At 71.9% G+C, this 54,843-nt stretch carries 57 protein-coding genes and 2 tRNA genes (1 of these 59 only partly in view); 34 read left to right on the forward strand and 25 right to left on the reverse strand.

Translation table 11 applies throughout. The features are described 5' to 3' along the window. The first annotated feature begins 65 nt into the window (after positions 1–65). Together AB0B85_RS03735 and AB0B85_RS03740 are read left to right on the forward strand one after the other, a co-directional pair. A complete protein-coding gene (locus AB0B85_RS03735; RefSeq protein WP_357403202.1) occupies positions 66–314 on the forward strand; it encodes a hypothetical protein in 249 nt (82 codons plus the stop codon). Positions 315–445: 131 nt separating this feature from the next. After that, on the forward strand, positions 446–811 hold the full coding sequence (locus tag AB0B85_RS03740; RefSeq protein ID WP_357403204.1) for a WhiB family transcriptional regulator: 366 nt from the start codon (positions 446–448) through the stop codon (positions 809–811). Positions 812–1,105: 294 nt separating this feature from the next. Here AB0B85_RS03740 and AB0B85_RS03745 read toward each other — a convergent pair whose 3' ends face one another. From AB0B85_RS03745 to AB0B85_RS03755, 3 genes are all read right to left on the reverse strand, one after another. Continuing rightward, positions 1,106–2,452, reverse strand: a complete 1,347-nt coding sequence (locus AB0B85_RS03745; RefSeq protein WP_357403206.1) for an AarF/ABC1/UbiB kinase family protein — start codon at positions 2,450–2,452, stop codon at positions 1,106–1,108. Continuing rightward, positions 2,449–3,561: a hypothetical protein gene (locus tag AB0B85_RS03750; RefSeq protein WP_357403208.1), complete on the reverse strand. Its 1,113-nt coding sequence runs from the start codon at positions 3,559–3,561 to the stop codon at positions 2,449–2,451. Before AB0B85_RS03750 ends, AB0B85_RS03745 begins: the two co-directional genes overlap by 4 nt. Positions 3,562–3,816: 255 nt before the next feature. After that, complete coding sequence (locus AB0B85_RS03755; protein WP_167457767.1) at positions 3,817–3,987, reverse strand: DUF5679 domain-containing protein; 171 nt, start codon at positions 3,985–3,987, stop codon at positions 3,817–3,819. Positions 3,988–4,501: 514 nt separating this feature from the next. On the opposite strand from AB0B85_RS03755, the gene AB0B85_RS03760 reads away from it, so the two are divergent. Continuing rightward, a complete protein-coding gene (locus AB0B85_RS03760; protein ID WP_357403210.1) occupies positions 4,502–5,032 on the forward strand; it encodes a M48 family metallopeptidase in 531 nt (176 codons plus the stop codon). 436 nt (positions 5,033–5,468) lie between these two features. Continuing rightward, complete coding sequence (locus tag AB0B85_RS03765) at positions 5,469–6,074, forward strand: hypothetical protein (protein WP_357403212.1); 606 nt, start codon at positions 5,469–5,471, stop codon at positions 6,072–6,074. A gap of 240 nt (positions 6,075–6,314) precedes the next feature. On the opposite strand, the gene AB0B85_RS03770 is transcribed toward AB0B85_RS03765, so the two are convergent. Next, a complete protein-coding gene (locus AB0B85_RS03770) occupies positions 6,315–7,604 on the reverse strand; it encodes a zinc-dependent metalloprotease (RefSeq protein ID WP_357403214.1) in 1,290 nt (429 codons plus the stop codon). A 115-nt stretch (positions 7,605–7,719) separates the two neighbouring features. Here AB0B85_RS03770 and AB0B85_RS03775 point away from each other — a divergent pair, with 115 nt between their 5' ends. The 5 genes from AB0B85_RS03775 (at position 7,720) to AB0B85_RS03795 (ending at position 12,708) form a co-directional block, all read left to right on the forward strand. After that, positions 7,720–8,733 carry a PDZ domain-containing protein gene (locus tag AB0B85_RS03775; RefSeq protein ID WP_357403216.1) on the forward strand — a complete coding sequence of 338 codons (1,014 nt, stop codon included), beginning with the start codon at positions 7,720–7,722 and terminating at the stop codon, positions 8,731–8,733. 96 nt (positions 8,734–8,829) lie between these two features. Continuing rightward, a complete protein-coding gene (locus AB0B85_RS03780; RefSeq protein WP_357403218.1) occupies positions 8,830–11,832 on the forward strand; it encodes a UPF0182 family protein in 3,003 nt (1,000 codons plus the stop codon). Positions 11,833–11,993: 161 nt separating this feature from the next. Continuing rightward, positions 11,994–12,067: transfer RNA gene (locus AB0B85_RS03785), tRNA-Met, on the forward strand. Positions 12,068–12,256: 189 nt separating this feature from the next. Beyond that, a tRNA-Met gene (locus AB0B85_RS03790) sits at positions 12,257–12,330 on the forward strand. A 126-nt stretch (positions 12,331–12,456) separates the two neighbouring features. Further along, the gene (locus AB0B85_RS03795; RefSeq protein WP_357403220.1) at positions 12,457–12,708 is read left to right on the forward strand and encodes a hypothetical protein; all 252 of its coding nucleotides are present in this window, start codon (positions 12,457–12,459) and stop codon (positions 12,706–12,708) included. A gap of 61 nt (positions 12,709–12,769) precedes the next feature. Here AB0B85_RS03795 and AB0B85_RS03800 read toward each other — a convergent pair whose 3' ends face one another. Continuing rightward, entirely contained in the window at positions 12,770–14,101 is a 1,332-nt protein-coding gene (locus AB0B85_RS03800) for an extracellular solute-binding protein (protein WP_357403222.1), read from the reverse strand. A gap of 139 nt (positions 14,102–14,240) precedes the next feature. Between AB0B85_RS03800 and AB0B85_RS03805 the strand changes: the two genes are divergently transcribed. Together AB0B85_RS03805 and AB0B85_RS03810 are read left to right on the forward strand one after the other, a co-directional pair. Then, positions 14,241–15,074: a phosphoribosylaminoimidazolesuccinocarboxamide synthase gene (locus AB0B85_RS03805; RefSeq protein WP_357403224.1), complete on the forward strand. Its 834-nt coding sequence runs from the start codon at positions 14,241–14,243 to the stop codon at positions 15,072–15,074. Positions 15,075–15,134: 60 nt separating this feature from the next. Continuing rightward, complete coding sequence (locus tag AB0B85_RS03810) at positions 15,135–15,584, forward strand: hypothetical protein (RefSeq protein ID WP_357403226.1); 450 nt, start codon at positions 15,135–15,137, stop codon at positions 15,582–15,584. 59 nt (positions 15,585–15,643) lie between these two features. Here the strand turns inward: AB0B85_RS03810 and AB0B85_RS03815 are convergent, their stop codons facing one another. Together AB0B85_RS03815 and glpK are read right to left on the reverse strand one after the other, a co-directional pair. Beyond that, positions 15,644–16,066, reverse strand: coding sequence for a DUF3592 domain-containing protein (locus AB0B85_RS03815; protein WP_357403228.1), 423 nt, complete (start codon positions 16,064–16,066; stop codon positions 15,644–15,646). A 3-nt stretch (positions 16,067–16,069) separates the two neighbouring features. Then, a complete protein-coding gene (glpK, locus tag AB0B85_RS03820; RefSeq protein ID WP_357403230.1) occupies positions 16,070–17,554 on the reverse strand; it encodes a glycerol kinase GlpK in 1,485 nt (494 codons plus the stop codon). 77 nt (positions 17,555–17,631) lie between these two features. Here glpK and AB0B85_RS03825 point away from each other — a divergent pair, with 77 nt between their 5' ends. After that, complete coding sequence (locus AB0B85_RS03825) at positions 17,632–18,570, forward strand: ribose-phosphate pyrophosphokinase (RefSeq protein WP_357403232.1); 939 nt, start codon at positions 17,632–17,634, stop codon at positions 18,568–18,570. Positions 18,571–18,697: 127 nt separating this feature from the next. Here AB0B85_RS03825 and AB0B85_RS03830 read toward each other — a convergent pair whose 3' ends face one another. After that, a complete protein-coding gene (locus AB0B85_RS03830) occupies positions 18,698–19,150 on the reverse strand; it encodes an ATP-binding protein (RefSeq protein WP_357403234.1) in 453 nt (150 codons plus the stop codon). A gap of 119 nt (positions 19,151–19,269) precedes the next feature. Here AB0B85_RS03830 and AB0B85_RS03835 point away from each other — a divergent pair, with 119 nt between their 5' ends. Beyond that, a complete protein-coding gene (locus AB0B85_RS03835) occupies positions 19,270–20,409 on the forward strand; it encodes a DUF5931 domain-containing protein (protein ID WP_357403236.1) in 1,140 nt (379 codons plus the stop codon). Beyond that, entirely contained in the window at positions 20,406–21,077 is a 672-nt protein-coding gene (locus tag AB0B85_RS03840; RefSeq protein ID WP_357403238.1) for a response regulator transcription factor, read from the forward strand. The genes AB0B85_RS03835 and AB0B85_RS03840 overlap by 4 nt, the downstream gene beginning before the upstream one ends. Positions 21,078–21,083: 6 nt before the next feature. On the opposite strand, the gene AB0B85_RS03845 is transcribed toward AB0B85_RS03840, so the two are convergent. From AB0B85_RS03845 to AB0B85_RS03855, 3 genes are all read right to left on the reverse strand, one after another. Continuing rightward, positions 21,084–21,656: a DUF5709 domain-containing protein gene (locus AB0B85_RS03845; RefSeq protein ID WP_099848385.1), complete on the reverse strand. Its 573-nt coding sequence runs from the start codon at positions 21,654–21,656 to the stop codon at positions 21,084–21,086. A gap of 90 nt (positions 21,657–21,746) precedes the next feature. Beyond that, positions 21,747–22,508 carry an ATP-binding protein gene (locus AB0B85_RS03850; RefSeq protein WP_357403240.1) on the reverse strand — a complete coding sequence of 254 codons (762 nt, stop codon included), beginning with the start codon at positions 22,506–22,508 and terminating at the stop codon, positions 21,747–21,749. Between the two features lie 59 nt (positions 22,509–22,567). Continuing rightward, positions 22,568–23,566 carry an SDR family oxidoreductase gene (locus tag AB0B85_RS03855; RefSeq protein ID WP_357403242.1) on the reverse strand — a complete coding sequence of 333 codons (999 nt, stop codon included), beginning with the start codon at positions 23,564–23,566 and terminating at the stop codon, positions 22,568–22,570. 229 nt (positions 23,567–23,795) lie between these two features. Between AB0B85_RS03855 and AB0B85_RS03860 the strand changes: the two genes are divergently transcribed. Next, a complete protein-coding gene (locus tag AB0B85_RS03860; protein ID WP_357403244.1) occupies positions 23,796–24,995 on the forward strand; it encodes a glycosyltransferase in 1,200 nt (399 codons plus the stop codon). Between the two features lie 88 nt (positions 24,996–25,083). Here AB0B85_RS03860 and AB0B85_RS03865 read toward each other — a convergent pair whose 3' ends face one another. Genes AB0B85_RS03865 through aroA form a run of 4 tightly spaced genes read right to left on the reverse strand, consistent with a single transcriptional unit; the run spans position 25,084 to position 29,273 of the window. After that, positions 25,084–25,938, reverse strand: a complete 855-nt coding sequence (locus AB0B85_RS03865) for a hypothetical protein (RefSeq protein WP_357403333.1) — start codon at positions 25,936–25,938, stop codon at positions 25,084–25,086. Positions 25,939–25,997: 59 nt separating this feature from the next. Continuing rightward, the gene (hisN, locus tag AB0B85_RS03870; RefSeq protein ID WP_357403246.1) at positions 25,998–26,816 is read right to left on the reverse strand and encodes a histidinol-phosphatase; all 819 of its coding nucleotides are present in this window, start codon (positions 26,814–26,816) and stop codon (positions 25,998–26,000) included. A gap of 28 nt (positions 26,817–26,844) precedes the next feature. After that, positions 26,845–28,002: a ribosome small subunit-dependent GTPase A gene (gene rsgA, locus AB0B85_RS03875; RefSeq protein WP_357403248.1), complete on the reverse strand. Its 1,158-nt coding sequence runs from the start codon at positions 28,000–28,002 to the stop codon at positions 26,845–26,847. Then, positions 27,972–29,273 carry a 3-phosphoshikimate 1-carboxyvinyltransferase gene (aroA, locus tag AB0B85_RS03880; protein WP_357403250.1) on the reverse strand — a complete coding sequence of 434 codons (1,302 nt, stop codon included), beginning with the start codon at positions 29,271–29,273 and terminating at the stop codon, positions 27,972–27,974. The genes rsgA and aroA overlap by 31 nt, the downstream gene beginning before the upstream one ends. A gap of 102 nt (positions 29,274–29,375) precedes the next feature. Here aroA and AB0B85_RS03885 point away from each other — a divergent pair, with 102 nt between their 5' ends. The 7 genes from AB0B85_RS03885 to AB0B85_RS03915 all read left to right on the forward strand — a co-directional run bounded on the left by AB0B85_RS03885 (position 29,376) and on the right by AB0B85_RS03915 (position 33,849). Beyond that, positions 29,376–30,086 carry an SOS response-associated peptidase gene (locus AB0B85_RS03885; RefSeq protein WP_357403252.1) on the forward strand — a complete coding sequence of 237 codons (711 nt, stop codon included), beginning with the start codon at positions 29,376–29,378 and terminating at the stop codon, positions 30,084–30,086. A gap of 200 nt (positions 30,087–30,286) precedes the next feature. Continuing rightward, the gene (locus tag AB0B85_RS03890; RefSeq protein WP_357403254.1) at positions 30,287–30,679 is read left to right on the forward strand and encodes a WhiB family transcriptional regulator; all 393 of its coding nucleotides are present in this window, start codon (positions 30,287–30,289) and stop codon (positions 30,677–30,679) included. A gap of 52 nt (positions 30,680–30,731) precedes the next feature. Further along, entirely contained in the window at positions 30,732–31,349 is a 618-nt protein-coding gene (locus AB0B85_RS03895) for an alpha/beta family hydrolase (protein ID WP_357403256.1), read from the forward strand. A gap of 239 nt (positions 31,350–31,588) precedes the next feature. Further along, a complete protein-coding gene (locus AB0B85_RS03900; protein ID WP_357403258.1) occupies positions 31,589–32,413 on the forward strand; it encodes a sigma-70 family RNA polymerase sigma factor in 825 nt (274 codons plus the stop codon). A 1-nt stretch (position 32,414) separates the two neighbouring features. Then, positions 32,415–32,702: a mycothiol system anti-sigma-R factor gene (gene rsrA / locus AB0B85_RS03905; protein ID WP_357403260.1), complete on the forward strand. Its 288-nt coding sequence runs from the start codon at positions 32,415–32,417 to the stop codon at positions 32,700–32,702. 425 nt (positions 32,703–33,127) lie between these two features. Continuing rightward, positions 33,128–33,343 carry a biotin/lipoyl-binding carrier protein gene (locus AB0B85_RS03910; protein ID WP_357403262.1) on the forward strand — a complete coding sequence of 72 codons (216 nt, stop codon included), beginning with the start codon at positions 33,128–33,130 and terminating at the stop codon, positions 33,341–33,343. Further along, the gene (locus AB0B85_RS03915; protein WP_357403264.1) at positions 33,340–33,849 is read left to right on the forward strand and encodes a GNAT family N-acetyltransferase; all 510 of its coding nucleotides are present in this window, start codon (positions 33,340–33,342) and stop codon (positions 33,847–33,849) included. The genes AB0B85_RS03910 and AB0B85_RS03915 overlap by 4 nt, the downstream gene beginning before the upstream one ends. A gap of 11 nt (positions 33,850–33,860) precedes the next feature. Here the strand turns inward: AB0B85_RS03915 and AB0B85_RS03920 are convergent, their stop codons facing one another. Next, a complete protein-coding gene (locus AB0B85_RS03920) occupies positions 33,861–34,481 on the reverse strand; it encodes a helix-turn-helix domain-containing protein (protein ID WP_357403267.1) in 621 nt (206 codons plus the stop codon). A gap of 112 nt (positions 34,482–34,593) precedes the next feature. Here AB0B85_RS03920 and AB0B85_RS03925 point away from each other — a divergent pair, with 112 nt between their 5' ends. Next, positions 34,594–36,186: an MDR family MFS transporter gene (locus tag AB0B85_RS03925; protein WP_357403269.1), complete on the forward strand. Its 1,593-nt coding sequence runs from the start codon at positions 34,594–34,596 to the stop codon at positions 36,184–36,186. Positions 36,187–36,258: 72 nt separating this feature from the next. On the opposite strand, the gene AB0B85_RS03930 is transcribed toward AB0B85_RS03925, so the two are convergent. After that, positions 36,259–38,088 (reverse strand): tetratricopeptide repeat protein, encoded by a 1,830-nt coding sequence (locus tag AB0B85_RS03930; RefSeq protein WP_357403271.1) that lies wholly within the window; start codon positions 38,086–38,088, stop codon positions 36,259–36,261. 190 nt (positions 38,089–38,278) lie between these two features. On the opposite strand from AB0B85_RS03930, the gene AB0B85_RS03935 reads away from it, so the two are divergent. Both AB0B85_RS03935 and AB0B85_RS03940 read left to right on the forward strand, forming a co-directional pair. Continuing rightward, positions 38,279–39,310, forward strand: a complete 1,032-nt coding sequence (locus AB0B85_RS03935; protein ID WP_357403335.1) for an SIS domain-containing protein — start codon at positions 38,279–38,281, stop codon at positions 39,308–39,310. A 25-nt stretch (positions 39,311–39,335) separates the two neighbouring features. Then, positions 39,336–40,931 (forward strand): histidine kinase N-terminal domain-containing protein, encoded by a 1,596-nt coding sequence (locus tag AB0B85_RS03940; protein WP_357403273.1) that lies wholly within the window; start codon positions 39,336–39,338, stop codon positions 40,929–40,931. A 9-nt stretch (positions 40,932–40,940) separates the two neighbouring features. On the opposite strand, the gene AB0B85_RS03945 is transcribed toward AB0B85_RS03940, so the two are convergent. Both AB0B85_RS03945 and AB0B85_RS03950 read right to left on the reverse strand, forming a co-directional pair. Continuing rightward, positions 40,941–42,518: a glycosyltransferase family 39 protein gene (locus AB0B85_RS03945; RefSeq protein WP_357403276.1), complete on the reverse strand. Its 1,578-nt coding sequence runs from the start codon at positions 42,516–42,518 to the stop codon at positions 40,941–40,943. A 36-nt stretch (positions 42,519–42,554) separates the two neighbouring features. After that, positions 42,555–43,580, reverse strand: coding sequence for an aldo/keto reductase family protein (locus AB0B85_RS03950; protein WP_357403278.1), 1,026 nt, complete (start codon positions 43,578–43,580; stop codon positions 42,555–42,557). 62 nt (positions 43,581–43,642) lie between these two features. Between AB0B85_RS03950 and AB0B85_RS03955 the strand changes: the two genes are divergently transcribed. From AB0B85_RS03955 to AB0B85_RS03975, 5 genes are all read left to right on the forward strand, one after another. Next, complete coding sequence (locus AB0B85_RS03955; RefSeq protein WP_357403280.1) at positions 43,643–44,554, forward strand: ArsR family transcriptional regulator; 912 nt, start codon at positions 43,643–43,645, stop codon at positions 44,552–44,554. 293 nt (positions 44,555–44,847) lie between these two features. Further along, the gene (locus AB0B85_RS03960; RefSeq protein ID WP_357403282.1) at positions 44,848–46,560 is read left to right on the forward strand and encodes a nitrite/sulfite reductase; all 1,713 of its coding nucleotides are present in this window, start codon (positions 44,848–44,850) and stop codon (positions 46,558–46,560) included. Continuing rightward, complete coding sequence (locus tag AB0B85_RS03965; protein ID WP_167517323.1) at positions 46,557–46,718, forward strand: hypothetical protein; 162 nt, start codon at positions 46,557–46,559, stop codon at positions 46,716–46,718. Before AB0B85_RS03960 ends, AB0B85_RS03965 begins: the two co-directional genes overlap by 4 nt. After that, positions 46,715–47,476, forward strand: a complete 762-nt coding sequence (locus AB0B85_RS03970; RefSeq protein WP_357403285.1) for a phosphoadenylyl-sulfate reductase — start codon at positions 46,715–46,717, stop codon at positions 47,474–47,476. Before AB0B85_RS03965 ends, AB0B85_RS03970 begins: the two co-directional genes overlap by 4 nt. Then, positions 47,473–48,270: a CbiX/SirB N-terminal domain-containing protein gene (locus AB0B85_RS03975; RefSeq protein ID WP_357403337.1), complete on the forward strand. Its 798-nt coding sequence runs from the start codon at positions 47,473–47,475 to the stop codon at positions 48,268–48,270. The genes AB0B85_RS03970 and AB0B85_RS03975 overlap by 4 nt, the downstream gene beginning before the upstream one ends. Positions 48,271–48,337: 67 nt before the next feature. Here the strand turns inward: AB0B85_RS03975 and AB0B85_RS03980 are convergent, their stop codons facing one another. After that, complete coding sequence (locus tag AB0B85_RS03980; RefSeq protein WP_007072794.1) at positions 48,338–48,595, reverse strand: WhiB family transcriptional regulator; 258 nt, start codon at positions 48,593–48,595, stop codon at positions 48,338–48,340. A 450-nt stretch (positions 48,596–49,045) separates the two neighbouring features. Next, positions 49,046–49,996, reverse strand: coding sequence for a diacylglycerol kinase family protein (locus AB0B85_RS03985; RefSeq protein WP_357403287.1), 951 nt, complete (start codon positions 49,994–49,996; stop codon positions 49,046–49,048). On the opposite strand from AB0B85_RS03985, the gene AB0B85_RS03990 reads away from it, so the two are divergent. Next, positions 49,995–50,429 (forward strand): hypothetical protein, encoded by a 435-nt coding sequence (locus tag AB0B85_RS03990; protein ID WP_357403289.1) that lies wholly within the window; start codon positions 49,995–49,997, stop codon positions 50,427–50,429. The two genes, AB0B85_RS03985 and AB0B85_RS03990, sit on opposite strands and share 2 nt — an antisense overlap. Before the next feature lie 22 nt (positions 50,430–50,451). Here the strand turns inward: AB0B85_RS03990 and AB0B85_RS03995 are convergent, their stop codons facing one another. The 3 genes from AB0B85_RS03995 to sodN form a co-directional block, all read right to left on the reverse strand. Beyond that, positions 50,452–50,859, reverse strand: a complete 408-nt coding sequence (locus AB0B85_RS03995; RefSeq protein ID WP_355031264.1) for an ATP-binding protein — start codon at positions 50,857–50,859, stop codon at positions 50,452–50,454. Next, positions 50,856–51,347, reverse strand: coding sequence for a GNAT family N-acetyltransferase (locus AB0B85_RS04000; protein ID WP_357403339.1), 492 nt, complete (start codon positions 51,345–51,347; stop codon positions 50,856–50,858). The genes AB0B85_RS03995 and AB0B85_RS04000 overlap by 4 nt, the downstream gene beginning before the upstream one ends. A gap of 62 nt (positions 51,348–51,409) precedes the next feature. Beyond that, positions 51,410–51,814, reverse strand: coding sequence for a superoxide dismutase, Ni (gene sodN, locus AB0B85_RS04005; RefSeq protein ID WP_357403291.1), 405 nt, complete (start codon positions 51,812–51,814; stop codon positions 51,410–51,412). Between the two features lie 53 nt (positions 51,815–51,867). On the opposite strand from sodN, the gene AB0B85_RS04010 reads away from it, so the two are divergent. From AB0B85_RS04010 to AB0B85_RS04020, 3 genes are all read left to right on the forward strand, one after another. Further along, the gene (locus AB0B85_RS04010) at positions 51,868–52,248 is read left to right on the forward strand and encodes a S24 family peptidase (protein WP_357403293.1); all 381 of its coding nucleotides are present in this window, start codon (positions 51,868–51,870) and stop codon (positions 52,246–52,248) included. 145 nt (positions 52,249–52,393) lie between these two features. Continuing rightward, positions 52,394–53,572: an NADP-dependent malic enzyme gene (locus tag AB0B85_RS04015; protein ID WP_357403295.1), complete on the forward strand. Its 1,179-nt coding sequence runs from the start codon at positions 52,394–52,396 to the stop codon at positions 53,570–53,572. 38 nt (positions 53,573–53,610) lie between these two features. Beyond that, complete coding sequence (locus tag AB0B85_RS04020; RefSeq protein ID WP_357403297.1) at positions 53,611–54,573, forward strand: zinc-binding dehydrogenase; 963 nt, start codon at positions 53,611–53,613, stop codon at positions 54,571–54,573. Between the two features lie 196 nt (positions 54,574–54,769). On the opposite strand, the gene AB0B85_RS04025 is transcribed toward AB0B85_RS04020, so the two are convergent. Beyond that, positions 54,770–54,843, reverse strand: partial view of a chlorophyllase gene (locus AB0B85_RS04025; RefSeq protein ID WP_357403299.1) — the final stretch only. 892 nt of this gene lie beyond the right edge of the window; the window shows 74 of its 966 coding nt (coding positions 893–966); its start codon lies beyond the right edge, outside the window; it ends in the stop codon at positions 54,770–54,772.

Raw genomic sequence — 54,843 nt, forward strand, 5'->3', positions numbered from 1 at the left:
GCCATTCCGGCTGCTCACGAGGGTTGGTCCAGTCGATTCTGAGGAACGTGAGGGAGGTGGCACCCGTGAAGATCTTCACCTATGAGCGTCTGGCGGCGATGCCGTCTGTCGACGCTCCGATGTCGGCTGTCCGGGTGGCCCTTACGGCCGCACGACCGTCGGTTCCGCAGGTGCACCAGGTTCAGGCCGAGCTGACCCTGACCGTCGCACCAGTCGGAGTCGAGGGGACCAGTGGATCCATGGGCAATGGCATCCAGGTCGCCAAGAAGCGCACGGATGTCCGCGGCGTTCCACCTCGAGGTAAACCGGTCTGATCCATCAGACACCGGCTCACCTCGAGGCCGCGGAACCCGCTTACCGGGATCCGCGGCCTCAGTTTTTTGCCCGTCGTCAGTACGTCGGAATGCGATCCATGAGATCGAAGTGAGAGAGAGGTGACCGGGAGATGAGTCTGGCGTTGGCCCCCATCGACGTGAGCGTCGAGCTGGAGGCGAACCTGCCCTGCCGGAAGTTCGACCCCGACCTGTGGTTCTCCGACTCGCCCGCCGAGCTCGAGCTGGCCAAGTCGCTCTGCGGGGACTGCCCGCTGCGCGTCGAGTGCCTGGCCGGGGCGGTGGAGCGGGCGGAGCCGTGGGGCGTCTGGGGCGGCGAGATCTTCGAGCGTGGCGCGGTCGTTCCGCGTAAGCGGCCCCGTGGCCGTCCGCGCAAGGAGGACGTCGCCCGCGACGCCGAGCTTCGGGTCGAGGCCGAGGCGCGCCTGGCGGCCAGTGGGCTGTCCGAGGCGCGTGGCGCGGTCCGGCTGGCAGCCTGACATGTTCCCGACCCGTACCAACTACGCCGGTGGCACACCGGCAGTGAGCGAGAAGACGATGTTCAACCTTCCGACTGGAGCCTTCGAGATGCAACTACTCCACGAAGCGTTGTCCCGGGCTCGAATGCGTCGGCCTCAGGCCGGTCGTACCACCACGAGCACTGAGGCAACCCGTTCCGCCCGTACCGTCGCTATGAACAGCCGCCACCAGGCGGCTCGTGACCTGGGCGTCCTCTAATACCACCCCGATCTGGAAGGGCGGGTGCCGACCGGCACCCGCCCTTTCGTACGTATTCAGGCGACCGGCGCGAAACCGGGCAGCCAGCGTTCCAGGATGCTGCGGTACGGGGCCTTCGCCTCCAGTTGGCAGAGCACCCCGATCGACCCGAGCGTCACCCGGTGGATCAGCAGGTACGACGGCGGCAGATTGAGCTGCCGACTCAGCTGGTAGGTGGGGGAGCGAGGGCTGGCCAGCCGCCCCGCCTCGCCCCGCAGCCAGGCCCGGGTGAACCGGAACCCGTCTGCCGCGATGGGCTCCAGCATCGGACGGATGAAGTCGAGCACCCCCTCGGCGTCGATCTCATCGGTGGACCCGATGAAGCCCTCGGACCGCAGCCCGGCCACCACCTCGTCGGCATCGCCGCGCAGGGCCATCGCGGCGATGCGACCGATCGGCTCCGGAGTGCCCTCCGGCATCCGGGCCACCGCACCGAAGTCGATCACACCGAGTCGGCCGTCGGGCAGCAGCCGGAAGTTTCCCGGATGCGGGTCGGCGTGCAGCAGCCCGGCGCGCTGCGGGGCGGAGAGGTGCAGCGTGGCCATCAACCGGCCCGCCTCGTCCCGCTCCTCCTCGGTGCCCTCGCGGATGATGTCGGCAAGCGGAGTGCCGTTCACCCACTCGGTGACGAGCACCCGGGGCGCCGCATTTATCACCTTCGGAATGTAGATCTCCGGGTCGTCGGCGTACGCCTCCGCGAAGGCGCGCTGCGACTCGGCCTCCAACTCGTAGTCCAGCTCCTCGGTGATCCGCTCCCGCAACTCGACGAGGAGGGGCTTGACGTCCAGGCCGGGCTGGATGGCCCGGAACATCCCGCCCAGGCGGGAGAGCTGCTTCAGGTCGGTGAGCAGCGCCTCTCCGGCGCCGGGGTACTGGATTTTGACAGCCACGTCCCGGCCGTTCGGCGCACCCGACTCGTCCAACCCCGGCTCACGCCACCGGGCCCGGTGCACCTGGCCGATGCTTGCCGCAGCCGCCGGGACGTCGTCGAACTCGACGAACCGGTCCCGCCAGTCCGGGCCGAGCTGCTCGGCCAGCACCTTGTGCACGCTGGCGACCGGCAGCGGGGGCGCCGCCTCCTGGAGCTTGGTGAGCGCCTGGCGGTAGGGCGCGGCGATCTCCTCCGGCAACGCGGCCTCGAAGACCGACAACGCCTGGCCGAACTTCATCGCCCCGCCCTTGAGCTGGCCCAACACGCTGAACAACTGCTCGGCGGTGCGCTGTTGGATCTCCGCGGAGATCACGTCGGAGGCGAGCCCGGTGACGCGCTTTCCCATGCCGAGGACGGTCCGACCGGCGAAGCCGAGCGGCAGGGCGGCGAGCTTGGCGGTGCGGGACACGGCGCGGCGCGGGATGTCGGTCACCCGGTCATTGTTACCGACCGGAGGGCCCCGCTGCTGCTCTGCGGCCGGGCTGGTGCGGTGACTCGCCCCCGCGAGCACTCACAGGCCGGGTGCGGCGGCCAGCCTCGACGGCGGAAACGGCCCGCGCCGGTGATCTCCACAGCCGCGCCGAGCGTCTCCGGCTGTCCGCCGTCGAGCTGGGTCAGCGCCTCGGCCAGCGCGTACCCGATGGCTGCGAGCAGCGTCCCGGTCGCCCCGGCGGCCACCGGGTCGGCGGCGACGAGTTGGGCGGCGAGCCGCGGCCAGTCCGGGTCGCGGTCGGCCCGGTGCAGCTCGACGCAGTGCAGGCAGGGGCCGGCGGGTGGGCAGACCAACGGCCCGATGACCGGTACGCCCTCGCGCAGGATGACCAGCAGGTGTGGCTGCCGGCGCTGAGCGAAAGCGGCGGCGAGCAACGCGGGCGGCCGGTCCGCCCCGAGTTGGATCACCAGGTCCACCCGGCCGGCCCGCACCGGCTGGGTGTTGGTACCCGGTGCGCCACTGTCGACCGCGGCCCGCACCGCCGGCGCCAGCGGATGGCCCAGCTCGCTGGCGGGGATGCCGGTGCCGACCAGGTCGACGGGGCGTACCGGGCCGGTGAGCAGGGGGACCACCTGCCCGACGCCGGCCTGCGCCAACCCGACAGTCAGCGGCCCGCCGAGCGCGCCGCTCCCGGTGAGCACGACCCGGCCGGCCCGCCGGCGACGCAGGACCTGGGCAGGGGTGCCGGGCAGCCGGGCGGCGGCCAGGGCCAGCGCGCCGGCTTCCGCGGTGAGCCGGACGCGGGCGGGGCCGGCCAGGTCTCGGGGGAGCAGACTGTGCGCGGGCACCAGCAGGCCGGCCGCACGCAGGGCGTCGAGCAGGCTACGCGCATCGTCACCGGTGACCTGGTCGGCGGCGGCCCGAGCCAGCACCGCGCGCTCGCTGTGCCTGCCGTCGAGCAGGTCGAGCAGGTGGGCGGCCCGCGGGTTGGCCAGCTCCAGCAGCACCGCCGGCCCGGGGCTGACGCCGAGCTGGAGGGTGTGCCGGTCTCGCCAGAGCCGGTTGAGGCCGGGCAGCAACGTGGGGCGGGGTACGACGGTGCGGCTCATGGTCACCAATCGTGACCGTGTCCTCGCGTTCGGTCGATCGTTATCCACAGGCGCTCGGGCCGCTGTCCAGCGTTGTCCACAGGGTTTGCTGACTTATCCACAGCCCGCCGACGAGGCTGTCGGTCACCCGACAGGGCGTCGCCGACCGGTCGTCCTTCGCCTTCCGCCCTCGGCCTTCGACCCCTCGGTCCCTCGCTGGAGATGGCGCGGGGGCGGGGTGGCCGCTGGCCGCCCCGCCCCCGTCACTCGTACAGGTCAGACCTTGGCCTTACCCAGGATGCGGTTCACTGTTGTTCCGCATACCGGACACTTGCCCTTGGCCATGTTCATCCCGGTCTTCGAGACCTCAACGTGCCCCTCGAAGTCCCGCTTCTCCTTGCACTTCACGCAGTAACCGTTGTAGGTCGTCTGGGCCTGGTCGGCCACGGTGCCCTCCTCGTCTCGTCCGCCGGTCGATGCCGTCCCGGCGGGGGTGCCCGGCGGCGGGCCACGCGGGGCGCCGGCGCTGGGTCTCACTCCACGGTCACCTTCGTAACCGCTGGTCCGCGGACCCTACCCAGGTCTGGGCGGTTCCATGTCAGCTGTGCATCGACACTGTGAGCTAGTCGACGTCGAGAGTGTGCATGGCGAAATAGGTCGGATAAGTCAGTTTGGCGGGGACACGCCGACCAAACCCCCACAGACACCCGTGCGAGTGCCCCTGCGGCGGCGTCCGGCGCCGTGATCACCTACGGTGGGGAGGTGCCGCGTGCCGGTGCCATCGGTGTTCACGAAGGGTGACGAGATGGTGCGGCGGTGTGGCGGTCAAGAAATTTTCAGGACGCCAGGCGACCAATCACCACTTTCCGGGCGCGTGTCGAGTGGTTGACTCTTGCGGACCCCTGGTCAGTACGCATTAGCTTTCCTTCGTGACACGTAGCCGAGGCTGCGCGGGCCAGTGATGGCGGGGACGCGTAAGCCGGTCGTCGAGGTGCGGCGCAGTCAGCGCCGGCGACGTACGGTGTCCGCGTACCGTGACGGTGAGCGAGTCGTCGTTCTCATCCCGGACCAGTTCTCCCGGGCCGAGGAGAGCGAGTGGGTCGACCGGATGCTCGCCCGGCTCGCCGCCCGGGAGGGGCGCCTGGCCCGCTCCGACGCGGAGCTGCTGGCCCGCGCCACCCGGCTCATCGACCTCTACCTCTCCGGGTACGCCACGAAGGCGGTGCCGGCCAGCGTCCGATGGGTCACCAACCAGAACGGCCGATGGGGCTCGTGCACACCTGCGGACCGCAGCATCCGGATCTCGCACCGCGTTCAGGAAATGCCCGAGTGGGTGATCGACTACGTGCTGCTGCACGAGCTGGCGCACCTGATCGTGCCCAGCCACAACACCCGGTTCTGGGCGTTGGTCGGCCGCTACCCCAAAGCCGAACGCGCCCGGGGCTACCTCGAAGGTGTCGCCGCCGCCTCCGGCGCACCTCTCCCGACCTGATCCAGCTCCCCCAGCCCAACGCCCCGCGCCCCCCGCGCCACGCAGTGCCCCGCGCCCCCGGGCGCCACGCAGTGCCCCGCGCCCCCGGGCGCCACGCAGTGCCCCGCGCTCCCGCGCGCACGCAGCGCCCGCGCGCCACGCAGCGCCCCGCACCCCATCCAGCGCGCGTCCGGCCAAGATCGACTCGTCTTTCTGGAAGCCGTGCTGTCGACGGCCCTTCGACACCGCAGTTTCGCGGAAGCCGAGTCGATCGTGGTGGCTGGGTCGGGCGGGGCGGCCGTGCGAGGTGTCCGGGCCCACACGGCGGCGCGGGGGGCGGCGGGACGGAGACGAGTAGGCCGGACGGAGACGAGTAGGTCGGGCGGGGACGAGTAGGTCGGGCGGGGCGGGTAGGTCGGGCGGGGCGACCAGGCCGGGCGGGCGCTAGGCTCGGGGGATGGCGCGACGGGTGGTGGTGGCGTTGCTCGGGCCGGTGCAGTGGTCGCCGCCCGGTGTCGACCGGGCCGAGTGGCGAGCGGCTCTCGCGGAAGACGTCATCGACCTGCTCGCCACGCTCAACGAGGTGGAGGTCGCGGTCGCGGTGACCCCCGCCGATCGGCCCCTGGCGGACGCGTTGGTGTGGCCCGGCACGACCGTGTACGAGGTGGCCGAGCCGACCCCGAACGCCGTGTTCGCCGCTCTGGAAGGTTACGACCAGGCGGCGGTGCTGGTCAGTGACGTACCCGATCTGCCTGCGCTCACCGTCGGCAAGCTGCTGCGCCCACTCACCACCCGGCCGGTCGCGGTGGCCCCGGTCGAGGGCGGCGGCCCGGGTCTGCTCGGGGTGGCGGTGCGATTGCCCGCGCCGGACTGGCTACCGATGATCGACCTGGACACGGCGACGCCTGCGGACGCGCGCTCCGGCGCTCCGCGACCAGGTGACGTGGCGGTCACGGCCGGCTGGCGCCGGCTGCGCGGCCCGGCTGACCTGGCCACCCTGGACCCGGCCTTCGAGGGCTGGGAAACGACCCGCGCCCTTCTCTCGGGCGCGCGCCGCGTCTGACCAGCCGGCCTCCCGGGCGCGCGGCGCCCCGTCTGACCAGCCAGCCAGTCCTTCCCGCTTGCCGTACCCGTCGGTCAGCAGACCAAGCCCGCCCGCCTGCCGGACGCCCACCAGCAGGCCCAGTCGGCGCGCGGCCAGCCGCAGCCAGCCCGGCTGACCTGCTATCCGGTGCGCACAGACCGTGGGTGCCCGCCGTCGATCAGGCGGGCACCCGTGGCTCAAGCCGTCGAGGTGCGGACGTCAGGGCTTGCCGTCGCCCTCACCCTCGGTCTCGTCGGGCTGGCCCGGGGCCTTCTCCTCGGCCCCACCAGGAGCGGTGAAGTCGAAGGTGTCCAGCTCGCTCAGGTCCATGTCGTTCATCGCGAAGGCGACCGGGTCGGCGAAGTCGTCGTCCGAGGGCAGCAGGTCCGGGTGGCCCCAGACGGCGTCGCGACCTTCGATGCCGCGGTGCTCGGTGAGCGCGGCCCAGAGCGCCGCGGCCTCGCGGAGGCGGCGCGGGCGCAGCTCCAGGCCGACGAGTGCGGCGAAGGTCTGCTCGGCGGGCCCGCCGGCGGCCCGGCGGCGGCGGAACGCCTCACCCAACCGGACGACGTTGGGCAGCCGGTCGCTGGCGGCGCTGTCCACGACGTGGCAGACCCAGCCCTCGACCAGGGCGAGTGCGGTCTCCAGCCGGGCCAGGGAGGCCTTCTGCGCCGGGGTGTCCTCCGGCGTGAAGATGCCCTCCAGGGCGATCGCCTGCATCGACTCCGGGTCGGTCGGGTCGACCCGGCCCATCGCCTCCTCGATCGCGTCCCGGTTGACCCGGATGCCCGAGGCGTACATCTCGACCGCGCTGAGCACGTGCCCGCGCAGCCACGGCACGTGCTGGAACAGCCGCTGGTGGGCGGCCTCGCGCAGCGCCACGTAGAGGCGGACCTCGTCCTCGGGAAGTTCCAGGCCCTCGCCGTACGCCCGGATGTTGGCCGGGATCAGGGCGGCCGTGCCGGCCGGGCCGAGTGGCAGCCCGATGTCGCCGGCGGAGAGCACCTCCGCGGCGAGCGAGCCGAGCGCCTGCCCGAGCTGGCCGCCGAAGAGCGCGCCGCCGAGGGTGGCCACCATCGACTGCATCGGCCCGAGCTGGGCGCGTGCCTCCGGTGGCACCAGGTCGCCCATCGCGCCGACCATCCGGCTGGCGACCGGGTCGCAGAGCTTGCGCCACACGTCGAGCGTCTTGAAGATCCACTCGTTGCGGTTCCAGGCAACCGGTGACTGGATGCCCGACGGCCACGCCGAGGCCGGCTCCAACCACAGGTCGGCCAGGCGCAGCGCCTCCTCGACGGCGTTGCGCTCGAACGGTGACACCGCCGGGTCGCCGGCGGCTGCGAGTTGGCTGGCCGCTACCTGCCGGGCCAGGTCCCAGTTGACCGGCCCGCTGCCCGGCGCGGAGAGCAGGTGCTGCAACTGTGACATGAACTGCTGCATCTGCGCGGGATCGTTGGGGTCTGGTGGTTGCCCACCCGGGAGCGCGAAACCGAACGGAATATCAGGCACGACGTCTACGGTACGCGGACCGCGCCCCAGGTAGCCGCCGCTGGCGTTGCGCTGAGGGCGAAGTCGCGTGGCGCATCCGGCAGGTGGCGTCCGGTCGGTCGGTACGCTCTGCGGCATGAGACGTCGTGGCCTGACGGTCCTGCTCGGTGCCCTGTTCACCGCCCTGCTGAGCATCGGGGTGCTACGGGTGCCGATCCCGTACGTGGTGCTCGGCCCCGGCCCGACGGTCAACACCCTCGGCACGGCCGACGGTAAGGAGGTCATCCAGGTCTCCGGGCGGGAAACCTCGACCTCGGCCGGCCAGCTGCGGCTGACCACTGTGGGAGTGCAGCCCACGGTGCGGTTGCGGGGCGCGATCGCGGGTTGGTTCTCCGACGACGAGGCGGTGGTGCCGCGCGAGCTTGTCTACCCGCCGGGGGAGTCGACCGAGCAGGTCGAGCAGCGCAACGCGGAGGACTTCAAGGCGTCGCAGACCAGCGCGGAGACCGCCGCGCTGCGGGAGCTGGGTTTTCCGGTGCAGGTGGTGATCAAGACGGTGGCCGGGGACGGCCCGGCGGCCGGGGCGCTGAAGGCCGGCGACGTGATCACTTCCGTCGACGGTCAGCCGGTGCCGGTGGCCGCGAAGGTCACCGAACTGATCCGGGCCAAGCCGGCGGGCACGGCGTTGACGATCGCCTACACCCGCGATGGCGCGCCGGCCACCGCGACGGTCACCAGTCGTGAGCAGGATGGCCGGCCGCGGATCGGTGTGGAGATCGATCAGCAGCAGCCGCACCCGTTCACCCTCGGCATCGACCTGGGGGACATCGGCGGGCCGAGCGCCGGTCTGATGTTCGCCCTGGGGATCGTCGACAAGCTGACTCCGGCCGATCTCACCGGCGGCCAGATCATCGCCGGCACCGGCACCATCGACGACGAGGGCACCGTCGGCCCGATCGGCGGGATCGCCCAGAAGCTGGTCGGCGCGAAGCGCGCCGGTGCCAAGGTGTTTCTGGTGCCGGCGGACAACTGCGCCGAGGCGGTCCGCAATCCGCAGCCCGATCTGCCGCTGTTGCGGGTGGGCTCTCTGGACGACGCGATGACCGCTCTGGAGACGTTGCGCGCAGGGGGTCAGCCGACCCGTTGTTGACCGGTGTGACCGTGCCCCGACACGCTCAGGAACACCCCGTACTCTGGGTGCCTGGTCGGAGCCGATCACATCGAGCGTGCGGAGCCAACAGTGGTCATGCGTAGTAGCAGCCCCCTGCCGAGGATGAGCCGGCGCGGGCGCGTCACCATCGCTGTCCTGGTCGGGGTGTTCGTGCTCTTCACCCTGCTCGGCTGGGGTGTCCAGGCGTGGACGGACTGGCTCTGGTTCGACGAGGTCCGTTACACCGAGGTCTTCACCGGTGTCCTGCTCACCCGGCTGGTGCTCTTCCTGGCTGTCGGTCTCGGCATGGCGCTGATCGTCGGTGGCAACCTGTGGCTGGCCTACCGGCTGCGTCCGCGGCTGCGTCCGCACTCGGTGGAGCAGGCGACCCTGGAGCGCTACCGGATGGTGCTCAGCCCGCGGCTGGGCACCTGGATCGCGCTGACCGCCGCGGTGGTCGGCCTCTTCGCCGGCCTCTCCGCGCAGAACCGGTGGAGCCAGTGGCTGCTCTTCCGCAACGGCGGTGACTTCGGGGTCAAGGACCCGGAGTTCGGCGTGGACATCGGCTTCTACGTCTTTCAACTGCCCTTCTGGCGTTACCTGCTCGGGGTCGCCTTCACCGCTGTGGTGCTGGCTGTGATCGGCGCGCTGGCGGTGCACTACCTCTTCGGCGGGGTCCGTCTGCAGGGCGTCGGGGACCGGATGAGCAACGCGGCCCGCGCGCACCTGAGCAGCCTGGTCGCGGTCTTCGTGCTGTTGAAGGCCGTCGCGTACGTGCTGGACCGGCGGGCGATGTTGCTTGAGTACAACGAGGGCGCCAAGTTGTACGGCGCCGGCTACGCCGACGTCAACGCGCTGCTGCCGGCGAAGGAGATCCTGGCGTACATCTCGATCGTGGTGGCGATCGCGATCATCGTGTTCTCCAACGCCTGGATGCGGAACCTGGTCTGGCCGGGGATCTCGCTGGCACTGCTCGGTGTGTCCGCGGTGGCCATCGGCGGCATCTACCCCTGGGCGGTGCAGACCTTCGAGGTCAAGCCGAGCGCCAAGGACAAGGAAGCGCCGTACATCCAGCGCAGCATCGACGCGACACGGGCGGCGTTCGGGCTGGCAGCCACCGAGACGACCCCGTACGCGGCGAACAACCTCACCCCACCGGCGAACCTGGCCACCGACACCTCTGTGGTGTCGAACGTGCGGCTGCTCGACCCACAGTTGGTAAGTGAGACGTACACCCAGCTCCAGCAGGTGCGTGGCTTCTACGACTTCGGCCCCAAACTGGACATCGACAGGTACGGGGTGAACGGCAAGACCTCCGACTACGTCGTCGGCGTCCGGGAGATCAACTACGGTGAGCTGACCGACCAGCAGAACACCTGGATCAACCGGCACACCGTCTACACGCACGGGTACGGCCTGGTGGCCGCCCCGGCGAACCAGGTGGTGTGCGGCGGGCAGCCGTTCTTCGTCTCCGGCTTCCTCGGGGAGAAGACCCAGGAGGCGTGCTCCTCGCAGACCGAGCAGATCCCGGCCACGCAGCCGCGCATCTACTACGGCGAGCGGATGGCGGCCGACGACTACGCGATCGTCGGCCAGTCCGACCCGAACAAGAAGGCCGAGTTCGACAGGCCGGTCGGTGAGGGTGGCGGCGAGTCCTACACCTACACCGGCGAGGGTGGCGTCAAGATCGGCTCGTTCACCCGGCGGCTGCTGTACGCGATCAAGGAGCAGGAGTCGAACTTCCTGCTCTCCGAGGCGGTGAACAAGGACTCCCGGCTGCTGTACGTGCGTAACCCGCGGGACCGGGTGGAGAAGGTCGCGCCGTTCCTCACCCTCGACGGTGACCCGTACCCGGCGGTTGTCGGCGGTCGGGTGCAGTGGATCGTCGACGGCTACACCACGGCGGCGACCTACCCGTACGCCGAGCGGGTCAACCTGCAGACCGAGACCACCGACGAGTTGACCAACCGGGGCACCTTCCAGCTGGCCCGGGAGAACGTCAACTACATGCGGAACTCGGTGAAGGCCACCGTCGACGCGTACGACGGGACCGTGACGCTCTACGAGTACGACGACAGCGACCCGGTGCTCAAGGCCTGGAACAAGGCGTTCGGCGGCGACCTGATCAAGCCGAAGACGGACATCCCGGTCGAGCTGACCGAGCACCTGCGCTACCCGGCGGACATGTTCAAGGTGCAGCGCAACCTGCTCACCAAGTTCCACGTGACGAACCCGGGTGACTTCTACTCCGCACAGGACTTCTGGCAGGTGCCCAACGTGCCGGACGCGCCGGACAGCGGCCAGAAGCAGCCCCCGTACTACCTGTTCACGCAGTTCCCGGGCCAGGAGGGCCCGCGGTTCCAGCTCACCTCCGCGGTCACCCCGAACGGCCGGCAGAACCTCGCCGCGCTGATCTCCGGGTCGTACGTCGACGGGAAGCCCCGGCTGGAGGTGCTGGAGTTGCCGGACCAGACCCGGATCTCGGGCCCGGTGCAGGTGCACCAACAGATGACGAACAACGCGAACATCCGTCAGCAGCTCAACCTGCTCTCCAGCAACCAGGCGCAGGTGCAGTACGGCAACCTGCTGTCGTTGCCCTTCGCCGACGGCATGCTCTACGTCGAGCCGGTCTACGTGAAGAGCAACCAGCAGGACGCGTACCCGCTGTTGCAGAAGGTGCTGCTCTCCTACGGTGACGGTGGCTCCTTCGTGGCGCTGGCCGACAACATCAACGACGGCATCAAGCAGTTGGTCGAGCAGGGGAAGAAGGCCGGGCAGGGCACGTCGCCGCCGCCGAGCACCGGGGGCAACCCGACGACGCCGACGCCCAGCGGGAGCCCCACGCCGACGCCGAGCGGGAGCGCCACGCCGACGCCACCGGCGCCGAGCGGAGACCTGGCCGATGCCGCCGACCGGGTGCAGACCGCGATCACCGAGGTCCGGGCCGCGCAGACCTCTGGTGACTTCGAGCGGTACGGCCGTGCGCTCAAGGCGCTCGACGAGGCACTCACCGCGTTCCAGCAGGCACAGCAGGCCGCCGGAACGCCGAGCGGGAGCGCCGCACCGTCGGCGAGTGGCAGCCCGAGCGCGGGCGGCTGACTGCACTCGCCTGGCGTACCTCACGCAGCCCCCGTCGTCGGACCGTCCCGGTTCCGGCGGCGGGGGCTCTGGCGTGACTGGCCCGTGCGGCACCGCGAGCCGGCGGATTCGGATGTCGTTTTGCGGGGCCCGGGGGTCGTGCGCTACGGTTATCGAGCCGACGCGGGGTGGAGCAGCTCGGTAGCTCGCTGGGCTCATAACCCAGAGGTCGCAGGTTCAAATCCTGTCCCCGCTACGAGAAACATCGAAAGCCCGTTTCCGGTTCGCCGGAGGCGGGCTTTCGACTTTCCCACGGTGGCCGTTGCTCGGAAGCTTTCCCGATGTCGGTCGCTGCTCGCAGGGTCGACGGTTGGTCTGCTCGCTGGCGTCGGCACCGACCCCACTGATCATCGCCAAACGGGATGGGTTAAGGTTAACCAGTCGACGCGGGGTGGAGCAGTTCGGTAGCTCGCTGGGCTCATAACCCAGAGGTCGCAGGTTCAAATCCTGTCCCCGCTACTACACAGGCAAAGGCCCGTCCCAGAGTTTTCTGGAGACGGGCCTTTCCCGTTGGCCGGTGGGCCCCGGCCCGTGGTTCGGCGCGACAGACGTGCCGAGGTTGCGTCCTTCGGCGAGGATGGGCACATGTCTTCCTTCGGTAAGTGGTGGGGCCGGCTCAGCGCGGTCCTCGGTGCGGCCGTACTGGCGGTCTTCGTGCCCGTCGCGGCCTGGGCGTCCACGGGCACCGGCGAGGTGGTGGTGGAGGCCGCGCGGCGGCGACGTGGTGGCGGCGGCTTCGGCGTCCTCAGCCTGCTCTGCTGCCTGGTGGTGGTGGCCGTCATCGTGTTCCTGGTGCTGCGCCTGACCCGCAACCGGCGCGGCGGCCCGCCGCGCTGACCCGGTGGCCCGCGCCGGTCGGTTGGTCGACGGCGGGGGCGTCGGCCCGGCCGCCGGTCGGTCAGGCCGCCAGTGCGGCGTTGGCCTGGGAGAGGAAACGCGTGGTGGCCGCCCGGGTGCCGGCCCGCTTGACGCGGACGCTCTCCGCGGCGGCGACAAGCAGCGTACGCACCTTGACGTTCCCCTTGGGCGGCGGTGCCGGTGCCGGCCCGAGTTGGTCGGCGAGGGTGGCACCGAGCGCGGCGGCGCGCTTCTCGGTCGGGTCGGTGATGCTGCCCTCGGTGTAGCGGCGGACGGCGAGGCTGGCGTTCAGGCCACGTTCGTGGCCGAGGACGGTGCCGGCCTCGCCGTTCGTGGTCAAGAAGTTGATCAGGTCGGTGACGATGTCCGGGTGGCGGGTGCCCCGGAACGCGGCCCAGGACATCGAGGCGCGTGCCCACTGCGCGGCGGGCGGCCCCGGAAAGCCGACCACGCCCAACTCGGCCCGGGTCAGCCGTTGCAACTCCGGTAGCTGGTGCGACCAGGCGAAGGACGCGGCGGTCAACCCGGTCACCACAGGTTGCCGGGTCAGCTCCCGGCCGTCGGTCTGCTCGACAAGCGCGGCACCCGGGGTGGCCCGCGCCTTGCGGGCGCGCTGCCACAGCTCGAACCAGGCGACCAACTCGTCCGCGCCGAAACCGAGCTGGTTGCCCCGGTAGAACTCGCCACCCTGCGACCGCAGCCACAGCCACAGCGCCCGCTGGTCACCTGACGCGTCCATGATGCCGGCCACCCGACCGTCGCCGGCCGCTGTTACCTGTTCCGCCCAGGAAATGTAGTCGGCCCAGGTCATGCCGCCCCGCGGCTCGGGCACTCGCAGCTCGCGCAGTAGCTCCCGGTTGAAGACCACTGCGGCGTGGGTCTGCCCGCTGGCCACCGCCATCGTCCGCCCCTCCACCGTGCCGGAGCGGATCAGGCCCTCCGGCAGGCCCCGCAGATCGAGGCGGTTGTCGCTGACCCGGTCGGTGAGGTCGAGGATGATCTGGCGTTGCGTGTACTCGGTGAGCATCGTGTCGTCGATCTGGATCAGGTCCGGTACGTTCCCACCGGCCGCCTGGGTGGCCAGTCGGTCGTAGTAGCCGTCGGTGCCCTGCCAGGTGACCCGGAAGGTCACCCGGGGGTTGCGCTCCGAGTAGAGCCGCAGCACCTTCTCGGTGCGATCGGCCCGCCTGGTGTTCCCCCACCAGAAGACCGACAGCTCGACCGGGCCGTCCTGGGTGGACGTGGCGGCGCCGTCGCTGCATCCGGCCAGTCCGCCGGACGCGAGCAGGGGTGCGCCGAGCAGCGCGGTGAGCAGTCGGCGCCGGCCCGGGTCGGCGCTGAGGCGGTCGATCGGGGGTGGAGCAACGGGCACGGGGGTCTCCTGGACCTGCGGGGGCGCGGTGCGATCATTCACGCAGCAAGCACACGAAGGTGTCAACGTCCGTCCGGTCACCCCCCGGGCGCGGGTGGTCGAATCAGGCCGTCCGACGTCGCGTGGTGTACTAGGGCGCGTGGAACTTCTGCACTCGGGCAAGGTTCGGGACGTGTACGCCGACGGCGACGACCTCATCCTGGTCGCCTCGGACCGGATCTCGATCTACGACGTGGCGCTGCCGACGCCGATCCCGGACAAGGGTCGCCTGCTCACCGCACTCTCGTTGTGGTGGTTCGAGCAGCTCGCCGACCTGGTGCCGAACCATGTCATCTCGGCCACCGACGTGCCCGCCGAGTTCGCCGGGCGGGCGATCCGCTGCCAGCGGCTGGAGATGCTCCCGGTCGAGTGCGTCGCCCGCGGCTACCTCACCGGCGGCGGCCTGCGGGAGTACGAGCGGACCGGGGCCGTCTCCGGCGTGCCGCTGCCCCGAGGGCTCGGCGAGGCGTCGATCCTGCCCGAGCCGATCTTCACGCCGTCGAGCAAGGCGCCGGCGGGTGAGCACGACGAGCCGATCACGTACGCCGACGTGGTGGACAAGGTGGGCGCGGAGACCGCGGAGCGGCTGCGGCAGATCACCATCGACGTCTACCGGCGCGGCGCGGAGTTGGCCGCCGACCGGGGCATCCTGATCGCCGACACCAAGATCGAGTTGGGCTGGGCGCCGGACGGCACCCTGATCCTCGCCGACGAGCTGCTCACCTCCGACTCGTCGCGGTTCTGGCCGGCCGAGTCGTACCAGCCGGGTCGGGTGCAGTTCTCCTACGACAAGCAGTACGTGCGGGACTGGGCCACCGGTGCCGGCTGGAACAAGCTGCCTCCCGCGCCGGACGTGCCGGCCGAGGTCGTCGAGGCGACCCGCGCCCGCTACGTCGAGGTCTACGAGAAGCTCACCGGCAACCGCTGGACGTGACCCGTCGCCCAGCGGATCACGGGGCAATCGGTTTGCTCACCAACTGTTAGCCTGCGACCCATGGCAACCAGGCGGACCATCTCGCCGCCACCCGAGGACTACGTCACCCGGATGGCCCGCCGGCCGCGCTGGCAACGGATTCTGATCCCGATCCTCATGCTCCTGGCGGTCCTGGTGATGCCGGTCGACATCGGCAGGAATCTGATCGGTGCCGAGCGGGTGAGCATCCAGGTCGAGTCCTGCGACCGCGGCGGGCCCAAGGGGACCCAACGCTGCCGGGGCACCTGGACCACGCCCGACGGGCGTGTGGTCACCGGCGGGGTGGGCGGCGGCTCGCTGCGGGTCGGCGAGCGGGTCGACGGCTGGGCCAACGGGAAGCAGGCCACGGTCAGCCTGATGGCCTGGCTCATCGCCCCGCTGATGGTGGGCTCGGCCCTGTTGGCGGCGATGGTGGCGCTCGCCGTCGTCTTCGCGCGGATCGGCGTGCAGCGGCTGCGCGGCGTCCGCTGACCCGTGGCAGGCCAGCTCCCGTCAGCACGATGGGTGACAGGCCACTGTGGAAGAACGGTTCAGGTCAGCCGCTCAACGGCCACGATGCCAGTGACCAGCACGACGACGCTGACGATCAGCAACGAGACGAACGGGACGAGCACCGAGGACCTACCCTTGATAATCGGTGACTCGACGAGGATCCGGCGCGGGCGGTCGGGTTCGTACACGACGGTGACCGGCCCGGGGGCAGCCGACAGGGGAGTCTGCCGCCAGCGCCCCGGTGTGGTGGTCACCGTGGCACCGTCGGCCGTTCGGTACCGCACGATGGGGTAGTAGGTGCGGGCACCGTTGCCCCTGTTGATCGGACGTAGTTCCACCACCTCGCCCGGCGTGCGTACGCCCCGGCGCAGCAGGCCGAGGTCGCGCCAGAACCGGACGACCGCGTACGCCATCCCGGCCAGGCCGAGGCCCGCCGTGATCGTCAGGACCAACTCCGGCACGGCTCACTCCATCCAGTCGAGGGTGCGTTGCACGGCCTTGCGCCACTGACGCAGCTCCCGCTCGCGCACCTGCGGGGCCATCGCCGGCTCCCACTGCGCGTCGGAGCGCCACTGCGCCCGCAGGGTGGCCAGGTCCGGCCAGAAGCCGACCGCCAGACCGGCCGCGTACGCGGCACCCAGGCAGGTGGTCTCGGTGATCCGGGAACGCACCACCGGCACGTCGAGGACGTCCGCGAGGAACTGCATGAGCAGCCCGTTGGCGGTCATCCCACCGTCCACCCGGAGTCGGCGCAGCGCCACGTCGGAGTCGGCGTCCATCGCGTCGACCACCTCGCGGGTCTGCCACGCCGACGCCTCCAGCACCGCCCGGGCCAGGTGCCCCTTGGTGATGTAGCCGGTCAGGCCGGCGATGACGCCCCGCGCATCGCTGCGCCAGTGCGGGGCGAACAGCCCGGAGAACGCCGGCACCACGTAACAGCCGCCGTTGTCGTCAACGGTGCGCGCCAGGTCCTCCACCTCGGCGGCCGTGGAGATCAACCCGAGGTTGTCCCGCAGCCACTGCACCAGCGAGCCGGTGACCGCTATCGCGCCCTCCAGGGCGTACGCCGGAGGTTGGCCCTTGATCCGGTACGCGACGGTGGTGAGCAGGCCGTGCGTCGACGGGACAGCTGTGGCGCCGGTGTTGAGCAGCAGGAAACTGCCGGTGCCGTAGGTGCACTTCGCCTCGCCCGGCTGGAAGCAGGTCTGCCCGAACAGGGCGGCCTGCTGGTCGCCGAGCGCACTGGCCACCGGCACCCCGGCGAGCACCCCACCGGCCGTGCCGTACACCTCGGCGGAGCAGCGGATCTCCGGCAGCATCGCCGCCGGGACGCCCAGCGCGTCCAGTAGCTCCGGGGCCCAGTCCAGGGTGGTGAGGTCCATCAGCATGGTCCGGCTGGCGTTTGTCACGTCGGTGACGTGCTCGCCGGTCAGCTTCCAGATCAGCCAGCTGTCCATGGTCCCGAAGAGCACCTCGCCGCGCTCCGCGCGCTCGCGCAGGCCGTCGACCTCGTCGAGCAGCCAGCGCAGCTTCGGGCCGGCGAAGTAGGTGGCCAGCGGCAGGCCGGTGCGGGCCCGGAACCGCTCCTCGCCGTACGCCGAGGCCAGCTCGCGCAGCAGCGGCCCGGTGCGGGTGTCCTGCCAGACGATGGCGTTGGCCACCGGGCGGCCGGTCGCCCGGTCCCAGACGACAGTGGTCTCCCGCTGGTTGGTGATCCCGACGGCGGCCAGCCCGGTCGCGTCGGTGCCGGCGGCCCGCAGTGCCTCGACGACGACCTGCTGGACGTTGTCCCAGATCTCCTCGGCGTCGTGTTCCACCCAGCCGGGTCGGGGGAAGTTCTGCCGGTGCTCGCGCTGGGCCACGGCGACGATGTCCCCGGCGGAGTCGAAGACGATGCACCGCGAGGAGGTGGTGCCCTGGTCGATGGCGGCGACGTACTGGGGGGTCACCGCAGCACCGTACCCAAAGCGGCAGCGTGGTGCGACAGGCGTCACGTCGGCCGGGGCTTCGCCTACGATGTGCGAACGTGCGCGACATCGCCGTTTTCAGTGGAACCGCCCATCCCGACCTGGCCGCCGAGATCTGTGCCCACCTGGGGGTGCCGCTGCATCCGGTGCGGGTCTCCCGGTTCGCCAACGACTGCCTGGAAGTGCAGTTGCAGGCGAACTGCCGGGAGCGGGACGTCTTCCTGATCCAGCCGCTGGTCCCCCCGGTGCAGGAGAACCTCGTCGAGCTGCTGCTGATGATCGACGCGGCGCGGGGCGCGTCGGCCGGCCGGATCACAGTGGTGCTGCCGCACTACGCGTACGCCCGCTCGGACAAGAAGGACGCGCCACGGATCTCGATCGGCGCCCGGCTCGTCGCCGACCTGCTCACCTCGGCCGGGGCGGACCGGGTGCTCGCGATGACCCTGCACTCGCCGCAGGTGCACGGCTTCTTCAGCGTTCCCGTGGATCACCTGCACGCGTTGCGGGAGCTGGCCACCCACTTCCGGCGCTACGACCTGAGTGACGCAGTGGTGGTCTCACCCGACCTGGGTAACGCCAAGGAGGCGGCGGCCTTCGCCCGGCTGCTCGGTACGCCGGTCGCGGCCGGGGCGAAGCAGCGGTTCAGCGACGACCTGGTCAAGATCAGCGCGGTGATCGGCGAGGTGACCGACCGGGACGTCATTGTGCTGGACGACGAGATCGCCAAGGGCAGCACGGTGATCGAGTTGATGGAGCACCTACGCGGCCTGAAGGTCCGCTCGATCCGGCTCGCCTGCACGCACGGGCTCTTCTCCGGCGACGCGTTGCAGCGGCTCAGCGGCCAGGACGGCGTCCTGGAGATCGTCTGCACGAACACGGTGCCCATCCCGGCCGCGAAGCGCGTTCCCGCCCTACAGGTGCTGTCGGTGGCCCCGGCCCTGGCCGAGGCCATGCGCCGAATCCACAACGGCGAATCCGTCTCCGCCCTCTTCGCCTGACCCCGCCGAAGCCCCGGCTCGACCCCCGTCGATCATGGAGTTGTGGTGCCGTACACAAGGGGCAGATGTGGAGCTGTCGCCCACCACGACTCCATGATCCCCCGCAGGGGCGGGGCGGGGAGGGGGGTCAGCGCTTGGTGCGGTCGTGGTTGAGGCTTGCGGTGATGCGGACCAGGGTGCCGCCGGAGCTGGTGACGACCTCCATGGCGTCGGTCAGCTCGCGGGCCAGCCAGAGGCCCCAGCCGCCGGCGGTGTCCGGGGCTGGCCGACTGCGGTCGCCCAACCGCTGCGGACTGATTCCGGTGCCGTGATCGGCGACCTCGCAGACAAGCAGGTCCGACTCGCACCAGAGCCGCAGCCAGCCGCGTCCGCCGCCGTGCCGCACCGCGTTGGTGATCAACTCGTTGATCGCGAGCACGAAATCGTCAAGGCGTTGGCCGCCGAGCCCGCAGGCGTGCGCGCAGGAGGTGACCGAGTGGCGGATGTCGGTCACCTGGGCCTGGTCAAAGGCCTCGGCGATCAGGACGGCGGGTTCGATGGGCACCACCGTACGCGGTGCGTGCGGCTCGGCGTTCGTCATGGGCCCGTCCAAGCGGCGGATCTCGGAGTGGTTCGCGGCTTTTCCACCGTACGTCAGGGTTTCCTGAACCGCACTCGCTGCTCGCCGTGCTACCTGCGGCATATGGCATCGTGACGGCCATGCCGTCGCCGCCAGGTGGATTCGAGGTGCCGCTGTGGCGTGCGCTGGCGGTGTTCAGGCTGGCATCCCTGGCGTACGTCTGCCTGCTCGCGGTGCGCGACGCCGACCGGTACGCCCACCCGTACGCCGTCGGCGCCCTGGTCCTGGTGATGGCGGCCTGGACCGGGGCGACCGCCATCGGTTACGCCCGGCCGGCCTGGCGGCGCTGGCCGCTGCTGCTTGCCGATCTCGGAGTGGTGCTGGCCGTGGTGCTGGCCACCCCGTGGGTGGTCGGTCGGGCGGCGCTCGCCAGCGGCGTACCCACAATGGGGGTCGCCTGGATGGCCGGCCCGGTGCTGGCCTGGGCCGTCTCCGGCGGCCGGCGGCGGGGCATGATCGCCGCGCTGCTGGTCTCCGGCGCGGACCTGACCACCCGGGAGCGGATCGGCCAGTCCTCGTTCACCGGGGTGATCCTCATGCTGCTCGCCGGGGTGGTGGTCGGGCACGTGGCCCGTCTCGCGGCGGGCGCCGAGGAGCGGCTGCAACGTGCTGTGGAGTTGGAGGCGGCCACCCGGGAGCGGGAACGACTGGCCCGGGGCATCCACGACTCGGTGCTCCAGGTACTGGCGTTGGTGCAGCGGCGTGGCGCACACCTGCCCGGTGAGGCCGGCGAGCTGGCCCGGCTGGCGGGCGAGCAGGAGGCCGCGTTGCGGGCGCTGATCGCCGGCGCCGGCCCGGCCGCCGACGTGGCGTTGGACGGGCCCGACGCCAGCGCGGTTGACCTGCGGACCCTCCTCGGCCGGTACGCCTCACCGGCGGTGGAGCTCGCCGCGCCGGCCACCCCGGTGCCGCTGCCCCGCCGGGTGGCCGCAGAGTTGGCAGCGGCGACCGGCGCGGCCCTGGACAACGTGGGGCGGCACGCCGGTGGACGGGCCTGGGTGTTGATCGAGGACGAGGGGGAGACGGTGACGGTGTCGATCCGCGACGAGGGGCCGGGCATCCCGGACGGCCGGCTGGCCGAGGCCGCGGCCCAGGGCCGGCTCGGGGTGACCCAGTCGATCAGGGGTCGGGTGGTCGAGCTGGGCGGGACCGTGCGGATCGCGTCCGCCCCCGACGCGGGCACCGAGATCGAGCTGACAGTGCCGAGGGCGCGGCGATGAACCCGACCCGGGTGATGGTGGTCGACGACCATCCGATGTGGCGCGAGGGCGTGGCCCGCGACCTGACCGAGGCCGGATTCCTGGTGGTGGCGACAAGCGGCGAGGGGCGACAGGCCATCCGGGTGGCCGCCGCCGCCCGGCCCGACGTCGTCGTACTCGACCTGCAACTGCCGGACATCTCCGGCGTCGAGGTGATCCTGGGGCTGCGCGCGGCACTGCCCGACGTGCGGGTGCTGATGCTCAGCGCCAGCGGCGAACAGCAGAGCGTGCTGGACGCGGTAAAGGCGGGAGCGACCGGCTACCTGGTGAAGTCGACAGCGCCCGCGGAGTTCCTCGACGCGGTCCGCCGGACCGCGGCCGGCAACGCGGTCTTCACCCCCGGCCTCGCCGGGCTCGTCCTCGGCGAGTTCCGCCGGCTGGCCGCCGGGTCGGGGCCGGGCCCCGACCCGGCCGGCGGCGCGGAACCGGCGACGCCCCGGCTCACCGACCGGGAGACCGAGGTGTTGCGGCTGGTGGCGAAGGGGATGTCGTACAAGCAGATCGCGCAGCGACTCGGACTGTCGCACCGCACGGTGCAGAACCACGTCCAGAACACCCTGGGCAAACTGCAACTGCACAACCGCGTCGAGCTGACCCGGTACGCCATCGAACGCGGCCTGGACGACTGAGGCGGGTCAGACCGAGCGCGGCGGCTCCGTCTCGTGGATGGCCAACTCCTCGGCGGTCGCCCCGCCGCCGGCCGAACCCGCGTCGTACGCCACCGAGTCGGTCTCCTGGTCGGTGTGCGCCCCCTCGTCCGGCTCGACCAGCCGACCCACTGTGGCGTCGGCGACAGTGCCGAGCTGACCGTGGTCGTAGAGGGAGACCGGCGAGTTCGGATCCGAGGTGGGCCCGGGATCCATCACGTCGGCGTCCAGCTGTGCCTCCGCCGCGGCTTCCAGGTTGTCCGCCTCGAAGGCGATCTTCGGGTCGATCGTGCCGGCCAACGGGTCGTCCGCCGGGCGCTCGTAGACCTCGCGGTCGAGCTTGTAGTCGAGCGACTCGCCGTCCAGCTGCTCCTCGGCGGTCGTGCCGAACCGGTCCACCGCCACCGGCGTCCGGTCGCCGGGGAGTTGGGCCGGGTCCGGGCCGTCCGCCTCGCGCCCGGTGAGCACGTCGTCGTTGGCGGTCGAGTCGTCATCTGCGGTGTCGGGCAGACCTTGCGCCTCGGTGTCGGACACGGGGGTCGGGTACTCGTTGTCGCGCATGTCTGATCACTACCCGCTGCCCTCCCGCCGTAACCGGAGCGGCGCAGGCTGTGCGGTGGTCGAAAGCGGCAGCGGAGGCGAAACGCCGCATCAGCTGAGGTGCGCGACCTCGTCGTCCGGGGACAGCACGCACCACACGACCTTGCCGTCCGGTAGGGCACTGCTGCCCCACCGACGGGCCACCGTGTCGATCAACAGCAGGCCCCGGCCGCCGACCCGGTTCGGCGGGGACAGCCCGGCGAACGTGGGGTGGCGCGCGGAGTAGTCGCGAACCGCCAGGTGCAGGGTGTCGTCCCGGGCGGCCAGCCGGACCGTCATCGGGGTCCGCGCGTGCGCCACCACGTTGTTCACCATTTCGGTGATCGCGATGGTGGCCGGGTCGACAAGCATCGGCATGCCCCAGCGTCGACAGCCGATGGTGACCAGCTCACGGGCCTGCCGGGCGGCTCCCACCGCCGGGGCCAGTTCGGCGCTGAGCACCGCCCCCGGCGGCGTCACCGCGACCGAGGCCAACGCGTCGTCCACCGCCGGCCAGGCCGGTACGCCTGCCACCAGGACCGGACGGGTCGGTGCCCCGACGTCCACCTGCTCGGGCCGGCCGACGGTCGGGTCACAGAGCAGCAGATCCACAGCGGGCCAGTCGGCGACCTCGCGGCGGACCTCGGCGAAGACGGCCCGCCCGGCCGGGTCCACCATCCGCAGTCCGGTCACGTCCGCCACCACCGGACCCGGTCGGTCCCAGAGACAGGCCAGCAGCGCGTCGCGGACCGCCTCGACTCCGGCGGCGTCGAGCGTCCCGGTCAGCCGGACCACCGCCGACGAATCGTCGACCTCCACCTGACAGCTCGGCATGATCGCCCCATTGTGCGCGCCGGCGACGGTCCGCGCATTCGGGCGCTCGACGCCGGTCATCACGGCGCCAACCGGGATCGGCGGTTGATCGCCGCCAGGGTGCCGACGGCGGTGCCGGCGGCGGCGAGACCGAACGCGGCGGTCATCCGCACCAACTGGCGCCGCCGACCGTGCCAGCCGCCGTCCCGGTGGGCCTGGCCGTCGGCGTCGAAGACGTTGCCGCTGCTGTCCGCCCGCGCGCCCGGACCGAACTGTGCGCGGTGGGCGTACCAGCCGAGGGTGCGCTCCACGAGTGCGGGCGCCAGCCGCCACTGCAGGCCGATCAGGCGGGCCGCACCGCCGGCGTACGCCTCGCGGCGGGGCCGGCGCAGCACCCGCACGATGGTCTCGGCGACCACCTCCGGCGGGTATATCGGGGGCGGTGGCATCAGTTCCCGCCCGCTGTGGTTGGCCGCGTGCCGGAAGAACGGGGTGTCGATGGTGGCCGGCAGCACTGTGCAGACGGAGATCTGGCCGCGACCGGTGACCCGAAGCTCCTGCCGGACCGTGTCGGCCAACCCACGGATGCCGTGCTTCGTGGCGTTGTACGCCGACTGGTACGGCATGGCCACCTCGGCCAGCACCGAGGCGTTGTTGACGAGCACGCCGCCACCGGCCGCGCTGAGGTGCGGCAGAGCGGCCTTGATGCCGTACACCGCGCCGAGCAGGTTGACCTCGAGCACCCGACGGAACTCGGCGACCGGAATCTCGTCGAACAGACCCACCGCGCTCACTCCGGCGTTGTTCACCCAGGCGTCGATCCGCCCGAACTCGGCGGCGGCCCGATCGGCGAGCCGTCGCACCGACTCCGGATCGGTCACGTCGGTCGGCACGACGAGCGCCCGGCCGCCCAACTCCAGGCAGCGCAGCGCGACCTGGCGGAGGGCCTCCTCGCTGCGGGCGGCCAGCACGACGGCCGTGCCACGGCGGGCCAGCGCGTACGCGGTCGCCGTACCGATCCCGCTGGACGCACCTGTGATCACCACGGTCGAATCGTCGAGGCTGCGGGTCAGTGGCATTCCTGAGCGGTACCCCCGCCCAGGCCAGGTCATGCCAGGCACCGATTGTCGATCTTTGGGAAGAGGCTGGGGCGGTCCGGGTGGTCGATGTGGTTGCCGTGGCGCAAGCATCGGTGGCACTCGCGGGCACTGTTCCCGATCTGCCAGGTTTCGACTCCCGCTCCCGAGGTTAATGGGACGCTCTGAACGGGAGGACCACCGCCGAGGAAAGATCGCAGGGAGGTGACCCATGCGCGTTGGCCTCGTCTGCGCGCACGCCAGCTCGTACCGCCACGCCGACGGTCCACCCGTTGGCACCCGGCAGCACATCGCCCGGGTCGCCGCCGAGTTGGCGGAGCGAGGCCACGACGTACGGCTCTACGAGCGCCGGGACGACCCCGGCCTGCTGGCGACGGTCGACGTCGACGGCTACCAGGTGTACCAGGTGCCAGCCGGCCCACCCACCCCGCTGTCCACCGCAGAGCTCATCCCGTACGTGACGGAGTTCGGCCGCTGGCTGGCCGACGCGTGGTCCGGCGCCTGGCGGCCCGAGGTGGTGCACGGGCACTACTGGGTCGGTGGCCTGGCCGCCGCGCACGCCGTGCGGGAGACCGACATCCCGGTGGTGCAGACGTTCCACTCGCTCGGCGTCGAGCAGGCACGCCACCTGGGCGGCCACTACGCCGGGCCGGGGGAGCGGATCACCCTGGAACGCGCCCTGACCCGGGCGGTCGACATCGCCGTCGCCCAGTCGAACGACGAGGTGGACGAGCTGACCCGGATGGGCCTGCAACGCAGCTCGGTGGCGCTGGTGCCGGCCGGGGTGGACATCGAGCAGTTCCAACCCGACGGCGAGGCGGCGCCGCGCGAACAGCGGGCCCGCATCCTCTCGGTCGGCTCGCTGGCCCCCGGGCACGGCCAGGAGGACCTGATCCGGGCGATGCGACTTGTCGGCGACGCCGAGCTGGTCATCGCCGGTGGGCCGCCGGCCGACCAGTTGACCAACCACACCGAGGCGCGGCGACTGCGCGAGCTGGCTGAGCAGGTCGGCGTCGTCGACCAGGTACGGCTCGTCGGAGCGGTGCCGCACGACCAGATGGCCACCTGGTACCGCTCGGCGGACGTGGTCGCCTGCACGCCGCACTACTCCTCCGCCGGCCGGGTCTCGCTGGAGGCGATGGCCTGCGGGGTGCCGGTGATCGGTTACGCGATGGGCGGCCTGGCGGACGCGGTTGTCGACGAGGTCACCGGACGCCTGGTGCCGCCCGGCGACGTGCGGGCGCTCGGCGTCTCGCTGCGTCGGCTGCTCGCCGACAACGCCGGCCGGTTCGCCTACGGGCACGCCGCGGTGGACCGGGTGCGCAGCAGCTACACCTGGGAGCGCACCGCCGGCGCGCTGGAGCGTCTCTACGAGCGGGTGGTGAGCCGCCGCAAGCCGGTCGAGGCCTGACCCGGCCACCGGTGCGGGACGGCGGAAGGCCGTCGCCTGGCACGGCGACCGCCCCACCACCATGCCCCGTGGGTAACCGTGCGGTTCGTCAGCCAGGCCGGCCGACGACGACCATGGCCTGGTCGCGCCGGCGGGCCAGCGCGCGTTGCTGCTGCGGCTCGGCGTACCGGGTCAGCCCGATCACCGCGGCCAGGGTGACCAGGAAACCGGCCGCGGCCAGCCACTCCCGGCCCGGCCAGATCTTGTCGTTCAGCAGCAGCAGGCCGACGATCGCGGCCGGCACCGCGCCGGCGGCGTCCATCGCGGCGACCGCGGCGGTCGTCGAACCGCGCTGCATGGCCAACCCCAGCAGCAGTTGACCGACGATCGAGTGGGCGATCAGCAGGTAGAACAGCGGGTGGGAGAGGAACGCCTCGGCGGACGCGGCGGACGCCAGGGGTCGGGCGGCGACCGCCGCCGAGCTGAACGCCAACCCGGCCAGCGAGCCGAGAGCCACCGAGCCGGGTGCCCCGCGCAGTCGGACGGCGAAGACACCGAGCACCGCGATGACGCCGAGCGCCACCAGCAGGGCGATCGAGCCGGCGGTGCCGAGCTGCTTCGACGGGGCCGGCCGGGCGGACAGCACCAGCCCGGTGATCCCGGCGAAGAGCAGGGTCAGCAGCACCATCTCCGCCACCGGCAGCCGCCACTTCAGCACCAGCACGCCGAGGATGGCGGTCACCCCGAGCCCGGCCGCGACGCTCGCCTGCACCAGGAACAGCGGCAGGTCCCGGCGGGCCAGGAAGGCGAGCACGAATCCGCCGATCTGGCAGCCCAGGCCGACCAGGTACGTCCGGTGCCCGGCGAGCCGCAACAGCAGCCCCGGATCGAAGGTGTGGTGGACCGTGGTGCGGGCCGCGGCCACCGACTGCAGGAGGTTGGCGAAGCCGTACGCGACGATCATCGCCGCGAGAAAACACCAACCGGAGGAGACCACCTGGCGAGGATAGAGGTTGGCGGGGGTCAGCGCTCGGCTGGTCGATCGAGCCGGCTGAGGATGTCGGCGTGCAGCGCACCGTTGGTGGCCACCACGCTGCTGTCGGTGCCCGGCGCGCCGGCCGGAGCCGGTCGACCCGACAGATCCGTGACAGTGCCACCCGCCTCGGTGATGATCGGCACCAGCGCCGCCACGTCCCACAGGGACAGCTCCGGTTCGACCATCACCTCGAGTGCGCCCTCGGCCAGCAGCATGTAGCCGTAGAAGTCGCCGTACGCCCGACTGCGCCAAGTGGCCCGCATCAGGTCAAGCATCGCGTCCAGCCGCCCGGCACGCTCCCACCCGTCGAGCGACGAGTAGCAGAAGCTGGCAGCCGCGACCTCGTGCACGGCGGACACCCCGATCCGCTCGCCGTCGGCGGCTCCGGGGCCGGCGTACGCCCCCGCGCCCGCGCTGGCCCACCAGCGTCGGCCCAGCGCCGGTGCGGACACCACGCCGACCGCCGGCCGGTCCCCGTCGTAGAGCGCGATCAGGCTGGCCCAGACCGGAACCCCCCGGACGAAGTTCTTGGTGCCGTCGATCGGGTCGACGATCCAACGACGGCCGTGCGGGGCGTTGGCCGCCTGCGCGCCGTACTCCTCGCCGAGCAGCCCGTCGGTCGGCCGGTGCTCGGCCAGCAGGGCGCGGATCTCCCGCTCCACCGCGGTGTCCGCATCCGAGACCGGGGTCAGGTCGGGCTTCGCCTCCACCCGCAGGTCGAGCGCGCGGAACCGGGCCATGGCGATGGTGTCGGCCCGGTCGGCGAGCAGGTGGGCGAGGGCGAGGTCGTCGGCGTACCCGGTCATGCCGGCAACCTAGCCGACGCCCGGCGGCTCACTCGTCGGGGCCGCGCCGGTCGCCCTCGCCGGGCCCGCGCTGGTCGCTCTCGCCGCGCGGGTCGCCGTCGCCGGCTCGGGAGGCGAGCAACCGGCGGTACGAGGCCAGCCGGCGCGGGTCGGCCTTGCCGGCGGCCACCCAGGCGTCCAGCCCGCAGGCGGCCTCGTCGGCCGTGTGCTGGCAGTTGGGCGGGCAGTCGACGGTGCCCTCGACCAGGTCCGGGAAGCCGTGCAACAGGCTGTCGGCCGAGACGTGCGCCAGCCCGAAGCTGCGGATCCCGGGGGTGTCGATGATCCAGCCGGGATCGGTGTCGACGCCCGGCACCGGCGGCAACCGCAGCGCCACCGCGCTGGTGGAGGTGTGCCGGCCACGACCGATCGCGCTCACCACGCCGACAGCGCGCAGCGCGTCCGGGACGAGGCGGTTGACGAGTGTCGACTTGCCCACCCCGGAGTGCCCGACCAGCACCGACACCTTGCCGCTGAGCAGCGCGCGGAGCGCGCCCAGGTCGGCGTCGGGTCGGTTGAGCACGTACGGCAGCTCCAGCTCGGTGTAGTAGCCGAGCACCTCCTCCGGGCCGGCCAGGTCGGCCTTGGTGAGGCAGAGCAGCGGCTCGACGTCCGCGTCGTACGCGGCCACCAGGCAGCGATCGATGAACCCGGTGCGCGGCGGCGGGTCGGCAAGCGCGCTGACGATCACCAGCTGGTCGGCGTTGGCCACCACCACCCGTTCCAGCCGGCCCTCGGCGGTGGTCTCGTCGTCGTCGGCGGTGCGGCGCAGCACCGAGCGACGCTCGGCGATCCGGACGATCCGGGCGAGCGCGCCCTCCGCCCCGGACGTGTCCCCGACCAGGCTGACCCGGTCGCCCACCACCACCGACTTGCGGCCCAGTTCGCGGGCGCGCATCGCGGTCACCGTGGGCAGCTCGGCCCCCACCACGCCGCGCTCGGCCCCGGCCAGCACGCACTGGTAGCGCCCCCGGTCGACGGCGATGACGAAACCGTCCACCGCGTCGTTGTGCTGGGGCCGGGTGCGGGTACGCGGGCGCGACGACTTTCCGGGCCGGACCCGTACGTCGTCCTCGTCGTACTCCCGCCGCTTGGTCGCCAGGGCCTGTCCTCTTCTCAGCTCTTGCCGGTCACCATTGCTGACCATAGTGCCGGGAACTCGGGCATGGTCTTGGAGGTGCACCCCACGTCGTCCACCTCGATGCCGGGGACGGCGAGGCCGGCCACCGCGGCGGCGTGCGCCATCCGGTGGTCGTGGTAGGTGCGGAAGATCCCGCCGCGCACCGGGCGGGGCCTGATCTCCAGCCCGTCCGGCGTCTCGGTGATGTCCGCCCCGAGCGCGGTGAACTCCCGCGCGAGCGCGGCGAGCCGGTCGGTCTCGTGGCCCCGGATGTGCCCGACGCCGGTGAACACCGACGGCGAGTCGGCAAGCATGGCCAGCGCGGTCAGCGCCGGGGTCAGCTCGCTGACGTCGGAGAGGTCGGCGGTCAGGCCGTGCACCACGCCGGTGCCCCGCACCGTCAGCCCGGCGGTGGACAGCGTGACCTCGCCGCCCATCCGCTGCAGCAACGAGCGGAGTTGTTCGACCGGTTGGGCGCTGCTGTGCGGCCAGCCCTGCAGGGTGACCTCACCACCGGTGACCAGGGCGGCGGCGAAGAACGGCACCGCTCCGGAGAGGTCCGGTTCGATCTCCCAGCCGCGTCCGGTGAGCGGGCCGGGCTCGACGGTCCACACGTCGGGGGTGCTGTCGTCGACGGCCGCGCCGGCGGCCCGCAACATCCGTACCGTCATCCGCAGGTGCGGCGCGGAGGGCACCGGCGGGCCGACGTGGCGGACCACGACGCCCCTGTCGAAGCGCGGGGCGGCCAGCAACAACGCGGAGACGAACTGGCTGGACACGGACGCGTCGAGCACCACCTCGCCGCCGGTGACCCGGCCGGAGCCGAACACGGTGAGCGGCAGGCTGCCGGTGCCGGTGACGTCGATCCGGACGCCGAGCGAGCGCAGTGCGCCGACCAGCGGGCCGAGCGGCCGGGTGCGAACGTACGGGTCGCCGTCGAAGGTGACCGGCCCGTCGGCCAGCCCGGCCACCGGCGGCACGAACCGCATCACGGTGCCGGCCAGGCCCACGTCGACGTGGGCGGGGCCGACCAGCGGGTGCGGCCGGACCAGCCAGCGCTCGTCGTCGCTTATCGACACGTGTGCGCCCATCGCCCGCAGGCCGGCGGCCATCAACTCGGTGTCGCGGGCCCGCAGCGGCTCGGCCAGCGTCGACGGCCCGGCGGCCAGCGCGCTGAGCACCAGGGCGCGCGCGGTCATCGATTTGGACCCGGGCAGGCGCAGCGTCGCCGCCACCGGGTTGGACGCGGTCGGTGCGCTCCACGGCTGCGGCGGCCGGGTCGCGGTCAGATTCCCCACGGTTACATTCTGCCGTGTTGGCCGGCCGGCGGCGGGCAGCGGCTGTCGTACTCCCGGTTGGCGGGACAGCCGACGGGCCCGCGACGCGTTAGCGTGTCGTCCATGTGCGGCAGGTACGCGACGACCCGGAGCGCCGGTGAGCTGAGCGCGCTGTTCGAGTCGTCCGACGACACAGGCGGCCTGCTCCGACCGGATCACAACGTCGCGCCTACCGACCCGGTGCCGCTGGTCCGGGTCAGCCCCGAGGGGCACCGCAGTCTCTGTGTCGGTCGCTGGGGTCTGCTGCCGCACTGGTCCCGGTCGCCCGCCGGGGCGGCCCGCATGATCAACGCGCGGGCGGAGACGGTGGCCACCAGCCGGGCGTACGCCGGGTCGTTCGCCCGTCGCCGCTGCCTGGTGCCGGCGGACGGTTGGTACGAGTGGGCCCGGCGGCCCGACGGTGGGCGACAGGCCTACTACCTGACGCCGAGCGACGGTTCGGTGCTCGCCCTGGCCGGCATCTGGTCGGTGTGGCAGTCCGAGGCCGAGACCCGGCTCACCTTCAGCGTGCTGACCACCGCGGCGCTCGGCGAGTTGGCCGAGGTGCACGACCGGATGCCGGTGCTGCTGTCGCCCGAGCACTGGGCGTCGTGGCTGGCACCGACCGACGAGCCGGAGCGGCTGCTCGTCCCGGCGTCGGCGGAGCGGCTCGCCGGGTTGGAAATCCGGCCGGTCGGGGCGGCGGTGGGCGACGTTCGTAATGACGGGCCGCAATTGACCGCCCGGGTTTCGGTGGAGCCAGCGGTGCGGCCACAGGAGCTGACCCTGTTCTGATACCAACCGGTCCACATCGTCAGGCGCCGATTTGCCAGGGTTGCGCGTGATTCGTCGCCTGGCCGTTCAGTCATGTTCCCGGCAGACCCTTGTCCCGGTGTTGTGAAGTGCGATAGAACACAGCGCCGGTAGTGGCTGTCGATTCGCACGGGGCGGACGACGTCCACCGATCTTGCCGGTCCCACGGGGGAGGTGGGTGGATGACACGGGCGCGTATGCCTCGCCCGCACGAGGTGGCTGCGGCGCGGCGAGATCCGCGACTGCTGCGGGCAGTGCGGGAACGGCGACAGGACGACGCGTGGCGCACCAGAGGCACATGCCAGAGCGTTGATCCGGAGACATTCTTTCCGGCACCAAACGAACCGGCGGACGCCGCCGTCGCGCTGTGCCGCAGTTGCGACGTGCAGGGGTCCTGTCTGGCCTGGGCCCTCGACGTCGGTGACTGCCACGGCGTGTGGGGGGCCACCACACCCCGCGAACGGCGGGCGATGCTTGTCGCCTGGCGTGGCGAGGTCGATCCGGATCCGGACGCCGTCGACGACGCCGGCCCGCCGGTGCGGGATCGTCTGCTCACCCTGGTCCCGTTGAGCTGACCGGCGCACCCGACCCGCACCCGCCGCCGGTCGGGCGGCGCAGAATGGGTCGGTGCTGACCAGCGACGAGATCGACACCCCGCGTGGTTCGGCGCGGATCGACACCGACCTGCCGTCCCGCCCGGCCACCGCTCTGCTCGTGCTCGGGCACGGCGCGGGCGGCAGCGTGGACGCCCCGGACCTGCTCGCGGTCCGGGACGCGGCGGTCGCGGCCGGCCTGGTCGTGGTGCGGGTGACCCAGCCCTACCGGGTCGCGGGTCGACGTGCGCCGGCACCGGCAGGCCATCTCGACGAGGCCTGGACGGCGGTGCTCGCCGTGCTGCGGGAGCGGCACGGCGACGCGTCGACGGTGCTTGTCGGCGGCCGTTCCAGTGGCGCTCGGGTGGCCTGCCGCACGGCCCGTGCGGTGGGTGCGGCCGGGGTGCTCACGTTGGCCTTTCCGCTGCACCCACCCGGGCGGCCGGAGCGTTCCCGCGCCGCCGAGTTGGACACCGGGCTGCCGACGCTCGTCGTCAACGGTGACCGGGACCCGTTCGGGACACCGGAGCCGGGGCCGACCGTGCAGGTGGTGACCCGTCCCGGGGAGACGCACGACCTGCGCCGGGATCCGGTTGGCACCGCTGCCGTCGTCGTGGCCTGGTTGCGCGCCCAGGGCTGGGCACCCGCCTGATCCGGTCGGGCCCCGGCGCGCCCGGGCGACCGTTTCCGGTGCCGGGCGCGGGTCGTTGCATCCGATGGTGCCGCCGGCCCGGTTCGGACCGGCGACACCAGTCCTCCCAGGCCCTTCCTGGTCCCAGCGCCGGCCGCCGTCGGGGCCGGGACCAGGAACGGGGGAGGGGCAGCCGGAATGTCCCAGTGGTCATCTCGCGTTACTAACCCCGGACGACTTTTCTGCGAGGGGGGCGACCGGTGCCGACCGAGACACGAAGCCTGAAACGGGACGAGCGTGACGTCCGGCAGCTGAAGCGGCTGCTGGATGGTCCGGAGTGGCCCGCGACGGCGGGGCCGGGCGGGGCGGGTGCGGTGAGCACTGGCACACCGGCCGGAAGTGAATCTGCGGGCAGGTCCGTGCGCGTATCCTCGGCGGGAAAGCATCCGACGCGAGGGGATGTGCGGTTGACCACCGAGAAGACGGACGAGCGCAGGGCCCGGTTCGAGCGGGACGCGATGCCATTCGTCGATCAGCTCTACGCTGCTGGGCTGCGGATGACCCGCAACCCGGCGGATGCCGAGGACCTGGTTCAGGAGACGTACCTGAAGGCGTACGCGGCCTTCCACCAGTTCGAGCAGGGCACGAACCTGAAGGCCTGGCTCTACCGGATCCTGACCAACACCTACATCAATTCCTACCGCAAGCGGCAGCGCCAGCCGATTCAGGCGCCCACCGAGGAGATCACCGACTGGCAGTTGGCCGAGGCCGAGTCGCACACCTCCAGTGGGCTGCGCTCGGCCGAGACCGAGGCGCTGGACCGGCTGCCGGACAGCGACGTCAAGGAGGCCCTCCAGCAGTTGCCGGAGGAGTTCCGCCTGGCCGTCTACCTCACCGATGTCGAGGGCTTCTCCTACAAGGAGGTCGCGGACATCATGGGCACGCCGATCGGCACGGTGATGTCGCGTCTGCACCGGGGTCGTCGTAATCTGCGCAAGTTGCTAGAGCGCTATGCCGGTGAGCGGGGCTTCAGTGCGGCCCGCTCGGCCAAGGGCTCGACCGCTGCCGCCGGCCGGGAGGTGTGACGTGAGCTGTGGACAGCCGCACGAGACGGACTGCCGTGAAGTGCTCGCGGAGGTTTACCTCTACCTGGATCTGGAGTGCGCCGACGAGCGGCGCTCGCTGATCCGGCACCACCTGGACGAGTGCGGGCCCTGCCTGCGTGAGTACGGGCTCGAGCAGGAGGTGCGGGCGTTGGTGGCTCGGTGCTGCGGCAACGAGACCGCGCCGGACGAGCTGCGCGAGCGACTGCGGGTCAAGCTCACCGAGCTGGTGGTCTTCGAGACAAGTGATTCCCGCGAGCTGGCCGACTGAGCGTCGGCGCCGCTGACGGAGCAAAGCCGGTGGCCCGGGTCGTTGTCGACCCGGGCCACCGGTGCACCCGGCGTCGGCCGGGTCGAGCTGATCGGTGACGGGCCGCCGGCCCGTCGATCCGTTCAGGAGTTGGGACGCTTGCCGTGGTTCGCGGCGCTCTTCTTACGAGCCTTCTTCTTCCGGGACTTCTTCGCCATGCTGACCTCCTCGTGATTGGGGCGGATCCGTGCTGCCCACGACCTCGGCGTCGGTGCTCCACCGGCGGCCCGGCAGCGGGTCCGACCCGCTGATGGTAGTGCGGTCGGCACCTGCCGCTTCTCCCCGGGGCGGGTGCCCCATCCCGGCGGTGCCGCTGCGCGCCCACCGACGAACGTCGCATGATTGGATACGTCGGCAGGCATATCGCGAAAAGGGAGGGCCCGGACATGGCCGAGGAGATCCGCGCCGAGATGGTGGCGAACGTCTGGAAGGTCGTCGCCACGGCAGGTGACACAGTGGCCGAGGGCGACACCCTGGTGATCCTGGAGTCGATGAAGATGGAGATCCCCGTCGTCGCCGAGTCCGATGGTGTGCTGGAGCAGCTCGCGGTGCACGAGGGCGACGTGGTGCAGGACGGCGACCTGATCGCGGTGATTGCTTGACGGGGGTGCGGGTCCGTCCGGCCGAACCTGCCGACTTCCCGGCGGTGGCCCGGTTGACGGTGGCCGCGTACGAGGCGGACGGCCAGCTCAAGGGCGGACACGGCTACGGCGAGGTGCTTGCCGATGTGTCGACCCGGGCCGCCAGCGGCGCGGTGCTGGTCGCGGTCGACGAGGTGACCGGGGCGGTGCTCGGGTCGGTGACCTTCGTGCTGTCGGGCACCCCGTTCGCCGAGCTGTCCGGGCCGGGCGAGGCGGAGTTCCGGATGCTCGCGGTCGACCCGGGCGCTCAGGGTCGGGGGGTCGGCGCGGCACTGGCGCAGGCGTGCGTGACGCGCGCCGTCGAGCTGGGTTGCACGGCAGTGGTGATCTGCGTCCGGGCCGGGATGGCCGCACCGGCGCACCGGCTCTACGCGCGGCTCGGGTTCGTCCGGGCGCCGGAGAAGGACTGGGCCCCTGCGGCGGGTGTGGACCTGCTCGGCCTGCGACTGGACCTCACAGCCGGCTGAGCCGCCGACGATCAGCCGCGCGGGCTCCCCGACGTGGCCGCCGCACTCTCGTCGGGCTTTGCGGCGGCACCAGCGCCGATCGCGCCCAGCAGTTCGTCGGCCACCTCCAGCGCGAGCTGGCGACGCTCCTCGTTGGTGATGTCCGGTGCCCGTACGGCGAACCAACTCGTGTGCACGGCGAACAGTGACAGCGCGGCGCGCAGTTGGGCGGCGGGGGAGTCGTCGCCCCGGCAGAGGGCGTCGACGAGCTGCATCATCCGGCCGCGCATCTGCTGGCCGGAGGCGAGGCTCTTGAGCACTGTCTGGTTCTGCTCGAAGAAGCGCATCACGGACGGCTGCTCGCCGCCGAACATCGTGTCGGCGTAGCGGGTGATCAGCTCGCGCCGGGTGGCCAGGGTGGCTGGCTGCGTCGCGGCCCAGGCGTTGAGGGCGTCCATCTTCTCCAGCCGGTCCTCGACGAAGCTGGCGACGATGTCGTCCTTGCTCTTGAAGTGGTAGTAGAGCGCGGCCTTCGTGACGTTGAGTCGCTCGGCGATCTCCCGGAGCGAGGTCTTCTCGTACCCCTGCTCGGTGAAGAGCTCGAGCGCGACGGCTTTGATCCGCTCCCGCGTCCCGCCTGTGCTCTCCCTCACCCAAACCCCCCAATTGACTTGACCGTGGCTTCCTACCCAACTTACCGTGCGGCTAGTAAGGTGACTAGCCGGGCGGCAAGTAAGTGTGGCAAACCTCGGGGGGAGCTTACCCATGACCACGCAGGCAACCCAGGCCGGCGTACGACCCAACAACATCAGGGTCGTGCTGTTCGGGCTGATGATCGCGATGATGCTCGCGATGCTCGACAATATGATCGTCAGCACCGCGCTACCGCGGATCGTCGGCGAGTTCGGCGGCCTCAACCACTTCACCTGGGTGGTCACCGCGTACGTCCTGGGCACCACAGTGTCCACCCCGATCTGGGGCAAGCTCGGCGACCTCTACGGTCGCAAGTCGGTCTTCCTGACCTCGGTCATCATCTTCCTCGTCGGCTCCGCCCTCTGTGGCATGGCCGGCTCCGGGATGCTCGGCGGTCCGCAGGACGGCATGGTCCAGCTCATCGCCTTCCGTGCCGTGCAGGGCCTCGGCGCCGGTGGGCTCATGGTCGGCGTGATGGCGATCATCGGTGACCTCGTCCCGCCCCGCGAGCGTGGGCGCTACCAGGGCATGATCGCCGGCATCATGGCCATCGCCATGGTCGCCGGTCCGCTGGCCGGTGGCTTCATCACCGACCACCTCTCCTGGCGGTGGGCGTTCTACGTGAACCTGCCGCTGGGCGGGATCGCGCTGCTCGTGTTGATCAGCACGATGCACCTGCCGAAGTACCGCACCGAGCACCGGATCGACTGGCTCGGGGCCGGGCTGCTCTCGGTCGGCATCACCGCGATCGTGCTCATCACCACCTGGGGCGGCAACGAGTACGACTGGACGTCACCGCAGATCCTCGGCCTGGCCGTGCTCGGCGCGCTCGCGCTTGTGGCGTTCGGCCTGGTGGAGCGCCGGGTTCAGGAGCCCATCCTGCCGTTGGCGCTCTTCGCGAACCGCAACTTCGCGCTGATCTCGGTGATCGGGTTCCTGCTCGGTTTCGCGATGTTCGGCGCGATGAACTTCCTGCCGCTCTACCAGCAGACCGTGCAGGGGGCGTCGGCGACAAACAGTGGTCTGCTGCTGCTGCCCCTGATGTTCGGCATGCTTGTCGTCTCGCTTGTCATCGGCCGGGCGATCACCAGGAACGGTAGGTACCGGGCGTACCCGATCATCGGTGGCGTGGTGATGACGGCGGGCATGGCGCTGCTGTCCATGCTCGACACCGACACCAGCAAGCTGATGTCGTCGCTGTACATGATCGTGCTCGGCGTCGGCATGGGCTTCCTGATGCAGACGTCGATGCTCATCGCCCAGAACAGCGTGGAGCAGAAGGACCTCGGCGCGGCCAGCGGCGCGGCGACCTTCTTCCGGTCGATCGGCGGCTCGTTCGGCATCTCGCTGTTCGGCGCGATCTTCGCCAACCGGCTGGCCAGATCCGAGGGCGGTCGAGCCTTCGGCGGCGGCGAGGCCGGCGCCGGCATGGACCTGGCGAAGCTCAAGGACCTGCCGGCCCAGGCCCGCGAGATGGTGCTCGGTGGCCTCTCCGACGCGATCTCGCACGTGTTCCTCTGGGCGGTGGTGTTCACCATCGCGATCCCGGTGCTCGCCTGGTTCATCAAGGAGATCCCGCTGCGCACCGCCAACGAGGCGCCGCCGCAGGCCACTCCGGAGGAGGAGGCCGAGATCGCGCTCGGCAAGGCAGCTCCGGTCGCCTGACCACAACCGCACCGCACGCCGTGTCGTCCCGTCCGGGTCGGCGCGGCGTGCCCGTTCCCGCGACCCGGCTACCTAGCGGGCGCCACGCAGGCGCTGCCAGAGGCGGCGTAGCGGGTTGCGGGGGCGGGGGACTCGGGGCGAGAGCGTGCCGAGCAGTTCGGTGGCCAGGGCCGCGGTGGCCCGGTCCAGTTCCGGCACGGCGAGCGCCAGGTGGGCCAGCGAGACGGCGATCGGGACCGGCCGGGCCCGAGCCACGGCCGCCACGTCGGCGAGCCGTTCCGCCGCCACCGCGGCCACGTCCGACCGTACCGACGGATCCACCCAGGCGGCCGTGACCAGGGCGAACAGCGCCGCCTCGGTGACCCAGTCCTCCACGTCCCAGACCAGATCGAGTAGCACCCGACGCCGGGTCGAACCCTCCCACGGCTCGTCGGTCCGGTGGTGCAGCAGCCCCAGGCAGGCCCACACCTGCACCCCACGAACCCACATCGACGGGTCGTGGGCGGCCAGCAGCCGACCCACCGCGTTCGCCGGTGCCGCCGGCGGGTGCACCAGCAGGCCGAGCAGGTCCGCCACGTCGAGACCGGCCAGGCCCACCGCCGCGTCGTACGCCGCCGGCGGGTGCGGCCAGGCCGGGTGGGCGAGCTGACCGATCCGTTCGACAGCCGTCGCCGAGGGCGCCGGTAGTGCGGGGGTGGGAACGTTGTCCGTGTAGTGCCACAACCGTTGGGCGGACGCTCGCCGGGGCTCGCGCGGGTCCGGATCCGACGTGCCGACGACGTCGATCCGCAGCCCGGGGGCGGTGGACGTGGCCGTCCGGACGGCGCTCGGCGGGGCGGCGGCGGACAGTTGTACGGCGTTGCCGGAACCGTTGTCGTCATCGGCCACGGCCTGGCGCAGCGCGTCGACGAGTGGGCCGCCGGCCGGGGTCAGCTGGCCGAGCCAGGGTCGGCCTCGGCAGCACTGCGCCAGGTCACCGTGCTCGTGGCTGTCGTCGGGGTGGTCGCGGACGAAGTCGGCGAGCGCGACCAGGTGGGCCAGGTCGCCGTCGCGCAGGTGCCGGAGCCGGTGCGCGGTGTGCACAGCGCAGTCGAAGGACGGGTCGCGGACCAGCGCCCGCTCGGTCCACTCCAGTGCCTCGTCCAGCCGGCCGATCTCGGCCAGGGTGCCGGCGATGTCCGCGTAGATCGCCAGGTCGTCCGGGTCCAGCTCGACGGCCCGAGTGAGGGCCGCGAGGCCGTCGCGGGTCCGGCCCGCGCTGCGGTACGCGTACCCGAGCCAGACCTCGCCCATCTTCGAGCGTTGTGCGCGTACCCCTCGGGTGGCCCAGCGCACCGCAAGCGCCGCCTCGCCGAGACGCCGGGCCAGCGCGGACGCCGCACCCAGCAACAGGCCGTGCTCGGGATGGACGGTGGCCGCGTTGCGGGCCAGCGTGAGGTACGGCGTGAGGGCACCCCGGTCGACCCGCGGCACCGGGTCGGGCAGCGCGGCGCAGATCTGCATGAGGGTGCGGGCGATGTGCTCCGGGTCCAACCGTTCGGCCAGCTCGGGCGCGGTGACCCAGGGCACGCCGGCCCACTCGGTGCCGGGCGCGTACGCGGTCGCCGCGGCCAGCAGCTCCAGCCCTTCGGCCGGGCGGCCGGCGGTGGCGAGCAGGTGGGCGCGGGCGACGACCGAGCCCACGAAGGTGTGGTGGTTGAGCGGGAAGAGGCCGAGGCCACCGCCGCTGGCCGCGGCGAGCCGGGCCAGCGTCTCGTGTACCTCCGGGAGGGTCGGGGCCTGCGCCAGTGCGCCGGCGAGGTGGCCGGCGGCGTGGTGCAGGTCGCCCTCGTCGAGTGCCAGCCGGGCCAGCGCCAGCTCCTCCGTCGCGGAGAGCGCGGGGTCGTCCGTTCCCTCGGGCACGTCGTCCTCTCGTCGCTGGGCTTGGCCGGGTGCGGCCCCGCCAAGCTTAGTTGATATTGAGATCAATTGGTGATCATCTGCGCACTCCTGCTCGTTCGATTGCCGAGATGCGCTTAAAAGTGCAAGACTGAGCAAGAATCGCGCGGCAATCGCGCAGGGAGGGGTTTCCGTGACACGTGCAGGGGCCGGGATGGCCGCCGACATCGACGAGCAGCCGGCTGGCTACGCCCGTCTACTCTCGGCCGCCAACGCCGCGGAGATCGCGCGGGTGGCGGCGGTCATCGCCCAACGTCGCCCCCGGCACGTGGTCTTCACCGCCCGGGGCACCTCCGACCACGCGGCCCTCTACGGGGCGTACCTGACCGAGATCCGGCTCGGCCTGCCCGCCGGGCTCGCCTCGCCCAGCGCGGTAACCCTGTTCGGGGCCCGACCCGATCTGTCGGACGCGCTTGTCGTCGGGGTCAGCCAGAGCGGGGGTTCACCCGACCTGGCCGAGGTGCTACGCGCCGCCCGCGCCTCCGGAGCGCTGACCCTCGCGGTGACGAACGCGCCGGAGTCGCCGCTTGTGGAGGTGGCCGAGCTGAGCGTCGACATCGCCGCCGGGCACGAGCGGGCGGTGGCCGCCACCAAGACGTACACCGCCGAGCTGCTCGCCCTGCTGATGCTCGTGGAGGGGATCCGGGCCGGCGACGGCGTGCTCCCGGCGGACGAACGGGAGGCGCTCGACGCGCTGCCCGAGTTGGCCGCCCGCACCCTGGCCGACGACACCCCGACCCGGCTCGCGCCGCGCTACCGGTTCGCCCGCCAGTTGGTCACCACCGGCCGGGGGTACGCCTACCCGACCGCCCGGGAGGCGGCGTTGAAGCTGATGGAGACCTCGTACCTGCCGGCGCTCGCCTTCTCCGGCGCCGATCTGCTGCACGGCCCACTCGCGATGACCGACCCGGAGGTTCCGGTGCTCGCGGTGGTCGGCTCCGGCCCCGGTGGCCGGTCGATGGGCGAGGTGCTGCCCCGCCTCGGCGAACGCCGCGCCGACGTCGTTGTGGTCGGCTCCGCCGACGTGCCGGGCGCCACCCGGCTGGCCGTGCCCGAGGTCGACGAGCGGTACGCCCCGCTGCTGGACATCCTGCCGTTGCAGCGGTTGGCGCTGGCCCTGGCTCTCACCCGAGGTGAGGATCCAGACGCGCCGCGCGGGTTGAAGAAGGTCACCGCGACGATGTGAGGGGCGGCGTGGCACCCTGGTCACCGTGTCCACGCTGCGCGACCTCGCCGAGGAGCACACCCATCTCCGTCCGGCCGACATCGACCACCTGCACCGCATCGCCGGCGACTGGCAACTGCTCTCCGATCTCTCCTTCGCCGACCTGTTGCTCTGGGTGCCGGTCGACACCGAGGGCACGTTCCTCTGCGTCGCCCAGGTCCGCCCGACCACCGCACCCACCGCCTACCAGGACGACCAGGTGGGGCGGATCGTCGGCGGTTCCGAGGTGGCCCACCTCGGGGTGGCGTACTCCCAGGGCCGGATCTGGCGGGAGGGCGATCCGGTCTGGTACGGCGACGTGCCGGCCCGGCACGAGGCGATCCCGGTCCGGTTGCGGACCGCCGAGGGGGAGGCCGGCGAGGTGATCGCCGTGGTGGGGCGGGACACCAACCTCTCCACCGCGCGCACCCCGAGCCAACTGGAGCTCAACTACCTGACCACCGCCGACGACCTGGCGCAGATGATCGCGGACGGCACCTTCCCACCACCACGGCACCCGGGCGAGACCACCTCCGCACCCCGGGTCGGCGACGGCCTGGTCCGGCTCGATGCCGGCGGCAAGGTCACCTACGCCAGCCCGAACGCGCAGTCCGCGTACCGCCGGTTGGGCTACGCCGCACACCTGGTGGGCGAGGATCTGGCCGCGCTGCACCGCCGGCTGGCCGGGGATCCGCTGGACGGCACCGAGGCGGCGAACGGCATCCTGGCCGCCCTGCGCGGCGAGGCGCCACCCCGACGGGAGATCGACGCGCGGGGTGCCACGATGCTCACCCGGGCGCTGCCACTGATGCCCGCCGGAGTGCCGATCGGCGCGCTCGTGCTGGTCCGCGACATCACCGAGGTTCGCCGTCGGGATCGGGCACTGATCACCAAGGACGCCACGATCCGGGAGATCCACCACCGGGTGAAGAACAATCTCCAGACCGTTGCCGCGCTGCTGCGGTTGCAGGCCCGCCGGGTGGCCATGCCGGAGGCCCGCGTCGCGCTTGAGGAATCGGTGCGCCGGGTCGCCTCGATCGCCCTGGTGCACGAGACGCTCTCGATGTCCAGCGACGAGGCTGTCGAGTTCGACGGCATCGTGGACCGGGTGGCCAGCGCGGCGACCGAGGTCGCGGCGACCGAGGTGAGCGTCGGCATGCGTCGACGGGGCAGCTTCGGCGTGCTGCCGGCGGAGATCGCCACCTCGCTGGTGATGGTCCTCAACGAGTTGCTGCTCAACGCCGTCGAGCACGGCTTCCCGCCGGCCGACGAGGTGGACGACGCCCCCGCGCCCGTCGCCGGTCCGGGTCTGGTGCCGGCGGTCGCCCCCGAGGTTGATGACGCGATCAGGCCGGAGGTGGTGGTCTCGGCGCACCGGTTCCGCAAGATGCTGCACGTCTCGGTGACCGACAACGGACGAGGGCTGCCGCCGGGCTTCGACGCGGAGCAGGCCAGCCGGCTCGGCCTCCAGATCGTCCGGGCCCTGGTCACCGGGGAGTTGCGCGGCACCATCGAGCTGCGGGCCGGCGCCACCGGCGGCACCGAGGCGGTCCTTGTCGTCCCACTGGCCCGCAACAGCCACGAAGGCCGCTCACCGGCCTGATCGCCGCCGTCAGCGGGTCAACAGGGCGACGGTCAGGCCGGGGCGCGGCCAGACCTGGGCGACAGCGAAGTCGGCGCGCAGGGCGTCGCCCTTGGCACCGGTCACGGCGGCCAGCGGATCGGCGTGCCGGCCGGAGATCACCAGCCACACCCGGGTCGTGCCGGCCAGGCACTGTGCCGGTTGGGGGCACTCGGCCGCCCACAGGTCGCCCCGGCGGACCTCGTCCTCGGTGACCAGCACGTCCCGTGGGGGGTCGTCGAGGTGGTACTCGATGCCGAGGTCGAGGAAGAGCCAGCTCTGCCGGGGCGAGTAGACCACCGCGTCGCCCGGCCGCTGACCCTCGGCGATCACCCGAGCCACACCCGCGTAGTCCACCGGCGCGCTGCGCGGCCATTCGTGGGTACGCCGCAGCGCCGCCTGGTCGGGAAGGCCGAGCAACCCGGCCAGGAGCACCACGGCGAGCGCGGCCGGCGCGGCCACCGCGGCCAGCGCCGCGCCCGCCAGCAGGCAGGCGAAGGGCACCACGAAGACCAGGTACCGGGGCACCCACAGTGGTACGACCTCACCGGCGGCGAAGAGCAGCAGCACGGGCAGCAGCACCGCGCTCACCGGTAGCAGGGCCCGCCGCCCGAGCCGGGCCGCCCCCAGCGCGGCGACCCCGACCAGCAGTCCGCCCACCACGCTGCTCTGTGCCACGCCGCCGGGCAGCGCGGTCAGGTCGTCCAACCTGACCAGGCTCACCCAGTTCAGCTGGCGGGAGCGTTGGGCCCGGGCCTTGAGCAGCAGGGGAGCGACAAGCAGAGCAACCGGAACCACGGCGACCACCCACCGCCACACCCGCCGGTCCCGCTCGCCGGCGCGACGGTCCCGGCCGGCGGTGGTTCGGCCCTGGGCGCCGGTGGGCCGGTCCCGGCCGGCGGTGGTTTGGCCCTGGTGGGCGGTGGGTTGGTCCGGGGTGGCGACGCCGGCTGCGGCTGGGCCGCGCCACCAGGCCAGCAGGACTACCAGAGCGTGCGCCGCGAGCAGGCTGAGCGCGATCAGGTGGATGAGCCCGAGCGCGGCCACCGCGGCGGCGTAACCGGCCCACCGGGTCCAGCTCGGCCGGCGCAGTGCGGCCACCAGCAGCAGGGTGGCGAGCACCGCGAGCATGGTGGCCAACGCGTACGGGCGGGCCTCCTGCCCGTAGCGGGACGTGCCGGGGAGGACCGCGAACAGCAGCCCGGCGAACAGCCCGGTGCGCCGGTCGACAAGCCGCGCGCCGAGCACGGCGAGCAACCCGGCCGCCACCGTCATCGCCAGCACGGCCGGAGTGCGCAGGGCGATCGTGGAGTCGCCGAAGATCGCGGTCCAGCCGTGCATCAGCAGGTAGTACGGCCCGGTGGCGGCGTCGATGGTGCCGGCCAACCGGGCCAGCTCGTCGGGCGACCGGCTGGCCGCGCTCCAGGTCGCCAACTCGTCGCGCCAGAGCTGGGCCGAACCCAGTCCGGTCAGGGTCACCACCAGGGTCAGCAGCGCCGGGGAGAGCCAGACCGGTACGCGGCGCAGGTGGTCCCACGCCGCACCGGTCGACTCGGACAATCTGCCCACGGTTCGAGCCTGCCACGCCTGGCCCGCCGTTGGGTGTCAGCCGGGCGCAGGCGGTCGGCGCCAGGCCGGCATCACGTCGTTCGGTCGGGCGGTCTTCGCCGGATCACGCTCGACCAGATCGCCGAGCACGGCATCGATCCGCTCGATCAGTTCGTCGTCCAGCCGTACCGTGGCCGCACCGGCCGTCTCGGCGAGCTGCTCGGGTCGGGACGCGCCGACGATCGCGCTGGCCACTGTTGGTCGGTGCAACACCCACGCCACCGCCAGCTGGGCCATCGTGCAGCCGGCGGCATCGGCGACCGACCGGAGCTGGCGGACCCGGGAGAGCAGGAGATCCGACGAGTAGCGGGCGATGAACGACCCGCCGAAGTCGTCGGTGGCCCGGGAGTCGGCGGGCGGGCGTTGGCCGGGTTGGTACTTGCCGGTCAGCACGCCCATCGCCAGCGGCGCCCAGGCGAGCTGGCCCAACCCGAGTTCCGCGCTGGTCGGCACCACCTCGGCCTCCACCACCCGCCACAGCATCGAGTACTGCGGCTGGTTGGCGATGAACGGGACCCGCAGTTCGGCGGCGAGCCGCAGGCCCGCCCGCAGCTGCGGGGCGGTCCACTCGGAGGCGCCGACGTAGAGCACCTTGCCCTGGCGGACCAGGTCGGCGAAGGCGAGCATCGTCTCCTCCAACGGCACCGTGTCGTCGTACCGGTGGGCCTGGTAGAGGTCGACGTAGTCGGTGCCCAGCCGGCCCAGCGAGGCGTGGCAGCTCTCGATGATGTGCTTGCGGGACAGCCCGGCGTCGTTGGCTCCCGGCCCGACCGGCAGGAACACCTTCGTGCACAGCTCGACCGAGCTGCGCCGGACGCCGCGCAGCGCCTTGCCCAGCGCCTCCTCGGCCCGACCTTGGGCGTACCGGTCGGCGGTGTCGAAGGTGGTGATGCCCGCGTCCAGGGCGGCGCCCACGCAGGCGGCCGCCGCGTCGTCGTCGAGCTGATTGCCGTGGGTGACCCAGTTGCCGTACGCGACCGCGCTGACGCGCAGGCCCGACCGGCCCAGTTGTCTGTACTCCATGTGAGGATCCTCGGGCCGTCCCGAGCTGTCGCCGAAGCGTTCGAGCGTGATCGAATCCGTCGGTGATCGAGATTCGGTTCTCGCCTGACGACCTGAGCCGGGTGCGGTTCGTGCACTCGCCCCTGGCCGAGCTGGTGGCCAGCTCCTGGGCTTTGCGTAAGCCGGCGAAGTACTGGATGCACCGGCCGTGGCGGGAGCGCGCCGAGCGGCTGCTGCCGGATGCCGGCCTCGAGCCGCTGCTGGCGGTGCTCAGATCGGCAAACGGCTACGTGCCGGACTTCCTCACCCCGATCGGGGTGACACCGAACCTGGCCGCCGAGTTACGGGCGGTCGCCGACACCGACCCGTCCCGGGTGCGACGGCAACTGGAACGCGCCGGTGCTCCCCGGCTGTCCCCTGACGAACTGGTCGCGCAGCTCCACAGGTACTTCACACTGCTGATCGCACCGGACTGGCCCCGGCTGCGGGCGCTCGCGCTGGCCGACATCCGGCGCCGGATGCTGCTCGCCGCCGAGCAGGGTGGGCGCACCCTGCTCCGCGAGGTGCACCCGTTGATCCGGTGGGACGGCGCGGCGCTGCGGGTCGCCGTCGGCACGAAAGTGCCTGCCGGCCTGGACGGACGCCCGTGGACGTTGCTGCCCACCGCGTTCTCCGGACCGACTGTCCACGCGATCATGGAGGGCGACGCCGGGCCCGCCCTCTGCTATCCGCCGGCCGGGCTGGGCGGGCTGTGGGATTCGCCGCCGCCCAGCGCGGCGCTGGGCGCTCTGCTGGGCAGTACCCGGGCGGCGGCGCTGTCCCTGCTCGACACCCCGCTGAGCACCGGTGAGCTGGCCGCGATGTTGGGGCTCGCGCCGGCGACCGCGTCGCACCACCTCACCACCCTGCGAGACAACGGCCTGATCACCGGCGTACGGCAGGGGAGAGTGGTGCGTTATGCCCGAACTATCCTTGGTGACCAACTGGTCGGCTGACCGTCGGCCCGTGATGTGGGATCCAGCACGCGGACATTGGCCGACCCCCTTCAGGTGTGGGAGCATGGGCGCATGACCGCCGCAGTCGTCCGCCGCTTCGTGGCACGTCGCCACGTCGATTACGGCCGCGTGCGCAGCGCGATCTGTCCGGCTTACTGACGACGCCCGACCAATCTGTCTCGGGCGCGCTCCGCGCCGGCTGTCTGAAGACACCGTTGTCCCGCCCGCTTCGCCGGGCCGGCCGTCGCGCCCCGCGTACCCCCGAGGCACAGCAGACAACGGAGGACGCCGCGATGGCGGTCAGCAGCAGCCCTGCCCGTTCCGAGGACCCGACGACCCGCCCGACCCGGGCGCCGCGCCGGCCCCGGGGTGAGGGTCAGTGGGCGCTCGGCCACCGTGAGCCGCTCAACCCCAATGAGCGGATCAAGAAGGACGACGACCCGCTCAACGTCCGGGCCCGGATCGAGACAATCTACGCGCACCGTGGCTTCGCCTCCATCGACCCGCAGGATCTGCGCGGCCGGTTCCGCTGGTGGGGCCTCTACACCCAGCGCAAGGCGGGCATCGACGGCGGGCGCACCGCCGTGCTGGAGCCGCACGAGCTGGAGGACGAGTTCTTCATGCTGCGGGTCCGCATCGACGGCGGCCAGCTCAGCCTGGCCCAGCTGCGGGTGATCGCGGACATCTCCCGGGAGTTCGCCAGGGACACCGCCGACATCACCGACCGGCAGAACATCCAGTACCACTGGATCCGGGTCGAGGACATGCCGGAGATCTGGCGTCGGCTGGAGTCGGTAGGCCTGCAGACCACCGAGGCGTGCGGCGACTGCCCGCGCATCGTGCTGGGCAGCCCGGTCGCCGGGGTGGCCCGCGACGAGCTGCTCAACCCGACGCCGGCGATCGACGAGATCGTCGCCCGGTACGTCGGCGACAAGCAGTTCTCCAACCTGCCCCGCAAGTTCAAGACATCGATCTCCTGGCTTGTCGACACCCCGTACGAGTCGAACGACATCGCCCTGCTCGGCGTCGACCACCCCGAGCACGGGCCGGGCTTCGACCTCTGGGTCGGTGGCGGGCTCTCCACCAACCCGATGCTGGCCCAGCGGCTCGGCGTCTGGGTGCCGCTGGCCGAGATCCCCGACGTGTGGGCCGGGGTGGTCGGGATCTTCCGCGACTACGGCTACCGCCGGTTGCGCAACCGGGCCCGGCTGAAGTTCCTGGTGGCCGACTGGGGTGTGGCGCGCTTCCGGGAGGTGCTGGAGAAGGAATACCTGGGGCGTACGTTGCTCGACGGCCCCGCCCCGGAGCTGCCGGCGAAGCCGATCGACCACGTGGGCGTGCACGAGCAGGCCGACGGGCGGCACTACGTGGGCGCCGCGCCGGTGGTCGGGCGGGTCTCCGGTGGGCAGCTCGCCGAGCTGGCCGACGTGGTCGAGGCGCACGGCAGCGACCGGGTGCGACTCACCCCGTACCAGAAGCTGCTGGTGCTCGACGTGCCGTCGGAGCGGACGGAGTCGCTCGTCGACGCGCTGCGTGGCATCGGCCTGGAGGCCCGGCCGTCGGCCTGGCGGCGCGGCACCATGGCGTGCACCGGCATCGAGTACTGCAAGTTGGCGATCGTCGAGACCAAGGCCCGCGGCGAGGAGTTGGTGGCCCGGCTGGAGCAGCGGCTGCGCGACTTCGACGCGGACATCTCGATCCACATCAACGGCTGCCCCAACGCGTGTGCCCGCACCCAGGTGGCCGACATCGGCCTCAAGGGTCAACTGGTGGTCGGTCCGGACGGCCGGCAGGTGGAGGGCTTCCAGGTGCACCTGGGCGGCGGCCTGGGCATGGCCCAGGGCCAGACCGCCGGCTTCGGCCGCAAGCTGCGCGGCCTGAAGACAACCGCCGACGAGCTTCCGGAGTACGTGGAACGGCTGGCCCGCCGCTACCTGGCCGGGCGGAGCGAGGGTGAGACGTTCGCCAACTGGGTGATCAGAGTCGACGAGGAGGAACTGCGGTGAGCAGCGAAAACCGAGCGGCACCTCTGTACTGCCCCTACTGCGGCGAGGAGGACCTGCGGCCGCACGAGGCGGGGCACGGCGCCTGGGAGTGCCACGCCTGCGCACGGGTCTTCTCGGTGAAGTTCACCGGGCTGCTCTCCCGGGCGGTGACCCGATGAGTCTCGTCTCCGCCGCGAGCCTGCGCCTGGTCGGGCCGGGCGCTGTCACCTCGGCCGAGTCGGTCGGGCGTAACCCGGACGAGTTGCGGACGCTTGCCGAGCAGGCGGCCCGGGATCTGGAGGGCGCCCCGGCGCTGGAGATCGCCAGGTGGGCGGCGCAGACCTTCGGCGACCGGTTCTGCGTCACCAGCTCGATGGCCGACGCCGTGCTGGCGCACCTGGTGTCCCGGGTCGCCCCCGGGGTGGACGTGGTCTTCCTCGACACCGGTCTGCACTTCCCGGAGACGCTGCGCGTGCGCGACGAGGTGGCCCGCACGCTGCCGGTGAACGTCCGGTCGATCCGGCCCCGGCTCACCGTGGGGCAGCAGGACGGCCAGTACGGTCCGCGGCTGTTCAACAAGTCGCCGGACGACTGCTGCCAGCTGCGCAAGGTGGAGCCGTTGGAGCGGGCCCTGTCCGGGTACGACGCCTGGGCCGCGGGCCTGCGCCGGGACGAGTCGCCGACCCGGGCCAACACGCCGGTGGTGACCTTCGACGCGCGGCGCGGCAAGGTCAAGGTCAATCCGATCGCGGCCTGGACGCAGGCGGATGTGGACGCCTACATCGCCCGCTTCAACGTGCCGGTGAACGAGCTGTTCAAGCAGGGGTACGGGTCGATCGGCTGCTGGCCGTGCACCCGCCGGACCAAGGCCGGCGAGGATGCGCGGGCCGGCCGGTGGGCCATGTTCGAGAAGACCGAGTGCGGGCTGCACGTCTGACCTCGCCGGCGACCACCCCGACCGGCCCTGGTGCGGCCGGAGGGGCGGACCCGGTGGTGCTTGTCGCACACGGCAGCCGGGATCCACGAGCGGCCGATGCCACCCGGGCGCTCGCCCGTGCCGTGTCGGCCGCCCGGCCCGGTACCCCGGTCCTCGCGAGTTGGCTTGACCACACCGAGCCGGGGCCGACCGAGGTGCTGCGTGGCCTGGCGGCGGCCGGGCACCGTCAGGCGGTGCTGGTGCCGCTGCTGCTGACTGCCGCGTACCACAATCGGGTGGACATTCCGGCTGCGGTGAGCGCGGCGGTGCGGGCCGAGCCGGCACTTGCGGTGCGGGTGACCGACGTGCTCGGCCCGGCGGACGGCACCGTCGACCCGGGGCTGCTGGGTGGGCTGCGTCGACGCCTCGCCGAGGCGCGGCCGGGCCGCTTCGACGCGCTGGTGTTGGCCGCGGCGGGCACCCGGGACGCGCGGGCCCGCCGGTCGGTGGGTCAGGCCGCGGACGCGCTCGGCGCGGAGTTCGGGGTGCGCTGTCGGGTGGCGTACGCCTCGGCGGCTCCCCCGGCGGCCGGGGTTGCGGTGTCCCGGCTACGTGCGGCCGGTGCCCGGCGGGTAGCGGTGTGCGCGTACTTCCTGGCGCCGGGCCTGTTCCACGACGCGGTGACCGAGGCGGCTCGAGCGGCCGGCGCGGTGGCGGTGTCCGCCCCGTTGACCGATGCGCCGGAACTGGCCGAGGTGGTGCTGCGCCGGGTCGATGACGGGTTGTGCGGCCACGTCGTGGCACCTGCCGGTTGAGGCCGGAGCGGACAGCGGAACGCCCCGGTGGGCGGACCCACCGGGGCGTACAGCTGTGTCGTTGGGATCAGGCGGAGTGAGCGCGCAGCACGCGGAGGCCGCCGCGCCGCTTGACGGCACGCCGTTCCTCTTCGCTCATCCCGCCCCAGACGCCGGCGTCCTGACCCGACTCGAGCGCCCACTGCAGGCACTGGTCGGTCACGGAGCAGCGCCTGCAGACGGCCTTGGCCTGCTCGACCTGCAGGAGAGCCGGCCCGGACGTCCCGATCGGGAAGAACAGTTCCGGGTCCTCGTCGCGGCAGACAGCATGGTGACGCCAGTCCATGGCGGCAACACTCCTCATTCTGGATGGGTGGCAACAATTGCTTGGTCGTGCTTTTCCTATATGCATCCGCAGTGCCGATGGTGACGGTTAGCGTCCGTCTATTCGGCAGTGCGTGAGCAGGCTGTTAGCGCCCGGGGACCTGCTGGAACAGCTCAACCTGACGAGCATATCCAGGCAATGTCCCGGTAACTCAAGTTCGCTTGTGAATACTTTCACGAACAGTCGTGATGTCAAGGGTGACGCTCGGAAAAACTCCGGGCGGTGAGCAAGCCCACAGCCCGTTTGCCCGGTTTTCGGGGCTTTCCCGATTACCCGCCGTGCCACAGTCGAGGATCAATATAGTACAGTCCGCGTGACATTGCTGACATTTCCGGCACCTGCCCCTCGGCGTGGCGGTGGCCTGTCGGCGCGGTTGCGGCCACCGTGTCGACCTAGGGCAGTACCCGAGACCTAGCAGATTACTCTCAGTGCGGCGGGAACGGAGGTGAATCTGACTTTCTCCCGCTCGCCGAGATAGTCGCCGTCCAGCTGGAACGCCTGCGGACGGGCGGAGAGCAGGGTGAACTCCGCAGTGTCGTGGATTCGTAACACCTGTCGACCGCGCGGATCCGGCTGCCGGGACAGGAACTGCGTCACTGTCCGTGTTGTGCTAGCCACCCGGAGCTGACGCAGGGCCAGCACATCGAGCCCGAGATCGAACGATGCCGACGGGTTCGGGTTGACCTCCCGGTCGCCCAGGTACGTCCACGGTGCCGTGTTCTGGATGATGACGGTGGCCAACTCGGCCTCGGCCAGCTCGCCCGGACGTTCCAGCACGATCGCCGGGTGCCGCCGGTCCGAGGCGAAGAAGTACTGGTTCATGATCGAGCGCAGGTAGAGCGTCGGCGTGGACACCCGGCCCTTGCGCCGGGCCTGCTCCACCCGGTGGATGACCGCGGCGTCCAGCCCGAAGCCGGCGCAGAAGGTGAAGTAGCGGTCGTCCGCGCGGCCCAGCCCGACAGTGCGGCTCCGGCCCAGCCGTAACCCTTCGAGGATCATGCTGGTCGCCTCCGGCCACTCCCGGGGCAGGCCCAACGCGCGGGCGAACACGTTCGTCGAGCCGCCCGGCACTGTCGCCAGCGCGGGCAGTCGTTCGGCCATCGGCACGCCGACGGCGCCGGGCGGCGGGTCGGCCGTCATCAGGCCGTTCACCACCTCGTTCACTGTGCCGTCGCCACCCAGGGTGACGACCAGGTCGACGCCCTCCGCCGCGGCCTCCCGCGCCAGCGCCATCGCGTGCCCGCGCCGCCGGGTGTAGCGCACGCTGAGGTCGACTTCGCTGCGCAGCGCCCGGACGAGCACGTCCCGGCTGCGTTCGCTGGTGGTGGTGGCCTTTGGATTGACCACCAGGACGGCGTGCATGGGCGGCACTGTACCTCCCGGTAGCCCGGGTATCGTGGCGCGCGTGACCATCGACTCGGCCCCGTTTCCCGTCACGCTCCGCTGGGCGGTCCGGCTGTTGTGGGCGGAGGCGGCCGCCGTCGGGCTGGTCGCGGCATGGCTGGTCTGGGCCGATCTCACGGCCACCACCACCCATCTGGCCTCGGCGTTGCTGGTTACCGCGTTCGCCATCGGGGCCGCGGTCGCGCTCTGGGCGCTGGGCCGGGCCCTGTCACAGCGCAAAGCGGGCGCCCGCGCGCCTGCGATAGTGCTTCAGCTGATGCTGCTACCGATCGGATGGTTCATGATCCAGGGCGGGTTGGGCTGGCTGGGCGTGCCGCTGATGGTGCTCGGGCTGGGCGTGGGCTGGCTGCTGGTCTGCCCCCCGACGACCCGGGCACTCGGCTTCGAGTGACCGACCTGGCCCGTCGAGCCGGTCAGTAGCCGCCGGAGCGGCGGGTGAGCAGCGCGATGGTGGCCCGACCGTCGACGGCCGTGGCGGATGCCGACGTCGTCAACGCGGTAAGCACCTTCCAGGCGAAGGACGACTCGGCCGGCAGCGTGGCACCCCGCACTGTCGGCACTGTCACCTCGACTGTCAGCGCGTCCTCGGTGACCGCGAAGCGGCACTCCAACTCGGCGTCGCGGGTGGCGATGGCGAGCAGCATGGCGCACGCCTCGTCGACAGCGATTCGCAGATCCTCGATCTCGTCGAGCGCGAACTGCAACCGGGCCGCGAGACCGGCGGTGGCGGTGCGGAGCACGCCAAGGTAACCGCCGTCGGCAGGCACAGTGAGGTGCACCACGTCGTCGTCGGTCGCTGGCTGGCCAGTCAGTTGAGTCACGCCTCATCCCCCCGGTCGGGGACTCTACCCGGTCGGTCGTCCGTACGCGTGCCAGCGGTGGCGGCCTGGCCGGCGAGCGCCCGCAGCGCCTCGCCACTGAGCCGGTAGGGGACCCACTCGCTCATCTGCTCCGCACCGATCGAGGCGTAGAACCCGGCGGCCGGGTTCCAGTCGATCATCCACCACTCCAGCCGCCGGTAGCCACGTCGTACGCAGATCTCGGCGAGCGTGGCGAGCAGCGACCGACCCGCCCCGGAACCCCGGGCGGTCGGTCGGACGTACAGGTCCTCCAGGTAGATGCCGTGTACGCCGGCCCAGGTGGAGAAGTTGAGGAACCACAGGGCGAAGCCGATCGGCTCGTCCCGCTCGTCCACCGCGACGTGACCGAAGAGCGCCGGTGCGGGACCGAAGAGGGCCGAGGAGAGCTGTTCGGCCGTGAGGTGACACTGGTCGGGGGCGCGTTCGTACTCCGCCAGCTCGTGCACCATGGCGACGACGGCCGGCACGTCCTCGGGACGTGCCGGCCGGATCGTCGGGATGACCGGTACGGTCACGCCTTCTTGGTCTCCCAGAAGATCTTGGCGATCTCGTCGATCTTCGAGAGCAGCTTGTCGGCGGTGGCCGGGTCGAGGCTGCCCTTGACGCCACCGGCGCCGGCGAGCTTGGTGGCCTCGTTGAACAGGCTGTGCAGGTTCGGGTACTTCTCGAAGTGTGGCGGCTTGAAGTAGTCGGTCCACAGCACCCAGAGGTGGTGCTTGACCAGCTCGGCGCGCTGCTCCTTGATGATGACGGCCCGGGTGCGGAACTCCGGGTCGGTGTTCGCCTGGTACTTCTCGCAGATCATTTTGACCGATTCGGCCTCGATCCGAGCCTGAGCCGGATCGTAGACACCACACGGCAGGTCGCAGTGTGCGCTCGCGGTGACGCGGGGCGCGAGGATGCGCGGAAATCGCATCAGGATCCTCCATGGGAAGTTTGCGATGATCAAAGGCGACATTACTCCTGGGGATGCTTTCCGAACGGACGGAGGTGAAACCAGTGGAGGCCGATCACCCGCCTGAGGTGGCCCGGTTGCGCGGGCCGCTGACCGCCGTCCTTGTCGTCGGCCCGTCCATGGCACCGACGTTGCGGCACGGCGACGCGGTGCTGGTACGCCCCGGCGGTCGGCGGATCCGACCCGGGGACGTGGTGGTCGCGGTCTTCCGGACCCGTCCCGACCTGCTGGTGGTGAAGCGGGCGGTCCGCAAACAGGACGGCGGCTGGTGGCTGCGCGGCGACAACGAGCTGGTCACCGACGACTCGCGGGCGTACGGGGTGGCCGACGTACGAGGGCGGGTGGTGGTCCGCTACTGGCCGCGCCCCGGGCGGGTACGTCGTCACGGGTTATGACCCCGCTCACATCCGGGAGGGGGTGTCGACACTATGCTCGGAAGTGTCCGGGTGACCCCCCGCACCGCGTGCCACCGCTCGCCGCCCACCTCGCGGCCAGGCCCGGCCGCCTCACATCTGCTCGACAGATCCTGGAGTCACCGCCATGTCTTCGTCCACCGTGGACCCCGCTGATCCCGTCTTCCTGCTGCACCGCGGCGGCAAGATGGCCATCACCTCGACAGTGCCACTGACCAGCCGGGATGACCTCTCCCTGGCGTACACCCCGGGGGTGGCCCGGGTGTGTGAGGCGATTGCCGCCGACCCCGCCCTGGTGGACGACTACACCTGGGTGTCGCACACCGTCGCGGTGGTCACCGACGGCTCGGCGGTGCTCGGGCTCGGCAACATCGGCCCACGTGCCGCGCTGCCGGTGATGGAGGGCAAGGCGGTGTTGTTCAAGCAGTTCGGTGGGGTCGACGCCGTGCCGGTCTGCCTGGACACCCAGGACGCTGATGAGATCGTCGCGGTGGTCCGGGCGCTGGCGCCCTCGTTCGGTGGTATCAACCTGGAGGACATCAGCGCCCCGCGCTGCTTCGAGATCGAGCGCCGCCTCGACGAGGCCCTCGACATCCCGGTCTTCCACGACGACCAGCACGGCACCGCGATCGTGGTGCTCGCCGCGCTGCGCAACGCCGCCGCCCTGCTCGACCGCAAGCTCGGCGACCTGCGGGTCGCGGTCAGCGGCGCGGGTGCGGCCGGGGTGGCAGTGACGAAGATGCTCATCGCCGGGGGTGTCGACCCCGACCAGGTGGTGGTCGTGGACTCCAAGGGCATCATCGGCCGGCACCGCACCGAGCTGACCGGCACCAAGGCCGAGTTGGCGGCGACCACTAACGCGGACGGCCGGCACGGCGACATCACCGAGGCGCTGCGCGACGCCGACGTGCTGATCGGGGTGTCCGGCGGGCAGATCCCCGAGGCCGCGGTGGCGGGGATGGCCCCCGGCGGGATCGTCTTCGCGCTGGCCAACCCGACCCCGGAGGTGCACCCCGAGGTGGCCGCCCGGCACGTCGCGGTGGTCGCCACCGGGCGCAGTGACTACCCCAACCAGATCAACAACGTGCTGGCCTTCCCCGGGGTGTTCCGTGGGGCGCTGGATGCCGGCGCGACCCGGATCACCGAGGCGATGAAGGTCGCCGCCGCGGACGCCATCGCCGGCGTGGTGGCCGAGTCGCTGACCGCCGACGCGATCGTCCCCTCGCCACTCGACCCGCGCGTCGCGCCGGCCGTCGCCGAGGCGGTCGCCGAAGCCGCCCGCCGCGACGGCGTCGCCCGCCGGTAGGGCAGGGCGCCTTCTTAACGGACGCCCAGCTTGTTACCGTGCCGATCATGCGTGCTGCCTTCGCCTCCCGTTTCGACGACGCCGACCCGCTCGCCGCGCTCACCGTCGGTGAGCGGCCCGAGCCGACCCCTCCGGCTGACGACTGGGTGACAGTTCAGTTGCGCGCCACCTCGCTCAACCACCACGACCTCTGGTCGCTGCGCGGAGTGGGGCTCGCCGAGGCCCAGCTGCCGATGATCCTCGGCTGCGACGCGGTGGGGCTGGACCCGGAGGGCCGCCCGGTGGTCGTCTACCCGGTGGTGGTCACTCCGGGCGACCCGCGCGGGGTCTCCATCCTCTCCGAGCACTTCGCCGGGACCCTCGCCGAGCGGGTGGTCGTACCCCGATCGAACCTGATCCCGCTGCCCGAGGGCATGGCGGCGACCGACGCGGCGTGCCTGCCCACGGCCTGGCTGACCGCGTGGCGGATGCTCACCACGAAGGGCCGGGTCGCGGACGCCGACAGCGTGCTGGTCCAGGGCGCGGGTGGTGGCGTCGCCACCGCGGCCGTCGCGCTCGCCATCGCGATGGGCAAGCGGGTGTACGCGACCAGCCGCGACGCCGCCAAACGGGACCGGATCTCGGCCCTCGGCGCGACCGCCGTGGAGCCCGGTGCCCGGCTGCCGGAACGGGTGGACGTGGTGATCGAGACGGTCGGCGCGGCCACCTTCGACCACTCGCTGAAGTCGGCAGCGCCGATGGCCCGGATCGTGGTCTCCGGCGCGACCGCCGGGCATGAGCCGTCGGTCAACCTGCGCCGGGTCTTCGCGATGCAGCTGGAGATCCTGGGCTCCTCGATGGGCACGCCGGGTGAGCTGTACGAGCTGCTGGCGTTCTGCTCGGACAACGAGGTGCGCCCGGTGGTGGACAGCGTGGTGCCGTTCAGTCGGGTCGAGGACGCCTTCGCCCGCCTGCACTCCGGCGACGCCTTCGGCAAGGTCGTCATCGACCACACCGCCTGACCCGTCCCGCGCTGCCCGCCCGTCCCCGCGCTGCCCGCCCGTCCCCGCGCTGCCCGCCCGCAAGATCACACAACATCGTGGAAATAGTGGCCTCAGGCGACGTTGAGGCCACTATTTCCTGGTTACTGCGCGATCTTGCGGGGCGGGGCGTGGTGGGTGGGGCGGGGCGGGGCGTGGGCGGGGCGTGGGCGGGGCCTCAGAGGTGGTCGTCGAAGGTGGCGATGTCGCCGCGGGTCGCGCCGGTGGGGATGCGCTGCTTGGCAGCCGCGT

Origin of the sequence: Micromonospora sp. NPDC049044 (genome assembly GCF_040649215.1) — a bacterium.
In the GTDB taxonomy this organism is placed as follows: domain Bacteria; phylum Actinomycetota; class Actinomycetes; order Mycobacteriales; family Micromonosporaceae; genus Micromonospora.

What these genes read in the sequence shown, in the direction of transcription:
- AB0B85_RS03740 (WP_357403204.1), top strand. Translation starts at nt 446, where the DNA reads ATGAGTCTGGCGTTGGCCCCCATCGACGTGAGCGTCGAGCTGGAGGCG.
- AB0B85_RS03750 (WP_357403208.1), bottom strand. Translation starts at nt 3,561, where the DNA reads ATGAGCCGCACCGTCGTACCCCGCCCCACGTTGCTGCCCGGCCTCAAC.
- AB0B85_RS03760 (WP_357403210.1), top strand. Translation starts at nt 4,502, where the DNA reads ATGGCGGGGACGCGTAAGCCGGTCGTCGAGGTGCGGCGCAGTCAGCGC.
- AB0B85_RS03765 (WP_357403212.1), top strand. Translation starts at nt 5,469, where the DNA reads ATGGCGCGACGGGTGGTGGTGGCGTTGCTCGGGCCGGTGCAGTGGTCG.
- AB0B85_RS03775 (WP_357403216.1), top strand. Translation starts at nt 7,720, where the DNA reads ATGAGACGTCGTGGCCTGACGGTCCTGCTCGGTGCCCTGTTCACCGCC.
- AB0B85_RS03780 (WP_357403218.1), top strand. Translation starts at nt 8,830, where the DNA reads ATGCGTAGTAGCAGCCCCCTGCCGAGGATGAGCCGGCGCGGGCGCGTC.
- AB0B85_RS03795 (WP_357403220.1), top strand. Translation starts at nt 12,457, where the DNA reads ATGTCTTCCTTCGGTAAGTGGTGGGGCCGGCTCAGCGCGGTCCTCGGT.
- AB0B85_RS03810 (WP_357403226.1), top strand. Translation starts at nt 15,135, where the DNA reads ATGGCAACCAGGCGGACCATCTCGCCGCCACCCGAGGACTACGTCACC.
- AB0B85_RS03830 (WP_357403234.1), bottom strand. Translation starts at nt 19,150, where the DNA reads ATGACGAACGCCGAGCCGCACGCACCGCGTACGGTGGTGCCCATCGAA.
- AB0B85_RS03835 (WP_357403236.1), top strand. Translation starts at nt 19,270, where the DNA reads ATGCCGTCGCCGCCAGGTGGATTCGAGGTGCCGCTGTGGCGTGCGCTG.
- AB0B85_RS03840 (WP_357403238.1), top strand. Translation starts at nt 20,406, where the DNA reads ATGAACCCGACCCGGGTGATGGTGGTCGACGACCATCCGATGTGGCGC.
- AB0B85_RS03845 (WP_099848385.1), bottom strand. Translation starts at nt 21,656, where the DNA reads ATGCGCGACAACGAGTACCCGACCCCCGTGTCCGACACCGAGGCGCAA.
- AB0B85_RS03850 (WP_357403240.1), bottom strand. Translation starts at nt 22,508, where the DNA reads ATGCCGAGCTGTCAGGTGGAGGTCGACGATTCGTCGGCGGTGGTCCGG.
- AB0B85_RS03855 (WP_357403242.1), bottom strand. Translation starts at nt 23,566, where the DNA reads ATGCCACTGACCCGCAGCCTCGACGATTCGACCGTGGTGATCACAGGT.
- AB0B85_RS03860 (WP_357403244.1), top strand. Translation starts at nt 23,796, where the DNA reads ATGCGCGTTGGCCTCGTCTGCGCGCACGCCAGCTCGTACCGCCACGCC.
- AB0B85_RS03865 (WP_357403333.1), bottom strand. Translation starts at nt 25,938, where the DNA reads ATGATCGTCGCGTACGGCTTCGCCAACCTCCTGCAGTCGGTGGCCGCG.
- hisN (WP_357403246.1), bottom strand. Translation starts at nt 26,816, where the DNA reads ATGACCGGGTACGCCGACGACCTCGCCCTCGCCCACCTGCTCGCCGAC.
- rsgA (WP_357403248.1), bottom strand. Translation starts at nt 28,002, where the DNA reads ATGGTCAGCAATGGTGACCGGCAAGAGCTGAGAAGAGGACAGGCCCTG.
- AB0B85_RS03885 (WP_357403252.1), top strand. Translation starts at nt 29,376, where the DNA reads ATGTGCGGCAGGTACGCGACGACCCGGAGCGCCGGTGAGCTGAGCGCG.
- AB0B85_RS03890 (WP_357403254.1), top strand. Translation starts at nt 30,287, where the DNA reads ATGACACGGGCGCGTATGCCTCGCCCGCACGAGGTGGCTGCGGCGCGG.
- AB0B85_RS03910 (WP_357403262.1), top strand. Translation starts at nt 33,128, where the DNA reads ATGGCCGAGGAGATCCGCGCCGAGATGGTGGCGAACGTCTGGAAGGTC.
- AB0B85_RS03925 (WP_357403269.1), top strand. Translation starts at nt 34,594, where the DNA reads ATGACCACGCAGGCAACCCAGGCCGGCGTACGACCCAACAACATCAGG.
- AB0B85_RS03935 (WP_357403335.1), top strand. Translation starts at nt 38,279, where the DNA reads ATGGCCGCCGACATCGACGAGCAGCCGGCTGGCTACGCCCGTCTACTC.
- AB0B85_RS03950 (WP_357403278.1), bottom strand. Translation starts at nt 43,580, where the DNA reads ATGGAGTACAGACAACTGGGCCGGTCGGGCCTGCGCGTCAGCGCGGTC.
- AB0B85_RS03960 (WP_357403282.1), top strand. Translation starts at nt 44,848, where the DNA reads ATGGCGGTCAGCAGCAGCCCTGCCCGTTCCGAGGACCCGACGACCCGC.
- AB0B85_RS03970 (WP_357403285.1), top strand. Translation starts at nt 46,715, where the DNA reads ATGAGTCTCGTCTCCGCCGCGAGCCTGCGCCTGGTCGGGCCGGGCGCT.
- AB0B85_RS03980 (WP_007072794.1), bottom strand. Translation starts at nt 48,595, where the DNA reads ATGGACTGGCGTCACCATGCTGTCTGCCGCGACGAGGACCCGGAACTG.
- AB0B85_RS03990 (WP_357403289.1), top strand. Translation starts at nt 49,995, where the DNA reads ATGGGCGGCACTGTACCTCCCGGTAGCCCGGGTATCGTGGCGCGCGTG.
- AB0B85_RS03985 (WP_357403287.1), bottom strand. Translation starts at nt 49,996, where the DNA reads ATGCACGCCGTCCTGGTGGTCAATCCAAAGGCCACCACCACCAGCGAA.
- AB0B85_RS04000 (WP_357403339.1), bottom strand. Translation starts at nt 51,347, where the DNA reads ATGGTGCACGAGCTGGCGGAGTACGAACGCGCCCCCGACCAGTGTCAC.
- sodN (WP_357403291.1), bottom strand. Translation starts at nt 51,814, where the DNA reads ATGCGATTTCCGCGCATCCTCGCGCCCCGCGTCACCGCGAGCGCACAC.
- AB0B85_RS04010 (WP_357403293.1), top strand. Translation starts at nt 51,868, where the DNA reads ATGCTTTCCGAACGGACGGAGGTGAAACCAGTGGAGGCCGATCACCCG.
- AB0B85_RS04015 (WP_357403295.1), top strand. Translation starts at nt 52,394, where the DNA reads ATGTCTTCGTCCACCGTGGACCCCGCTGATCCCGTCTTCCTGCTGCAC.